Raw genomic sequence first — 42,996 nt, 5'->3', positions numbered from 1 at the left:
GACTGACACCTTTGTCATAGCGATTGATATTGGCGAGCGGAGGGTACTTGAATCCTCGCTTCGAACCAGGATGGGCAATATTGCTCTTGATCCAACCGGCCGGTTCGTTACCCCACGGAAAAATCCTACCGTCCCCCCCACGTGCGGCCTTCTCCCATTCGGCTTCAGTGGGAAGCCGTTTCCCGCTCCACCGGCAAAAGGCATCGGCTTCATGCCAACTCACGTTAATCACGGGATGGAGTGCGGCCTTTTCCGGAAATGGGTTCTCCCGCCAGAACTTCGGCCAATCTGCTCCTGTCCCCAGCACGAATCTAAGATATTCAACGTTTGACACCTCGAACCGGTCGATCTTGAATGTGTCGAGATAGACTTCGTGCTGTGGCTGTTCCTGCGGACCGGCAGCTCGGTCCTTTCGCGGATCACTTCCCATGAGAAACGGTCCTGCCGGGACCAACACCATTCCCCCCGGCACCTCCATCACCCCCAACCGCTCCGCTTCATCACGTGGCGTCCACAGCGAAGGCTGCTTCGAGCTCTCATGATCAGCCCTTGCCGAGACAGCAATGAGCCATACCAGACCACACAGCACCATCACGCATGTGCGCCTCATAAAACTGACGAGTGATAGGGTCGCCCCCCGAACTTTCATCGATCCGCCCTTTAGCGCTTCTGCTTCTGGATCATCGGCTCAATCTCCTTCTGTGTCTCTTCCGTCACATTGTAACGGACATAGTCGTGTTCTAAGACCTCATTGGCGTACAGCCGCCCAGTTGGAGCCTCGACCATCAGCGTCGTTTCCAGGGTCTCTCTCGGACGCACCGTAACGGTTTGCTCAACCAGCGTCCTTACATAGGGATGCCAGAAAACCAACTTATAGGTGCCTGGAGGAACGTTGGTGATGGCAAATCGTCCCTCGTCGTCCGTCTTGGCAAAGTACGGATTGCTGACCGCCAGCCCCCAGCTCTCCATGTAGGCATGAAAACCGCACTGCATGACGAAGATTCTGCGCCCTTTGCTGAGATTCACCAATTGCTTCATTGGGGCACCGGCCATGTGCTTGTGGTACATCGCCGCATCGCTGCGATCTTTAAAGTTTCGAGGGTGCTGTGGGTTCATCGGGAGCGGAACATTGAACAGCACTCGTGCACCAAGATGAGAGGTTTCATACGCCTGAATATCATGCATGACGGGATCCATGTTGACGACCGTCACAGATTGGTCATCTCGCACGACTGTCGTGAAAGGGAGGAATAAACAGTCCTTCGCCTCAATCTGTGGAATGCCTGCCTCTTCAAACGCCTTTCCCTTTTCAATACCTTCAAGATAGACCACTGCGTCTCGAAACTCACCCCCAGTCCCGACATTAAACGGTTGTAAGATTCGCCAACCTTTCCCGTCAGAGATACGACCACAATAGAAGGGATCGGGCAACGTTGTCAGGTTATAACCTTTCGGCTTAGGAACCTGCCCCCCCAAATACACAGTCCCCATAATGCTCCCACCGTCTGAAACCGAGATTTCCTCATACGCCGCCACAGGTCCACTCAGCAAGAATATCGCCCACCCCATTAGCACCGATGTAATCCACTTCGCGTTCATTACGATCTCCTTGTTCGCCCTGATCGTTCAATCGACCGTCCATACTCAGTACCGGGACAGTAAATAAAAACACAAGTGGGGGAGCCGCATGAAACAGGCGACTCCCCCACAGATGCGATACTATCTCCGTTCCGCTATTTCATCGCAGTCGGAGTAGCTTTAGGTTGCGGTGCAAAGTCAGCCCGCTTGGCTGCGGATCCGCCAGTACCGAGTGGTTGAATCCGTGTATCACCAGCCGGCAATACCCGGAGATACCCCCACTGTCCTGACTGCGTGTAGGGTAGCCGCTGATTCGACCACACGAAGTCACCAACTTGACGGTACGGACCGCCCGCGCCGCCACGGAGGAACACATCGAGGGTTTCAGAACCGGCATACTCCACCACACTGATCATATCAGCACCAGGCATGTACGGTTCGATCGGCCACTCATGACCTTCGATTCCGAACATCCCGTTTTGCTCACTATTGGCGCCGATCACATGAATCCTGACCGCGTCACCTGCGTGCGCTTCGATCAACGGCGTCACTGGATCTTCCGGCTTGTCAACAACGCAAGGTTGGAAAATCTTCCCCAGCGAACAGCCCTGATCTTCTCGGAACTTGTACGGCTCTGCACGGTAGTTCACCGACGTCAACCCCGCGACGTTTTGCACATACGGCATGAATGCCGTCCCGATGATGTTATCCTCGTCCTGGAAGAAGAGAGCGACATCTCGGTAGTTCCGTTTCCCGACGTTCTCTGGGAGCGCCGTATCCACGATCACGTCCGCCCGCCAGGCGTTCTTCTGTGAGAGATCCGCACCGCTCACAGGGTCACGATACTGAGATCCCCGTGGACCGACAATGATCGCGCCGTACAATCCGTTCCGTGGGTTCACCACAATGTTGCCACCGTCCCACACCAAGGAAGTTGTCTCCTTGTTCGACGGATGTGCGTAATAGGTGTACTGACGCTTTTCACCTGGACCAATAGTCTGGTCGCCGCCGTTGTTGCCGACGTTCAAACCTTGGCTGTCTTTCGGATCAAAGGCCAACCCAGGCGCAAAGAATGACGCCCGACTCGCCTTCATCTTATTGGTCAAATTCACCTTAATACAGTCACCCAAATTGACGCGTAGCGTCAGCGGGTTCGGCGTCGTACCGCTGGATACCGTCGTTGCTTCTCCTTCCAGCGCGAAGATTTTGCCTTCCGGCATGGTCATTTCGATCTTCCGCTCGAAGTCCACTTCGATCGCATCCGGTGCTTTTGGATTCAACTTCATCGGGCGATCCAATGCCACCACACTGAAGTTCTTCACCGGTGCATCCGCCGGGCAGACAGAGCTCGGCGTGGCAGGAATGCTCAAAGGATTGGTTCCCTTCGGCAGAGGCATCAGGTCGGGAACTTGTTTGTCCAGGACTCGCAAGATCCCCCATCCACCTTCCGCGAAATGTGAACTTCTGCCATTGAAATGGATATAGTCACCTGGCATACCCTGAAATCCACCCGCCTTTGTGACCAAATCGTACCGCTCGGCGATTCCAACGTGAATCGAGTTCTTCCGATTGGCATCAGATGCATACCGTTCCGTGAGGAAGGTATGACCTGAGATAGTCCACACGTGGGATTCATTCATGAGCTGGTGCAACAGTCGGACAACCAAGGTGTCGCCTGTATACGCACGAATCAACGGCGTGCCAGGGTCTCCATGGACCGCGCTGCTGAATAGCTTCGAGGTATCCGGATTGTTTGACAGACGTTGTGCAAACGGAGCCGCGCGGAAATTAAAGCCGCTGCCGGTCGTATGCGTTCCACCGTTGATGTACTTATTCGGTGCGTTCAGAATCTTTTCCGGCATCTGGAACGACACGGTCTTGCCGGCTTCCAACGCCACCTCTACCGGTTGTCCTGGCGGATTACCGGCCTCGATCACGTTCACGGTGTGCGGCACCGTGTCATGGATCGATACCATCAGCTCACGGAAACTACCACTCACGCCGGCCCCGATCGGTTCGTTGCTGTGAATATCTGCGATCGGACCACTGTAGACCAACTTACCGTTCTTTGGATCATGATACGTGGATCCGAACGGTTCCACGATCGTCACGCCGAACCCGCCATGCGGCCAGGTCGTCGCACCGAAGGCGTGGTCATGCCAGAACACGGTCCCCATGTCCACGTCGACCCACCACCGATAGCGGACAAACTCTGGCGATACCAGATCACCCGCCGGGTGATTATTCTTCAGCGGTTTATAGAACGTAACCTGATTGCCCTTGATCTCCTTGATCCGGACAACCTCCTGACAGCTCTTGTCCCGCGGCAACGAAGCCGTCGGATCGTTCCCCTTCTCCAAACAATCCATACCGACCATGACTTCGGTGTTGACATGGAAGGGCGTGGCACCTGGAGCCATCTTGATCTTGAACGATTTCGCTCCAGCCTTCACTGCGCCCTCAAGCTTCGCCACCATCGGCGCCGGCAACCCATGCTTGGTCTTCTTTCCCCACATGGTGAATGGTCGGACCGACATCTCATACTCAAACCCTGAGATCACACCATCCGAGTTCCCCGTGTCGAACTGGAAGAAGTGGGGGTGGATGTTGATCTTGGACGACTGAAAGTTCGTGAAGTCGTCGTCATCCCACTCACTTGTCAGAAGCACGTCCACACAGTCATACACATTGGCACGAATGACTGCGGGGAGCTTCAGATCTTCATTCGCTCTGGTCAAACGCTCTTCTTCATGAAGCACGTAGATCAAGCCGTCCTTGTCGACCATGGCCGGCTCTTTCCCCTGCTTTTTAGCCAGAGTGATCGGCATCCGCACGAAGTGAATGTTGTAGTGCTTACGATTCGCATTATCCGGACAGAGGCTCCATCGGCCCTGCTCACCCGGCTTGGCCGGCTCGGAGGTCCGCTCGCCATTTTCATCCTGGTGAATCGGTTCCAGCCATGGCGCGCCGCTGTGGTTCGCTGAGAACGGCACACGTTTTCCGAAATGCGGTTTGAACAACGGCCACGCCATCTTGGCTGTAGTCGGATCGAACAGAATGGCAGGCCTGGTGCTGTCATCCCACTTGGCTGCCCATGAATATTTTGGATTCTGCGCGGTACTTTCCCGCTCACCGCGCGCGACATTTCCATCCCACTTCCAGTCCCACACCGTCGAATCATAGGCAAGGATCTGTCCTTTCTCGTCCTCGGTATGGCCTGGCTTTCCCTGTGCTGGAACGAACATCTCCACCCAATCCTTGATATTCACTACCACTGGATCGGACTTCCAGTTCGTTTTCTGACCCGTATTAACAATCTTAAACGTCTTTCCGAACCAATCGACCGTGGTACCGATCAACTTGTCCGAAGAGACACCAAGCTTCATTCGGCCTTGACGGTCAGGCAATTCCCGAAGATCAGGCATGCTGTCCGTGTGTGCCGCTCCCGCTTGGAGTGTATTGTAGAACCGACCATACCCCCACATCCCGGCCACATAGTGGTGGGCCACATGGCAGTGATAGAGAAACTCCCCTGCCAAATGCTGACAACCGCCGCCACCACATTCAGGCTCAAGATCCAATGCTTCTGATGGCCCGATAACTTCCACATCCACACGATCCGACTTCGTTCTCACGATCGGATACTTCACCGGCCCATCCGCACCCATCGCCCAAAGATTGTTGGGCTCGGTGCCTGGGCTCCGCTGCCACCGAATTGTTCCACTATGAGGATGATGGGAATGGAACACCTCTGAACCACCATGAACAACCCGCCACTTAACCGGGTCGCCTAAGTAGCCACGGGCGATCGTGGTCGGCGTATCGCCGAACGTATAGGAGCTATAGGCCATCGATTCATCTTCAAACCCGAAATACTCGTGCTGGAGATGCATCTGATCGATCCCGAACGGCTCACTGCGATAGTTGATCGCACGACCACCGGGACGATAGGCGTCCGTCAGCGGATCACGCTGAGGGAGAAAGTCACCCTTCTTGTTCAGTGGGCGGAATGCTTCGTCGCCGATTTCATGATAGAAGAGCACAAACTCACGAAAATCCGGTCCTGACCCGTTATCAATATTGACCTGCCAGCCACTCTTCACCTCTGGTGCAGGCCCCCCACTTCCCAACGCATCAACATACTTGGAACCCTTCGGCTCCACAACAAAAGCCCCGAAGAGCCCCAACACCGTCAGTTCGCGGTCATGGCTGAAGGAGTGAAACTGGCGCACCCCCTCCTGCATCTGCGGATGAAGATACCATTCAAACTCTTGCGCCTTGCCCGGCGCCACGATGGAATCGGGGTTCGTCGTGGTGGCTGGTTTCCCAGTCGAGGCCACGACCATGCTGGACGCCTGGATGAAGAGACTCCCATCCTCTCCTTCCATTTGATTACGCAGTGTCATCCTCACGCAATCCCCAGGGTTTGCCCGCATGACGAGCGGCTGAATCACATCACCTTGCAATCCGGTGGTGACGGCACCTGGGTCATATCCGTCCTTTTCCCGTGCCTCCTTGTTTTTTGCTTCTTCTGCACGGGCCTTGGGAAGATCTTCCGTCAACACATACATATAGCCCGGGTAAAAATCGAGCCAACGGTTCAAGGTGATTTCGATATTGACCATCGACACATCGAACTGTTTAGTTGGTACTCCGGCAGGACACTTCCCGCCCGAGCTCAAAACCGGTTCACCCTTTCCAGCATCCGTCATGAGGAGGAAGCTGCTTCCATCCTGCCCCATGTACTGATGCATCATCGACATACCGTTGAACCCGCCGGAAGTTTGCTGAGCCTTCGCATCCTGCTGAGCCTGTACTTCCAGCTTCTCCATCAACCGGTGATGCTGCAACTCCATCTTTTGCGCACTGTCCGCGCGCCCCTCGATGGCATTCTCAACAACCGTCTGCCCCTTCAACTGCTGGGCCCAGCCCGGCATTGCCACCGGCGTCGCATGCCCCCCATGAGGAGCAACCCCCGACTCGGCAGCAAACAATCCCGGCGCCGCAATCAGACCCCCAGCAAACAACACTGCCTGGAGCATCCGCGCGATACCTGATCGCTTCGGTCCTTTAAGAGGTTTAAATAAAGAAACTCCCATACTTGGCCTCCCCTCGCTTAAGTCTGCGCTATTGCGCAGACAGTTACACTCCGTGAGTGGTCCACAACTCCCTAGCACACCCTACTAACCGTTGACTCTGCTTTCACGTGAGTAATTTTGACTCCACGCATTCCACGATAGATACGTGTTCTCTTCTAATTTACAGTGACCACACTCTCCCATGCTCCCAGAGCTCAGCTTAATCATCAGTCGCCCTTGGACATCAAGTCTGAAACTCATATTCAGCCCATGCCACAATATGGGGGGCACTTAAATTTTAAATAGAACACTCTACTGCGTCAGATTATGCAGAAAGAAGTCAACGGAAGAATTCATCCCTCGCGCTGCAAAGGAGGATTGGGGAGAGGCATTACAAAACATCGCGGCATTATCCTATCAGATTTTGCCTTTCGATGAGTTTAGAACGAAGAACCCACACACTTTGGCCTCCCCTCGCTTCCGTCTTTCTCTTTTCTGCTGAATAGACGCCTTACTCAATTAGCAGTTTCAGGCGGACAAAAGTCCACATTAACGCGCGTCTTCAGGCGCGCATATGTTCGTTCTATTTTTTAAAAATGTCAAGACTCATTTTCGACTCATCATCAGATCCGATGACGTCTTAAGCACGAAGAAGATCATGAATGCTTAACCGGCCTCCGAACTTGGATCCGGCCCTATTCACTGGAGAGTGAAGAGCTGGTGAAGGTTTCCTTCTTACGAAGGAATGGGTCATTCGGAGGCCGGTCCAAAATCACCCAACCCCTCACCAGCACTTCAATACGTAAGCAATAGCCGTACCATTTCAAATCAAATGGCATTGGCGACAGAAATTATCTACCGCCAATTCATAGGTCGGAAAACATTTTCACTCGCAAAAGCAGATACTTTAGCGTATGAACTCTTGCGAATAAATTGATAACGCTCAAGGTCTATATGAGTACGGTTTTATGAAATCTGACAGTGATAACGTCTAACCAGCTAGACAACATCAGCCTCAGAAGTGGGGCATGATGGGACATATCGAGGTGCCAAGTTTCATGTATTTCTATCAGGCAAACACCGTGCCGACGTGGTAGGAGTTGGATTGCAATAGTAAATGGTAGCAAAGAATTGCAAACTCACTGCGATTGAAGACATGCTATATGAGAACCGACTGGGAGCAGAGAATTCTCAGTGTCCTCCAGCAAAGAACTTTCCGAGATCATGGTACTCCTTGACCATTGGCTCCTGGCCAATGGTCTCCCTACAAAGAGCCATGGGACTTGCCATTGCTGATTTCAGTCTTCTCACTCTTGCAGTACTCATAACATTATTATTGAATCCAACGGCTGGAAAGGCATGGGAAACATCGCCTGATGAACACATCGCGGCACTGGCTCGCAGTTCTCCCATGACCACCGTCCCTGAGGGTCATTTTTTGATGGGAACGGCGAAGGCCGGCCAAGACCTGTTCAGCCTAGATCTCCCGTACGATGACACAGAACAGCCGCAGCGCCTGGTCTGGCTTGACCAGTTTGCAATCGATCGCGATGAGATCAGTCTTGGCGAATTCCTACGCTGGCTCCACCGGCAGCACCGTCCCATTTCTCGCGACTTGCGTAAATTGATCGAGCACATGATCACCGTCCATGCCGTACAGCCTGAGACACTAACCCGCTGGCCTGCTCTCTATGTCACCTGGGCTGAGGCGTCCGATTTTTGCCGCAGCCAGGGCAAACGTCTCCCGAGCGAGGCGGAATGGGAAAAAGCCGCCCGAGGCGACAAAGGCAACCTCTTTCCCTGGGGGCCGAAACCTCCCGCTCCTGGCTTGGCCATGTTCGGCCAGTACCATGTGCATGAGATTCCTATCGTCGCATCAGTGGAAAGTGGTGAAGAGGGACGAAGTCCCTATGGCCTGCATCACATGGCGGGCAATGCCGCCGAGTGGGTCGACGATTGGTTTGGGATCGACTACTATGCAACCATGCCTGACCGTAACCCACATGGAGTGAAGCATGGCCGTTACAAAGTTGTGCGAGGAGGGTCATGGAAGAGCGCTCCGACGTTGCTGCGAACCGCAACCAGAAGCGGGGCGTCGCCGGAACAGCGCGCCGCCACCATTGGGTTTCGCTGCGTTAAATCTGTCCGCCAATGAAGAGGAAAAGAGCTGCCTTATGACGATGCTGATGATTCGATGCTCCATTCTCATGTTTCTGCTTGCGCTCGGTCTTACCTCAAGCGCCATCCCCACTCATGCCGATGTGACTGAGAAAACCGATGACACCGAATGGAAACTCTACACCAACGCCCGATTTGGGTTCTCCATTCGTTATCCGGATGGGTGGCGCTTCGGCAACCCAATGCCGGACGGAGTCGGTGTGATACTGTACCCTCCTATTGAACAGAGCCTCGTTGCTGTATCCGGCCATATGAATGTGATCAGCGGGAGCAGCCCTGAAGGCAGGCAGACGCTCGACGAGTTCGCCTCAGCCCACCATCGCATCATCACAGACATCTACGGAAAGAAACAGATTATGCTCCGATGGCAACCGGATCAGGAGCGATCTCTTGCAGGATTCCCAGGGAAAGAGCTTGTCTTCACATATACGGACGACAAGGATGGAGAGATCATCGAACACCACATCTTCTCGTTGGGTCGGAACGAAGGACGAGGCATACGCGTCAAAGTTCCGCGTTCAGCTGAGGATCGGGTCATGCCGACAATCAGAAAGATGCTGGAGACGTACCAGCCTGGGCGAGATCAGAATGCGGTAAGTCCACTTGTGCCGAAATAACCACTCTTATCAGCCAGCCCACTAAGGCAGGCGTTCAAAAACGTCGCCAGCAAGGCCACAGCCGAGGAAAGCACCGGAGGCGTAGCTTCAGAGCTACGTTGAGGATGCATTCGAGGTGAGAACGCAACTCGCGGCGCTTTTTCAACGCCTGCTACGCGCCGCCGTCCTTCATGGCCAGCAGATGTTTCATCGCCTCCTTGACTGCAGCCCTGGCCTTCACGGCCGGATTCAAGCTGGCGCCTGGATCAACCTTATCCCCCATCTCAGCCACCCGTGTGCAGTGCTTGATCGCATCCTGCAAGTGTGGCACGGCTTCCTTACCGTGAGCATCAGCCGAGGGCAATGCCTTGAGAATGGCCTGAGCTTGTTTCGCGATTTCGGCACAGTGATGCAAGATTGCATGCCCGTCGCCCATCCCACCATGCATGACCATCTCTTCAGCATCTCTGACCATGGCTTTGCCTTGATCTTGGATTTCCCTTGAGGATGCTGCCGAGGCAGCCGTGTCTCCCATCAAAGCCCCACAGAGGAGGACTCCTCCAATCACGACCGCCATCAACCGTGCAAAGTGCTTTGACATCACTTCACCGGCTGGCCCGTCTCGAAGAGAAAATCGACGGTGAATGCCTCATTGGGTTTTACCGTGATCTCACGCTCTTGGATCCCAAGAATTGGATGCCAAGCCTTGATACGATAGGTCCCAACCGGAAGATCGCCGATCGTGAACGCCCCATTAGGACCAGTCACGGCATAGTAGGGATTATCGATGGCATATCCCCAATTTTGCATGTAGGGATGCATGCCGCACTGCATCGTGAACACCTTCCTCCCCTTGACCAGCTGAACCATGTCGGTTGTTCCACTCACATGCAACGCCGGCCGATGAAGGACGATATCCACCCCGGATTGATCGTACGCATACCCTTGGATGTCATGGGACACCGGATCTCGATTAAACACCGTAACCCGACGCTTGTCGCTGACCACGGTGACAAACGGCAGGAACTGGCAGAGACTCGCTTCCACTTCGGCATCGGCAAAGGCAAACGGCTTGCCTTTCTCGACGCCCTCGATGACGACCACGACATCCTTGAGACCACCATCCTGGCCGACATTGACTTCCTTCAGGAAGCGATGTCCCTTTCCGTCTGAAAGAGTCGCGCAATACTCGCGGTCATAGTAGCGACGTAGCTCGAAGGCTTTCGGCTCCGGCACGGTTCCCGTAAACGTGATCTTGCCTTGCACTGTTGCCCCATTTATCACGGTCCCTGACTCATACGCCCAGGCATCCGTTTGAAACCCGACCACTATGACCATGGACGCACAAATTGCGAGACAGAGCCCCGCCGAGATAATTCGTTTCATCCCAATCCCTCCTGCATCACTGATTATTCGAAGTCGGTTGCATGTTTGCGGGTGGACTGGCTGGATCCAATCGCTGTGGCAGCTCGAACAAGAATCGAGACTGTTCGGTAAAGATCAACCGGCGAAACTCCTCCGACCATTCTCCCTGCTTGCTCACGGTCTTCATCGGAAACCGCTGAACCTTGGTCACCCACCGATAGTATTGCCGAGTTTCCCCCTCTTCTGCAACTGTGACCTCGAACAGCTCCGTCGGATACCCGTTGAGCATTTCGTCTCCCACAAATTCGCGCGAGATTTCGCCCGGCATCCTCTCGCTCACCTCTAACCGATGGTCATTCGCGATTGGCTCTTCCAGATAGAGTCGCCGCTTGGAGAAGATCAACCAGGCCGTGCCACGATCCACTCGGACGATGATCACGCTGGCCCCTCGCTGAGGTATGGAAAACTCGAATCGCCAACGATCGTCTTTGGCGTTGACGTGCGCCATCACCACGGACTTCCCTCGCTTGACGATCCGATCCCCTGAAAAATCGAGCGCCGTGGCGGACTCCGGCAGACTGCCGACGGACATCGACAGGAGCCAAACCAAGAACAAGCCAATCGAGACAGGCCGTGCTCGCGCTTCCATCAGCTCTTTTACCGTATGGCTGAGCTGGGTTCAAGCTATCATTTACTGACGACAAATGAACGGGGGAACCCAGCTCTCCCGAGCCGGATTCCCCCGCCTGTTACGTCTCCACGTCGGTATTCTACTTGGCTTTCGCCTTCATAGACACCGGGAGGGACTTTGCTGAAGACTTACCCTCGGCATGTTGTGTAGCCGGAGCCTTGCCGCTCAGCGGTAGGATCGCACGACTGTCTCGGTCCAGGACCTTCAGCATTCCCCAATGTCCGGCATCAAGATAGCCCGGACGCTGGTTCAGCCAGAGATAGTCACCGGGAATCCCGTTCGGTCCGCCGGCTCCGCCGTGCAGCCAGGCATTGATGACTTCGGACCCACCGAACTCCATGGTGCTCACGAGGTCCGCCCCGTTGATGTACGGTTCATGCTTCCATTCATGACCCGACACACTGAAGAGTTGCACCTGTTCACTGAAGGCACCCAGCACATGAATGACAACCGAATCTCCGACGTGCGCGGCGATCGTCGGCGTCACCGGCTGGTCACCCGTCTTTACACAGGCTAACACTTCACTGTAGGCACAGCCCTTCTCGGTACGGTAATCGGTCGGCTCCGACCGATAGTTCACCGCCGTCACACCGGCCACCTTTTGGATGTACGGCATAAAGCTGGTCCCGATGATATTATCTTCGTCCTGGAACAGGAGCGCAAACGAGCGGTAGTTCTGCCGCTTTTCGTTTCCTGACACCGTCCGATCGACCATCACATCCGCTCTCCACGAGCTCTTCTGGCCCACATCCTCGCCGGTCACCGGATCGCGATACTGCGATCCCTTCGGACCGATGATGACGGCACCAAAGAGTCCGTTCCGCGGATTCTCGATCACGTTCCCCCAGTCCTGAATCAGAGCCGAGTTCTCCCCGAACTCCGGATGAGCGTAGAACGTATAGGTCTTACTCTGCCCCGGCGCGACCGTCTGATCGCCGGGATTGTTGCCCGCATTGATGCCCATGGACTCCTTCGGATCATAGGCGAGATTATCCACGTGGAACCCTGCGCGGTCTTTGGCCATCTCGTTCTTCAGATTGACCTTGATGCAGTCACCGACGTTCACGTGGAGCGTCAATGGGCTTGGCTCAAGGTTGCCCGACGCGACTTTGGTCTTTTCGCCTTCGAGCACGTACATCTTCCCGCTTTCGTTCCCCAGCACCATTTTACGCTCCAGGTCGACTTCCATCGTCCCGGGCGTCCCCTTGTTGTAGCGGATCGCCTTGTCGATGGCCGAGACGTTGAAGCTCTTCACTGGTGCATCAGCCGGACAGACCGACTTGGCCGACTGCGGAATCTCACTGCGCCCCGGGAGCGGCTTGAGTGTCGCATCCGCCTTGTCCAGAACTCGGACGATTCCCCAGCTGCCTTCGACGAAATGCGAGGCCCGACCACTATAGTACAGGTAGTCGCCCGCCATCTGTTGCGGTCCGCCGGCGGCCGGAATGGCTGCATCGTACCGTTCCCCGATCACCACGTGCAGCGAGCTGCGCGGGATGGAGTTCTTGCTATACCGCTCCATCGGGAACCAGTGACCGCTGATGTGCCAGGAATGCACTTCGTTGGCTGACGTTTCCAGCAATCTGACCACCACTGGATCACCCAGATAAGCCCGCAGCATCAGCGTATCCGGATCTCCATGAATCCGGCTGCTGAACAACTGCGACGGATCGGGGTTGTTGGCTAAGCGGACAGACAAGGGCTCTACCCGCATATTGTACCCGCCACCGGTCGTTGCTTCCCCGCCGTTCAAGAACTTCATCGGCGAGAGGTTCAATTTAGCTGGATAGACCGCCGACGGTGTCCCATCGACGGAAATGGCATTGACCCTCGCTTGTGGATTGTCGGCCGTAATTAATTCCGCCGCCCGAGGGTTGGAATCCATGACATGTGTCACGATCTCACGGAAAGACCCCTTGATATGAGCGGACACTGGTTCGGTCGTGTGAATATCCGCAACAGGGCCGCTTCTGATTTCCTTACCCGTGACTGGATCATGATAGGTCGATCGCGGCGGCTCCGTGATGAATGAGGCATACTGCCCATGCCCCCACGAATCGAGTCCATACACATGGTCATGCCAGAACGTGGTGCCGAAATCAGCGTCCACATACCAGCGCTCGCGGATCCACTCGACCGAGGCAATCTCACCCTTCTTGTGCGCATGCAACAACGGCCGCTCAAAGGTAATCGTATTGCCCTGGATCTTGCTGATACGAGCTGACTCGAATCCATTCACTTCATCCATCCCCACGCCCAGCTCTGTCCTGACGTGGAACTTTGACGCATCCTTGACCTTGATGCTGGTCGCCCCCTTGGCGGCATCGGCCTCGATCGTGGTGTTCATCGGGACCGGCATACCCTTACCAGGGTGCTCGTTCTTCAAGATTGTGAACGGACGGAGCGACATCTCATACGAGAAGCCGATGATAGGACCATCGGAGGCTTGTGTGTCGAACTGGAACATGTGCGGATGCAGGTTCGTCTTGCTGGAGAACCCCTGCCGTGCATCATCTTTCAGTTCGCTCTTATAGACGACGTCGACACAGTCCTGCACGTTTCCGCGAATGACCAACGGAAACTGCTTCGCTCGATTCTTCCGGACCTCAGCTTCCTCTTCATGCAACACATAGAGTAAGCCGTCCGGATCGACGATCGCCGGCGTCTTGGCCGTCGCTGCCTTCAGGGTAATCGGCAAGGTGATCGCATGGATATTGAATTTCTTGACCGGCGCCCCTTCCGGACAGAGGCTCCATGGTCCCTGCTCTCCCGGCCTCGGCGGCTCGGTCGAGTTGCTGCCGTCATCCCGCCGATGAATCGGCTCCAACCAGGGCGCACCGCTGTGGCTCGGCGAGAACGGTACTCGTCTGCCGAGATGCGGACGCAGCCACGGCCACGACAGTTTTCCGCTTCGCGGATCGAAGAGAATATCCTGCCGCTTTCCGGGAGTCGTCGACTTATAGTTCACCCATTCGTACGACGTTTCAGGTTCCGAGAGGGCCTTGGATCCGTCCCAGGCCCAGTCATTGACCGTCGAGTCATAGGCCAGAGTCTGCTCCTTTTCCGTGTTCTTATGTCCTGGTTTGCCCTGCGGCGGCACCTGCATCTCAACCCAATCCTTGATGGAGACCTTGGCCGGATTGGCTTTCCAATCCGTCTTGTCCTTGGTAATCTCGAATTTCTTGCCACCATACCAATCGACCATCGTCCCCACGAGCTTATCGCTCGCGACACCGGCCCTCATACGACCGGCGCGATCCGGCAACTCAACCAGGGGTTTCATCACATCGGTCTGGAACCCCGGCGTCTGCAGGGTGTTGTACACCCGCCAGAATCCCCACATGCCCGTGACATAGTGCTGTGGGATGTGGCAGTGGAACACAAACTCGCCAGCCAATGCCTGCAACCCTCCTGAACCGCCCTCGATGACCTGATCATAAATCTCCGTCGGCCCAATGGACTGCACGTCGAGACGATCAGAGGTATCGCTGATGAGCGGGAACTTCACCGGGCCATTACTGGAGGCCGCGAAGTCCAGGTTGCTGTTCCCCGGTTGGCGTGCCCAGCGGATAGACCCCCCGTGCAGGTGGTGTGAATGCACGATTTCCGACCCACCCGCCATCCGGAACTTAGCCGGATCGCCCATGTAGGAGCGGGGGATGGTTGTGGCTGGATCGCCGAAGGTATACGAGCCATAGGCCATGGACTCATCGCCATAGAACCCCATGTGCGCCTGGAGCTCGATACGTGTGCCGTGTGGCTCACTGCGATAGTTCAACAAACGCGCTCCCGGCCGATACGAGTCGGTGTGAGGATCGCGCTGCGGCAACATCTCGCCCTTCTTGTTCAAGATGCGAAACGCTTCATCTCCTGCCTCATGATAGAAAATCGCGAATTCGCGGAAGTCCGCCCCGTTCGGATCTTCAATCATGGCCTCCCAGCCGCTGGCCATCGGCTTCCCATCGAACGGGCTGAGATACCGTGAGCCTCGTGGCTCAACGACCAACATGCCGATCAACCCGAGATTGAACTGTTCGCGTGAGGCATGCGACCGGAGAAACCGTGCGCCCTCTTGTGTGTCCGGCTTAATGTACCATTCAAAACTCTGTTCTTTCCCCGCCGCCACGGTCGTATCAGGATTCGACGGAGTCGCCGGCTTGCCGGTGGAAGAAACCACCATCGACGAACCGTTGATGACGAGGTTCGTCGGCTCATCAGCGATCCGGTTGTGGAGCGTCATCTTGAGGCAATCACCCTGATTCGCCCGGATGACCAGCGGTTGGATCACGTCACCCTGCAACCCGTTCGACACAGCCCCGGGATCATTCTCCTTCTCCCGCGCCTCTTTGTTGGCCGTTTCCTCGGCCCTCGCCTTGTCCAGGTTTTCGTTCAGGACATACATATACCCTGGAAAGTAATCAAGGAACCGACTCAGCGTGACTTCAACATTAATCGCCGAAACGTGGTATTCCTTGACTGGCGCATTTGCCGGGCATCGCTGCCCGTTGGTGACCGAGACTTTGTCCGGATCATCCGCCACCAACAGCACACCCTGTTGCATCATGTGGCCATTGGCACCGGTGCTATAGCCACCCTTTTTGCCGATGAATTCCTGCTGCCGCTTGATTTCGTCCATCATGCGGTCGTGAAGGACTGCCCCACCCTCACGATAGATCACCTTTTTCGCAGACGCTTGCTCCGCGCTGCCCTGGTGACCATGATGCTCAGCAGCCCATGCCATCGGTGTGATGGCGAGACCGCTCGTTAACACCAGGCTGAAAAGCTGTCGCAATGCGCCAGCTCTCTTCAGCCTCCTCTTTTGTTGAAAATGGCTAGACCTCATAACTCGGCCTCCCCCTTCCTCATTAAGTATTGTGAACACCTAACACACAACTCGCACGTGCTCTTCGATCCGGCCCCTGATCATCATGCCAAACGCTGGAATGAGAATCGGCCTCCAAACCACCCACCGGCCTTGCCTCTCAGGAGGGTTAAGAGCTGGTGAAGGGTTCCTTCTTGCGAAGGAATAGGTCATTCGGAGGCCGGTCCAAAATCACCCAGACCCTCACCAGCGAGGCTGTGCTAGCGCAAGTGTCGTGCCTTGTTACAGGAAAGGGCATACGGATAAGAAAGATGCAGGTATGGGAAGAACTTCTTTGATCTCCAGCTATACGCTTTGTGTGTAGCGCTGTGGGAATCTCTTCTTAAGAATGGGACATGATTTCCAAGGTTGGTTTTGACAAATCGAGAATAATCAATACATTACACTGTCCACTTCATTGGACGCCTGCCAGCTGAGAGTTGGGGTGCAATGGGACACATTGCACCATCAAGCTGCAAAGGAAGCGATGTGCGACCATTGTGATTGGTAAGAACTACTGGAAGCGTCTCTGCCAAGCTGGCCAGATTCGTCGAAAAAAATCCTGGCAGATCTAGAAGAAAACCAAGCTGGCGTAGGTCACCGTGGAGTTATACTGGTCGGTGATTCCCCGATCATAACGGAGGACCTGGCCCTTCTCAGCCTGGACCAATCGCAACAGACAGTAGATCGGTGAAAAACCGGAGATGCGACGCTGGTCGTTTTCTCTCTGGATGTACGCAGCGAACTCCTCCGGCTTGAGTTCTTCCGCGTGCTTCAGCATTTCTAAGTCCCTCTGCATGGAACGATGGAACGAAAAATCGGTGGGTGGCGCATTATCGCCGTAACGCAGGCCGAGATGAGACAATTCTCCTGCCGCAACCACACAGACCGTCTTTCCAGATTCAGTAATGATATCCCGAAGAGCCGTGAGAAATCGCTCAACGGAGTGCTGAACAGTCGTATCTTTTAAACTGGATGCCGAAAATGAGGAGAGAATCGGAACAATCGTGAAGGGCTTGTTGACCGCCGTCTGGAGAAACGGCAGCTGAAATTCGATTGCATGCTCGGACTGATGCGCGATTTCTTCTTCCACGCACGCTGGCACCACAGCTTTGAGGCGACTTACGATCTGTTGGTCCGTTGAAATCATCCCAAGTGGTGTCTCAAAATCTTTCTCCGTCACGGCAAACAGGTTCTCAAGACCGGCATGGGCGGTGCCGATGATCACATAGACATCCGGCTGCTGACATTCTTGTAGTTCTTTGTATCCCCACGCATAGACCGGCCCTGCCTGCTTGAGATCGTAGGTGGGCACCACAAGCCCTTTGATCAACTTCCCTTTATTTTCAGACGGTTTAAAATCAGGTCCCTCACTTGAGGTGAAGAATCCGTCGATTTGCTTCCGCAGCTTGGCCCCATCGGCCTCATAACTCCGTCCGGCGAAAACTGCGGGACGGAACGGCCGTTGTCGATACTCGACCCGAGCCTGTTGCCGTGCCGTCTCAGTCTTGGGACCTTCCAGAAACAGCTTTTCGTCCAAGTCCGCGACCAACTGCTCGACTTTGCTCGGGAGCAGAAACTCGCCGAATCGTTTCAGGTACAACGCACCGATATCCTGGATGGAGTGTTCTCCATCAAAATGCTGCACGATAAAAAAGAAGTTGAGCGGCAGCACCAGCTTTTCTTGACTCAGCCCGCTTGGGTCCCAGAGCACGACCAGCTGATCCTCCCCTTGCTTGATGGGTGAGAACTGGAGATTTCTGAGAACCGGATACTGGACGGAATCTTTGGTGATACCAGACATCATGGCGGGACACATTGTAGGGGACGGACTAGCGCAGCTGCAACCACCAGAGTTGGTTGCTCTGGCTCATGTGGTTCTTCGCCTTGATTTGGTTCAACCGGTTGCCTTCGCTCACCAGATACGCGAGATGAACAAAACGAACCGCTAGACCTCAGGTGACTCTGGTTTCGTACGACGGCTGATGAGAACAAGAGCCCCAATGGTCAAGAGAGCCAACCAGATCGTTGGACGCCCATAGGAGGGGTCTGAAAACTCAATGAGATCGCTCAGACGACCGATCAAGAGTGACATACGGGCCATGACCGTGTACCCAAACCCAGCGCCGAAGGAGATCATCAGGAACATGATGCCGGTTCGCGCCACCGCTTTTCCCGTTCCGCTGTGCTCGATCGAGAAGAAGAAATAGAAGAGCACCGAACTGACTCCCAACAAGATAATAACGGCATTGAGGTTGCTGGCCGGATTGAGCAAATTCATCGAAAAGGTGAGCCCATCCGGTCCCGCCATCGACAAGAGCGGTCGAACGGTATCTTCGATTTGCTTCAAGATGAACGAGGAGATTGTTCTCGGAATCGCCAGCCCCGACCCCATCCCAACGATAAACGCAAAGGCATAGCGAGACATCCAAGTCGCCTTCGGCACATACCGAGTCAGCATGAGCATCCCGATCGCCACGGGAATAAGGAGCGCGAACTCTCCATTCTCGACAATCGGCTTGATGATGAGATGCAGAATCACGGTATCGTAAGTCTTCACGATCGTGTACCCGATCGAGACACCGACGTAGAGATGTTCGGCAAACTTAAAGAGCGGGGTGTCCTTATAGAGAAAGGAAAAGATGAGAAGCGTTAACCCTGTTGCCACCCAAGCCCCGAAGACCGTCGCATCCATCTTGCTTCCCCCACAGGATACTGAAAGAGTCCGCCAGCGGTGTTCTCGCATCGCTCAGAGGTTCAACGTACTGAAGCGTACGCCTCACCTCTTTGCTCGCTGCGGCCTTGCTGGACAGCCTGTTTGAGCATCCTTAAGTCATGTTGGCATGAGTGCCACACCGAACATTCCAGTCACATAGTTGGCGATAAGAGATCCACAACCAGTTCATTTCTAGCCGAGGTGCCCTTGTGCCCGTAAGGCCCGCCTCTGCGAAAAATAAACCAGGTTGCACAGAATCACGAGAACAATGATCGCCACATGTGTCGCTGATTGCGCATCCATACCGGCCACCGCCTTGCCCTTTTGACCGATCAAGCTTTCATATTCTGCGGCGCCGCGGAGACCGCCGATAAGACCATTGATCTGCCCACTCCGTAATAATGGATACAACCCAGGCGCCATCACTCCTGTACAGCCGCCGCCCATTTCAAACTTGTATTTATCCTTCCCGAACACGTACCACTCTTCAACCCCTGGTCGTCCTGCTCCAAGACTGACCAGGTACGTCACATCTTTCAAATTGCGTACACCCTCTAATACGGGCAAGCCTTTCGTGGGCTTGCCGCCATAGTCGCTCGGAAAAGCCGAGTAGAGATCCTGTCCCATGTTGATGATCACTGCCTGCCCACCAGGACTCCATCCGAGAAAGGCATAGTCCTTTCCATATTCCTTTCCCATCTCTTTGGCGACTTGCGTCACGATCTGATCCGCCATCCCGGTACCGGACACCCAGAGCGTCATCGTCAGGACACGAAGATTTTTCCGGAACGCGTGCCGCAGCAGCGAAATCGCTTGCGGATACAGCTCGGGTTTGGAGGCCGGATCAAAATCGATGGAGAGGAGGAACACCGATCCTTCCGATAACGACTCAATGTGGTCGTACACGCCGCGCACTTCCGATGAAATCTTGATCGGCAACCCAACCGGATAGAGTAACGGCAAGAGGGTACAGAGACCGATCATCAAGAAGATAACCCGCCGATCGATCTTGAGCATCTGGTCTGAGAAACTCATGACCTGTTCCTCGTGAAGCACAGGAAGTTTCGAATTGCGGGTTCCGAGTTTCTAGTCTCTATGCGCTCGAAACAAGAAACTCGAAACACGACACGGTCGTTCCGTACAGCGTTGTCGAAAACAAGATACGAACAACGCTTCACGTTATTCTTTGCTCCCACCCAGATACGACCGTTCCACGCCGAAGATGATCTTGAACGACAGCGCGATGGCTCCAAGACTGACCCCTATCAGAATGGCCCGACGGACGGACGAGTTCAGCACGTTCAGAATCCACGAGGATACGTCGCCGCTCAGAGGAATCAGATACTCACCCAGCGGCACCCGTCCCATCATCACAATCACGGCTGCTACCAAAAGCACTGCAGCTTCACGACTTCTCGCCCTGAACGAGCGATAGGCAGCCGAGGCGATAAAGAAGGCCAGGATGGCGAACATCGTACCTTGCAGCGGCACCATCATAAAGTTGTAGACCCAGCCGAAGGCCGTCATCGTGCCATCGATGCTTTCTTTCCCATTCGCCCAGAGTCCGACCGCGATCGTGCCAAGCATGCCGACATAGAGTACGAGGCTATACCCCCAGCCTGCTTTCTGGCGTTTGATCTTCACCGCATGTTGATGGAACAGACTGGTCACCCCCAAGATCAGTGCGAACCCGCCGACGATTTGCATCCACTTTGTGGCAGACGTGAGCATCTGCTCCGAAGCCGGGTGCGGCACATAATATTGAGCAGCAAACAGCAATCCTGTGATGAGTGTGATCAACAGCGGAAGCTGCCGTCGAAGAAAGATCATTTGAGGTCCCTCAAGAGATCGAGAAAGAACTGCGGCCATTGCGCACCGGTGACCACTCCGACTGTCGCCAAGACGGTTCCAACAGCCAACGCCGACAAAATTACAGCCTTCCCAATGTCCTGCCCACGCAGCGTCCCGATCTGGACCGACTCCTTGGAGAGATAGGCACTGGCTGCGTAGAGCTCCTCACCGATCAGGGTGTAGTCGCAGGTGGTCACAAAAAACGGCAATTGGTGGTCTGCATCGGTTCCGGCGATTTGAATGGCTCCCGTACTGGCACCGGTCTCCGTCAAGAGTAGCGATTCGGCAAAGTAATGTCCCATGAAGAAATTGGCTGCCGGCTTTTTCCGCAACATGATGCCGTCCACCGCCGCCGTATAGCTGAACTGATCCGCCGTGATAAAAAAGTTGGCGTCCTCCTTGAAGAGGTCCGGCTTTCCGGCTTCCAAATAGGCCTGTTTCGTAATTTCTTGGCACACCGCCATCGTAATTGGTTCGCGATGAGGCACCATCAGCTCTGTTTCATAGAGCGCCGCCCGCTTCGCCACCTTCCCGAGAATGACCGCTGCAGCAATCGTCGAGGGATCATGCAGATCATGGGCACCGGTGAGATAGAGAATCGGCTTGCCCAGCTCCGTGGCACGACCTATGGCTTCATCGACGGCATCCAACCCCGGAATCCGTCTGAGAAAAATCTCGTGTCGCTTGGCGTAACTGATCGCGAAGAAGACCAGGCCACCGAACGAAAGCCCGATGATCAAATTGTTGAGCTGGTTCCAGTTGAACCAGTTGGCCTCCGGTGTCGCGATATGCACCGCACTAAAGACGCGCTGATCAGCCTGCATGGTGGCTACCACCACCGCATAAGGCTGGTCATCCTTGATCTCCAGGCCCTTCGCACTTTTCACCATCGCCTGATGCCACGTCTTCTCCGCCGTCCTTGTCCACCAGGCGGTTTTTACATCTTTGACGTACTTGGAATGGGATGGAAATTCCGAGACGACCGTCAACTTCTCAGGATCTGTGATGGAAGCTTCACCCACTAGCACCTGGTAACGGATGGCCGGACCATCCCATGGCATAGGCGCCCATTGAACGGTGAGGCTTTCTCCCCCGTCGTTCGGCGTATCGAACACCCGCACATCTTCTGGAGCAGTCAACGAAGGTTGTGCCGCCGCGTCCGGTGGAACGCAGTTCATGGCACACACCGTCATCAAGAATGAGAACCAGACGGAGCTGATGCCTGTTGCTTTCAACCTTCTCCTCACCCCTTTATCCCCTCCGCCAATTCACGCCCCTTCAATCACTTCGATATTGGTCCGTGGAATCACAACAGTTTTTCCGTCTGCAAATTTGACCTCCAAAACGCGCACCTCACTCTCCGTGGAAATCTTGGTCAGCTCGGACGGGAGCGCCGACACTTCACCGATCCTCCCAAACATCGGATCGCGGATAATCCGAACCGGATCACCGACACGAATGCCTTCTCGTTGCGATTGAGTCGCTATCTTCGCCTGCCCTTCCCTTTGTGGAATGATAATCTCCGGACGAATCACGCCGGCCCTGATCTGTGTAGCCCCCGAGATCGAGGCTTTCTGACCAGCCTGAGAAGAAAGAAGCTTGAATGTCTTCGCGGCCATCGGAATGGTCCCAAACCCCTCGGTCAGAATCAACGTAAACCCTACTTGTTCGGTTCCCGTAATCGCGACACCCAGGTCATAACCCAGCAAGGCACGGAGATCTTCGTCATGAATCCCACCGACCACCACACCGGCCACGCCGACAGCCTTCGCCTGTTTCATCGTCTCGGCTGAAAGAAACGAGCCTCCCACCACCACCTTGCCCTTCATGGCAGGCGTAAGATGATTCGGCGTCAATGGTTCATCCTGAGCGTGTACCGCCATCACAATGTCACCGGACGTCTCCCCACCGATACCGAAAATGCCCTGGACCAAGCTACAGGTCGTCTCAACCACGACACCCTGTTGCGGAATCGTCTCGGTGATCGTGCCATCCACATAGGCCAGAAGCTCCAGCACTCGCGGCGGCTCACGTAACAAGACTTGTCCCGTGACGGACGAGATTGATTCGATCGTGCCGGAGACCGGTGAGCGAATTTCCGTCTTGAACCATTTGATCAGTGGCTTATTCTCAGCCAGAATCTCATCCTTCGTGACCACATCACCTTCTCGTTTGGTCAGATATCCTTTCATCTCGCCAGGAGTCACACTGAGCTGATTGGCGAGGTTGATTGGGAAGACCTTCCCAGGCAACTCGGCTCTGGCTACCACCTGATCGGACCGGACCCGATCGCCGACAGCGACCAAGACCTTCCCGGGCAGGGGTAACATACGCCGACGGTGAACGACCGTATGTTCCGTGACCGTTAAACCAGGTGTGTAGGAATGGGCCATTCTCAGTTCTTTTGAGTTTCGAGTTTCGGGTTACTCGTTTCGGGCAAAGGTTCAACGGCTAAACGCCCAACACTACCCGCTCGCCGTTGGATATAATCCAACGGCCTTGAACCATTTCGTAAGGGCCGCCACACGGGCCGGTTGCTCCGCCGGAAGCTTCAGTGGCCGTCCACGCCCGTCAAGCAAGAGCCCAACCACACCGCCATGAACTTCTTTGGTCACAGCCACGCCTGCCCCGGCACCCATGTTGACGCCTTTGGCAGGCAGGATCTTGATCGATGCCTTCTGGCCAGACTCCAATGGATACAGCCGCAGCTCGCCGAACTTCAGCTGATCGCTGATCGTCTTTCCATCCGGCATCGTCATCTGATAGTCGGCGAACAGCTCACCGTCTTTTCCCTGCCCGATCGGGGCCACGCAAGTCCCAAGGTAAACCATGCAATCTCGCACAAACACATCCGTCGCTGCCGTCTCATTAATCGTGGAGAGCACCCCAAGGTGCGGCATCATGAAAATGCTGTCGACCGATACCCTCGTACAGCCCATCGGCTCGTACGCATCGACCATCATCAACATCGATTGAATCCGACGCGGAGCATGGGACAAAATCCCGCCGCTTCCGACGATCAAATCCAACTTCAGCATATCGATCAGGGACTTGCCGGAGGCTTGCTGTTCAAACACGTCGGAGATCGTTCGCTCTTGCTGCACCCCCTTCAACCCCGTCGCCAGCGACTTGTGATGAATCAAGGCCAGACGTAAGGCTTCGCGCGCGATCGCCTGTTCGATTTGCAGCTCGTCTAGCGTTTGCGGAATGGTCGTCGGACGGATCATCTTGTTCTTGATTCGATTGCGCAGCGTCTGCTCATCAATCGTGAACGGCACCCAGCGCATGATGTTGGCCAGCCCCGCTTCAGCCAGGACATTCGACACGCTGTACGACATGCCGAGATTGGCACTGACCGTCCGATTGAACACCCCGTCGAACACAGAGAAGACGTCGGTCGTGGCGCCGCCGATATCCACACCGATGAGGTTCAGATGTTCGCGCTTTGCAATCGCCTCCATGATGAGGCCGACTGCCGCGGGAGTCGGCATAATGGGTGCACCAGCCATCTCAATCAGCTTCTTATAGCCGGGTGCCTGCTGCATGACATGTTCGAGAAACAGGTCATGGATTTTGTTTCGCGCCGGCGCGAGATTCTCTCGCTCAAGCACTGGTCGAATATTGTCCGTCACGACGAGCGCGGACTTCTCTTCAAGGGTCTTCCTGACTTGAGGCTGAGCCTCCTTGTTGCCGGCATAGATCAGCGGTAACTTGTAGGTGACACCGAATCGCGGCCGTGGTTCCGCCGCCGCCACATACTCGGCCATCTCGACCACGTGAGTCACAGCTCCACCGTCCGTTCCACCGGCCATCAGGATCATGTCCGGCCTCATGGAACGGATACGCTCGATCTTCTCATGCGGCAACCGGCCATCATTCGCCGCCAACACATCGATGACGATCGCGCCTGCCCCCAGCGCCGCTCGTTGCGCGCTTTCGCCGGTCATGTTCTGTACGACACCCGTCACCATCATCTGGAGGCCCCCGCCGGCGCTGCTGGTGGAGATGTAGATATCGACACCCGTCTTGTCATCGCGACAAGGCGTGATGATCTGATCACCATCCAAAATCTTACGTCCGGACAGCTCCTCAATTTCCGCGATGGCATTCAGGACACCGCGCGTGACGTCTTCGAATGGCGCCTCAACAGTCGTTGGTGCTTCACCCCGGTAGGTCTGCCGATAGGTGTCCCCAACTTTTTCGATGAGAATCGCTTTGGTCGTAGTACTGCCGCAATCAGTTGCGACGATCACATTGAGCGGACGATCGATCTTAGGAGGGGTCACTGTCGTAGACGTCATTGAGCCGTTGCTCCCTGTGGAGCAGACTTCGCTTCAATGATGGCAATAAGCTGAGTCACCGTGTCACGACGTTCGAGTAACCGGGCGACCTGTTCAACTTCCTTGGTGTTGAAGGCACAATCAAGGATGGGGGTGAGGAAATGCAGCGCCTGGCTTCCCAGAAAATTCATCGGCCCCATGGATTCCAAGAACATCGTCGCCGGCGCCGCCATCCGACGATTGACGATCACATCGGCAATGCGCTCCAGCAACTGCACATCTTCAACCACCAGGGGTTGGCTCTCAGATTGAACGGCAAATGCATGACGCAGACCGGCTCGAAGTTGAGCCAGCTTTTCTGAGACATTGCCCTTGAAGAGTGATGGCATAAGTAGTCGGGTGGATGAGGCAGACCAAGAACGGGTCGCATTATATGAAGGGGGTGCAGGAGAGTCAATTCGGTGATGCTGCCTTCTCAGATCTCTTGCAAGCTCGTTGCCGTTATGCAACCATGGCACAAATTGGAACATAATGGCTGTCATGACCTGGCGCGATCACATTGTAGTAGACCCTACCATCTGCCATGGTAAGCCTTGCATCAAAGGAACGCGGGTGATGGTATCGGTTGTTCTGGATAATATTGCTGCAGGAGAAACTGCCGATCACATCGCAACCGCTTACCACCTAGCAAAAGAAGACGTTCAAGCCGCGTTGCAATATGCCGCAGAACTGACACGTGAACGGATTGTCCATCTGGAATCCGGTGCAGCTTAGTGCGCTTTAAACTTGACGAGAATCTCCCGCCGGACGCCTCTACCCTTCTCAGCAATAGTGGGCATGATGCATTGACCATCTGGGATCAAGGGCTTCAAGGTCCTAACAGCGGAAGATGCGTACAAACTCGACGACGTGCATGAGGCACTGAAAAGGGTGACACCCCGACAGTAGCCCGGTTCGGCCGTGTGTTTTCCCTGACTCCTATCACTATCTAACTGTTGCTGAAAAACTTGCCGCGTACCTGCGACATGAGTTGACCTTGGATGGTCTTGTATCCTGGGCAGAATCGGCAATGATGGACGGCGAATTCGATCCCGCCACTCTTCTGACCATTCGTGACGTGGTAGCGAGGATCGGCGTCGCCGACGTACGCGCTTTCGGCCTGGCTTGAGACGACTGCGAGCAACTCCTCACCCAGCTCGACTACTCCGCACAGGTCAGCATCGTCACGCGGTAGCTTTCTTTCCTGATCACACCGAAATACTGCCCTGACCAACTTCGCCATCCCACTGTAAGATTTCTCTGCTCAGCGTTTACGCCAATGAGTCACCCACGTCTAATAATATATGACTGCAGGCAATGCTGTAATCTTATAGAGAGGCGTGGTGTGATGAAGACAACATGGAAATTACCGGTAGTAGTAACGGCTCTCGCTATTGCTCTAGCAGGACCGTTGTGTGGAGAAGGTGTCCAACCAGCTGAAGCGGAAGGGCTCTTCGATGATGTAAATCTTGGGCTAGTCTCCATCGGCGGTCGTGCGACCTATTTCGACCCTAAAGAGGGCGATGCAAACTGGTTCGGCGGCGGGCAACTCCGACTCCACCCGTTCAAATTCCTCGCCGTCGAAGGCTCCGTCGACTATCGCAAGACGGATATCAGTTCGACTACCGTCCGCACCTTTCCCGTGCAAGGATCTGCGTTGATCTATCCGCTTGGCACAAAACGGCTTTCTCCTTTTATTCTTGGAGGGGCCGGCTGGTACTTTACCAATGTCGAAGGTCCTCACGGCTTCGACAAGACGCAACATCGATTCGGCGCTCATGTGGGAGCAGGTCTGCAGCTCTTTCTGAGCGAACATCTCTCGCTCGACAGCACCTATCGCCATATCTGGCTCGAGAAAATCGACTCGAAGGATGCGTCGCTACATGATAAGCAATTCCAGGATAATGGCCACATGGTGACCTTTGGGCTCAACTTGCACTTTTAGCCTTGCTGACGTAACCGCATTTGGCTCAGTCGTATAGTGTGCCGCTGTAGCCAACGGGCGGCAGTTGGTTTACACTCATTTATGTGAGTACGACTGTAGGTCGAGTCTAAGCCAAGATTGTTATGCAAGGCACAAGGGCCTGGATTGGTGTATGAAGTTTGAGTGGGATCCGCGCAAAGCCGAGAGCAATCTTCGCAAACACGGTGTCTCGTTCGACGAAGCGGGTTCGATCTTTCTGGATCGTCTAGCCCTTTCAGGCCCCGATCCAGACCACTCTATCAATGAACTGCGGTATATTACCTTTGGGATGTCCCGCTTGGGTCGGTTACTGGTTGTTTCACATACATATCGAGCCGATGCCATTCGAATCATCAATGCCCGTCGCATGACTCGCAGCGAAAGGAAATTGTATGAAGAAAGATAAAGACGAAATGCGTTCCGAGTACAAACGGTCTGACTTTGCAAAGCTGGAAAGAGGAAAATTTTATCCGGCAGTGGCCGCAGGAACTTCTGTCGTCTTGCTGGAACCAGCCATTGCCAAGGCCTTTCCTACTTCAAAAGCAGTTAATGAAGCACTGGCCGGCTTGCTCGTATTGACTGAACAAACAACGCGCATCACCCGGCGCTCAACCCGGACACGCAAAAAGACGGCGCGTACCGCTTAGTGCTGCTAGCCTCACCTTGGAAAGCTGTAGAGCCCCACAGTAGGCAGACGTGCAGCCGTGCTCACGGGTGGTTATTCGGCAACACCTCGCCAAGGCTTGGCCTCGAATACCAATACTACTTCTGATGATACCAGCCGCGCATTCCTCCATGCCTCCACAACATGACCTCCTGCTGAGAAAGACGAACAACTGCTCGCCCAGCTCGGCTATCCCGTGCAAGTTAACATCGTCGTTAGGTAGCTTACTTTTTGAGTGGCGTTCCGACAGGCATTCTGATCCTAATCATCAGGAAACACTGCAGTCTTGAATCCTCACAGACTCTCGGACTTTTCTCAGTATTGGCTTCCACGGTGCAGAATCGCTTTCTCGATAGGAAATGGTCAACTCGACCAATATCGATGTGCATGGGACTTTATACTGTGTGACATACCATGCACCATGACCTGTAGCACTCTTGCGGCGATATGACCAAGCAATGGATGAAATGCCAGAAATCGATTCAATACGTGGAAGATACGACTCTATGAGCTCAGGTCCACCATTTTTCTGGATGGCCAGCATCTGATTCTCATATATGCTCTTCAATTCAATCAAATCACTCTGATTTGCGTCTTTTAGCTCAGCAGCTGAAAACGGTGGGGGAGGGCCAATCGTAACCCGAACTGTTGCACCAGTTGGATCAGGTGTCGCGTTCACATGAAGAACGTTGGTTGCTTTTCTTAAGGACACATCTGACTGTTCCGCCATTGCTTCGGTAGCCGCTCGTATATTCTTTCGCATGTCTTTTGAAAGCACACGCCAATGCGCGGGAACCTGAATGGCAATCCCCTCAGGTAGTTCATGAGTCAGAAACTCTGTCCCGAATGCCTGACAAACAAAGCAAGATGACAGAACCGCTCCAATTGTTATGACTATTGGGATTAGCTTACTCATTGCATATGAGAGGTCTCGTCGAAGTATGGCAGCGCGTAAGAATGATACCCCTCGGTCTATTTTCGTTTACCTGGACAATGACGGAAGCGCGTGAGACGGAGTTTGTACTGTATTTTCATGATGGAACCCCTCCTCCTTGAACTGCGTGTACAGGCTTCTCAGGAGTCGCATAAACCTGTATGGGCGAAGGAAAGGCAAGTGGCGAAAGTGCGGCAACTGCAGAAACAAATCCGATAAGAAGAGCACCAAGCGAAATAATCAACGCTATGCGATTTTCTCTCCTGGCTGCTAGATTGGCATCCTCACTGACCCTCCTGGATAAGGCCATTCTGACCGTTTCGCATGTACTGGGAAATTCTGACGCGCCGAAGTGTGTGTACGCTTGTGATCTGCTAAGAGCAGCAACAAAGCATTCCAACTTTTGTCGTGGCAATGAAAAGACAGACCCACTATTGATGCTTTGCTGAATCTCGAGATACACCTATACAATATCCACTTGTAAGTTCTCGATTCTAGGACCAACGGCTGAAAATGAGCTACTGGCACCAATGACCGTAACAGATTGTTGCGCGGTCTAATATTTTTGTCAACGCGTCGGTCTGAGGGTGCACCCATTCCAGCTATAACAGACTATCCCGGCAGGGTATAGAACCGCCGATGCGGCGCTATGGAGGGCGTTGACAAGCGAGCGAACATGCGCAAAAATCGCTCGCCAGTCTTTGGTCCACACGTATGTATGATGCCGATCAGCTTACTCAATAGTTGTGCCCCATAAGATAATTTCCCGCATAACCATGGTTGAAGGCACCTCAACTTCAGAAACGACTCCGATAGCTGTAATACTCCGCAAACTTATCGATTCCGGGAACGAATTCCTTGCAAATCCCAGGCTTCGCCGTGACAGATTGGCCATGTGGGTTAGCGGCATTCGCTCACAGCTGGAAAAACTCTACGGCAAAGACGCACCACAACTCACACACTTTCCAAAAGCACCTCTAGATCTTCAAGATTCTTCAGTGCACAACGAGTTGCGTCGACGAATCGAGCACGTCCAACGAATGGTCGAGAACCTGGAGGCGGTCCCACGAGTTTCGGAAAGGCCGCTGGGTGGTAACCGCATCTTCATCGGTCATGGACGCTCCCCTTTGTGGCGAGAACTCAAAGACTTCTTGGCCGAACGGCTTGGCCTACCGTGGGATGAGTTCAATCGCGAACCCATAGCGGGGTACCCTACGTCAGAACGACTTGAAGCTATGTTGAGTCAGGCCGCCTTCGCGTTTCTCGTGATGACGGCTGAGGAAGAACACCCCGATTCCACTGTACACGCTCGTCCTAACGTTATCCACGAGGTTGGCCTGTTTCAAGGCCGACTTGGTTTTCCGAGGGCAATTGTCTTACTTGAGGAAGGTTGTTCTGAATTTTCTAATATCATAGGACTCTCTCAGATTCGGTTTCCACCTGGTGATGTTCAAGCTAGATTCGAAGATTGCCGACTTGTTCTTAATAGAGAAGGCCTTCTTTGATGACATCCTTCTCTCAGAATATCAATGGAGTGGGGCCAGCCAGACAATCAAGCCCACCGCTGCAGGCATAGCGCTTGAGGTACCCTCTGCGCGTTGCATCCCAATTGGCGACTCATCTTGAGCGTTAAGGGTACCAAACAATGATGGCCGTTGCCGGATTAATACGCAGCTTCTGTCTGATGGCATCACTTGTCATTGTGGTGCATGCGCATGCTGATATCGAAAAGATATACATACTCAAGGAGATTGATGATGACCATATCATCATCGTCACTGAAGCTGGAGAAAAGTTATTGTTGGAAAAATGGAACTTGCGGTTTTCACCTCTATCGTTTGAAGGAAAATATTTCGTCGCCGAAATCGAACCTTCATGGGTTACTATCCATTTTGATGATCGAGAGAGCATTAAATGGTCCGTCGAGAAACATCTAGGCAATGCCGCTCAAAATCTTCCCACAATAAAGGACGGATCGCCCAACGCACCGACTCCAAAAGGTCATAGAAGCCAGTGTTTCAAATCAAATATTCGTGAGCCTTCCCCGTTTCTGGGTAACGGTGGCGAGATCATCATTCTCGAAGACGGTTCTATTTGGAAAGAAATCAGTTACCAATATCTCTACCTCTATGAACATTTTCCAAGTGTAATTATCTGCCCAAGCGATGGGAAAATGATCCTCGGAAGGCATACCTTTCAAATCATTCCATTAAGATGAGGACATTCCTAGCCTTGCGCTCCAGAGGATCATGAGGAAAATCGCAAGCGAACTACGCCAGTCGGTACTAAACCCTATGCGAACCGATCGGACAGTGGTCGAAAGCACATGAGACAGGGCTCCGTGCTAACTGGCAACGCATGAAGGCAGGCAAGCCGCTTGAAATGATTGAGCCGTTGCGGTAATTGCTAGAGAGGAGAAGCCATGAACAAGATCCCATGTGTGACCAAGGCCGAATATCGAGGGGGCTACCGAATGCGTGTGACTTTCGATGACAATTCCGAAAATACCATTGACTTCCGACGCTACCTGAAAGGGCCGGTTTTTGATCCGTTGAAAGATGTGAAGTACTTTCGGCAATTCTTCCTCGATGGCTGGACGGTCGTCTGGCCGAACGGTGCGGACATCTCCCCCGAGGAACTATACGAGAGTACCAACGTCGGTACGGAACAAGGTGCGGCCTAGTTTCAAAATCGACGCCGACGATCTGTGCGATTCATCACTACATGAGGAAGCAACGCCGAAAGAAACTCATTCACGAAGGACGATATTTGGCTGAGGTCGAAGTTGAACTGCTCGTGACGGATGACGAGTGGTCTCCCTACCTCTCGGTAGAAGATGCCTATAAGCTGGATGACGTGCGTGAAGCGTTAAAAAATGGGGACACCGCGGCAGCAGCCAGATTCGGACATGTGTTTTCCCTGACTCCTATTGCTGTATAGCCTATTGCTGTACGCACTTGGATCAACCAGACCGCCCGATCCTACTCTCCGTCCCATTCCGCAATCGTTCAATGTTCCCCTTATGCTTGATCGCAATCAGTCCGCTCACAGTGAGGGAAAAGAGCATAAACGCTATCGTTGGGTGGATCAGCGCCGCGATGACGGGAAAGAGTCCAAAGGCCGTCAATGCGCCCCCGGAAGAGTAACGCCAGACCGCTACCGCTCCAATCCACGCGAGCAGGAGTAATAGCCCAACCAACGGCGAAACACCCAGAACTGAGCCAAGCGCCGTTGCCACACCCTTCCCCCCTTTGAATCCCAGAAACGGTGAGAACAGATGCCCGAGGAAGGGAGCCAGCGCAACAACAAGAATCGCCCATTCATCTTGCAGCAGGTGCATCGCCGCAAACCCCATCACCCACCCCTTACCCATATCGCCGATCAACGTGAGGATGCCGGCTGGTTTGCCGGAGACACGCAGGACGTTGGTAAACCCGACGTTCTTGCTGCCGACCGTGCGCGGATCCGGCAGCCCCATCACTTTGGAGATAACCACCCCAAACGGCACCCCGCCCAGCAGATACCCGACGATTGCAAGTCCTACAATGAGCCCCTGTTCTTCCATATTATTCGCCTTCTCAATCGCTTCCGAGCATCACAACAACTTCTCCGGATGCGCAAAAAACTCGAGCATGACTTGATTCAGATTCGGCCAGTCACGATGGCCACCGGGTCCTTCGCAATAAACCGTTGCACCACCTGAAGCACATCCTTGATAAGCCCGACAGCCGCCCTCAACCGGCTTTGTCTTAGTGACATCACAACTATTACACTTCGCCCACCAGGCTGAGGTCTGGGCTCCCCATCCGGGGAAGAGTGTATCGTTTTTTCCGTGCAAGATCATGACCGGGATAGGATCACGGCATTGAAACGCTTCAAGATCCTTTCCGGTCCACCCCGCCGCGCTTGGCGCGATTGCCGTTGGTATTTGCTTTGTTTTGTCGAGCACAGCCAGAGCCATCGACGCGGTTCCTCCGTCAGAATGGCCGGTTGCATAGACTCGTTTCTCATCGATGCACCATTCCTTGGCCACCAGCTCAGGAATCTTTCCAAGCTCTTCGATGGTCTGAATATTCAACTGTTTGTGATCGGCATAGACGACCACAAATCCTGCTCCAGTTGCTCTGGACGTGAGACCGGCGAGCCGCTCCGATGTCCAGCGACTCATTCCTGCCGGGGCATAGACCATCAACAAAGGATGAGCGAACGTGGCCTCGTAGTTTGAGGGTGTGCGGACCATATACCGAATGCCATCCTCTGACGTTTTTCCGTCGATTGCACCAGCCAGTCCTGGTCGAGAACCAGCCGGGCATTGCACTGTTCCTTTCGGATAGACAAACGCTTCAAGCTGAGGGGGTGCGGTGTTCTCGCTGCAGGCGGTGATCAGGAAGAAGAGACTGGCACAGACAACGAGCCGCTGTCGAAGCCTCGGTTGAAGGCCAACTGCGCGTTTCAAACCCATCTCGGATCTACCTGAATGACAGAGCATACCAAGGAGAGTAGATAATGGCGGCTGGTCCAACGTACTACAGGATGTTCAAACTAGACATCCAGCGAGGCTGCAGCGAGTGAAGAGCCGAGGCATACCCTCTGGGGTATGTTGAGGGTCTGAACGATGCGAGAACAAAGCTGGGGGCTAGTTTCAACATCCTGACTAGAGTCCTTTTGCCACAACCTGCTTCCAAAAACTCCAGACGTATTGCCCGCCGGAAATGTAGCCCAACACCAGCGATAAGTACAAAGTGACGGTGCCGGCCAAGTGCATGTTCCCAAGCTCGGCCAGCCCTGTCCCTTCCAGGATGAGAAGAATGATGGCCACGACCTGGAGCGCCATCTTATACTTACCGGTCGTCTCTGCAGAGATAATCATCCCTTCTCCCGCAGCAATCGCACGGATTCCCGTCACAGCAACTTCTCGGCCGATGATCAATAACGCGACCAACGCACTGACGCGGTCCACATTCATCAATAAAATGAGCGCCGATAAAACCAACAGCTTGTCCGCAATAGGATCGAGCAACTTGCCGAGCTTCGTCACCTGGCCGGTTCGCCTGGCAATGTAGCCATCCAACATGTCCGTCACCGAGGCGATCGTGAAGACGATCGCTGCCGCAAGTGACTGATCCGGAGTGGGATTCACAAAGAGAATGATAAAGACCGGAATCAGGAGAATCCGAAGGAGTGTCAGGAAATTCGGCAGATTGAGCGAGTCCTGCCCGATATCACGCCATATTTCCAGAACACGGTTCATGGCCCCAGTCTTCTCCTCACAAATCGTTACACTACGATCGAAGCTAGCGGATTCTCACAGGATGGTCAAAAAGGCTGTCCAGCAAGGCCGCAGCAAGCGAAGTGGCGAGGCGTACGCTTCGGTACGTTGAGCCTCTGAGCGACGCGAGAACGATGCTGGCAGACCTTTTCAACAACCTGTTAGACGATCCCGTTCTTGAGTAGGTCATGCAAATGGACGACACCTTGAATGGTGCGTCCGTCTTCCGTCACCACCAGCGTGGTGATGGAAAACCGCTCCATCATCTCCACGGCCTTTGCCGCCAATTCATCAGGTCCAATGGTTTTAGGATTAGGTGTGGCCAATTCCTTCGCCGTCGCATTCACCAAGTCCGTTCCACGCTGAATAAACCGCCGTACATCGCCATCGGTGATGACACCGAGCAACGCCCCATCTTGATCCACGACCGTCGTCATGCCAAGTTTTTTCGCCGTCATCTCCAGCATGGCCGCCATCCCCCCGACAGTACCTTGAACCATGGGGATCTCCGGATCGGCATGCATGAGATCCTTTACTTTCACCAGCAATCGCCGCCCCAAGCTGCCCCCTGGATGGAACCGTGCAAAGTCTTCCGCCTTGAATTCTCGTTTCTGCAGCAACGCCACTGCCAGGGCATCACCTAACGCCAGTGTCGCCGTCGTGCTCGCAGTCGGAGCCAACCCCATTGGACAGGCCTCCTCCTGGACCGACACATCCAGCGCGACATCAGAGTTCTTCGACAGGGTCGAGCTCATCCGCCCCGTCATGGAGATAACTGGAATTCCCAGGCGCTTCACGAACGGCAGCAACTGCAACAATTCTTGAGTTTCCCCACTATTGGAGATCGCAACCAACACATCCCGACGAGCCAACATGCCGAGATCCCCATGGACCCCCTCAGCCGGATGCAAAAAGAACGAAGAGGTTCCCGTACTCGCCAAGGTCGCGGCGATTTTTTGCCCGATCAACCCCGACTTGCCCATCCCTGAGACCACGACTTTCCCCTTACATCGCACGAGCACATCCACTGCCTTGACGAATCGTTCATCAAGCCGATTGATCAACGCCTCAACCGCTCGCGCCTCGATCTCGAGCACACGTCGCCCTTCGGAAAGACTTTCTTCCAGTTTGGCGAATTTTGATTCGCGACCAGCCGGCTTTCCCATCATAGTACGGCAGCACCCCGTCTCGTACCCATTCTCATTGCTCTCTACTCTGCACAATCATTCAGCTTGTAGGTTGCACGGCATCCCAGATCCGCACCACCCGTTCCAACAAGGCCTTCAACTGATGCAGCGGTATCATATTGGGTCCATCAGACAGCGCTTCATCAGGATTCGGGTGGACTTCCATGAAGAATCCGTCGACCCCCGCCCCGGCTGCGGCACACGCCAACGGTTCCACAAATTCCCGCTGACCGCTGGACTTCGTCCCACCCCCACCCGGCAATTGCACGCTGTGAGTCGCATCGAAAACGACAGGATACCCGAACTTCCTCATGATAGGGAAGGACCGCATATCGACAACGAGATTATTGTAGCCGAATGACGATCCACGCTCAGTCAGCACGATCCTCTGGCTCCCACACTCTTCGATTTTCTTGACGGCATTTCCCATTTCGGTCGGCGAGAGAAATTGGCCTTTCTTGACGTTGACGACCTTTCCCGTCTTGGCCGCCGCAATCAGTAGATCCGTCTGCCGGCAGAGAAACGCCGGGATCTGCAGGACATCCACGACCTTTCCGGCTTCCGTTGCCTGCTCTTCTGTATGCACGTCGGTCAACACGGGCAGTCCCAGTTTCTCCCTCACTTGCTTCAACACCGCCAACCCTTGCTCCAAGCCGGGACCTCGGAATGAATGGATGGACGTTCGATTCGCCTTATCGAATGAGGATTTGAAGACGTAAGGGATTCCCAAGGCCTTCGTCATCTCGGCAACTCGCCCGGCCGTATCTATAACGAGTTGCTCATTCTCGATCACACACGGCCCCGCAATCAGAAACGGCCGCTGCCCCTGACCGACCTTAAAAGAACCGATATCGACAAGATGTGCCATAAATTTCAGACTTGCATTAGGCGAGATGCTCAAACCGGTTTTCCAACAAGGCCGCAGGTGCATCAAAACCGGAGGCGTACCTTCCTGGGTACGTTGAGGATTTTGATGCGCCGAGAACACAGTTGGAAATCGGTTTCAGCATCTCGCTCAGTGTCCTAGTTTTTTGCGCAGCGCCGCTCCCACAAACCCGCTGAATAATGGATGTGGACGATGCGGTCTGGAACTATACTCCGGATGAAACTGAGTTCCCAAGAACCAGGGATGATCCTTCAGTTCGAGAATCTCAACCAGCCGTCCATCCGGCGAGAGACCGCTTAAGACCAGTCCCTTGGCAGCCAATCGCTCGCGATAGGCATTGTTGAACTCATAGCGATGACGATGGCGTTCGCGAATCTCGTTCACGCCGTACATCTTCTGGGCCAACGTTCCTTCTCCTAACTTACAGAGATAGGATCCGAGCCGCATCGTTCCGCCTTTGTCGCTAACGCCCTGCTGATCCGGCATGAGGTGAATCACCGGATGGGGCGACTGCTCATCAAACTCCGCGCTGTTGGCCCCCGACAGTCCGGCCACATTGCGCGCAAATTCAATCGCGGCACATTGCATTCCCAAACAGAGGCCCAGAAACGGCACTTGACGTTCCCGTGCGTATCTGATCGTGGTGACTTTCCCCTCGATCCCTCTTGTTCCAAATCCACCGGGAATCAAGATCCCATCCGCCTCACGGAGAATCCGTTCCGTCCCTTGCCGCTCGATATCTTCGGACTCGATCCAGTTGATATTGACCTTCGTTTCATGGTCGATTCCGCCGTGAACCAGCGCTTCGCCCAAGCTCTTGTAACACTCCTTCAGGCCCACATACTTTCCGACCAGCGCGACGGAGATTTCATGCTTGGGCCGTTTGATTTTCTGCACCATCGCGTCCCACTCGCGAAGATTCGGCTGGCCAGTCTCGAGATGCAGCTGACGGACGATCAATTCGTCCAACCCTTCTTTTCGGAAGACGATCGGCACTTCGTAGATCGTCTCGACGTCTTTGGCCGTGATCACGGCGTCCCTATCCACATTGCAAAACATCGCGATCTTGCCCTTGAGCTCCGGGGGAATATACCGGTCGGTTCGGCATAAGAGAATATTGGGCTGGATACCGATTTCCCGAAGCTTGTTGACCGAATGTTGTGTCGGCTTGGTCTTCAATTCACCGGCCGTGCCGATGTAAGGCACCAAGGTCAAGTGCACATACAATACATTATCGCGCCCGACGTCGTACGGCATTTGTCGAATAGCTTCGAGAAACGGGAGACTCTCAATGTCTCCGACCGTCCCGCCGATTTCAATGATGGCGACATCCACTCCCTTGGAAATGCGCATGATCGCCTGCTTGATCTCATCCGTCACATGCGGCACCACCTGTACCGTCCCGCCAAGATAATCCCCCCGTCGCTCCTTGGTGATGACCGAATGATAAATCCGACCCGTCGTGTAATTACTTTCCTTCGTCAACGAGAGCGAGGTGAATCGCTCATAGTGTCCGAGATCGAGATCGGTTTCGGCGCCATCGTCCGTGACAAACACTTCACCATGCTGGTAGGGATTCATCGTCCCGGGATCGACATTGATGTAGGGATCCAGCTTGAGAAACGTGATCTTCAGCCCACGGCTTTCGAGGAGGTTTCCAATGGAGGCCGATGCCAGTCCTTTCCCAAGCGATGAGACCACTCCGCCGGTCACAAAAATAAATTTATTCATGGCTCTCCTCTCTCCTGGACATCAGGCCGCCCCATCCCAGCCGTACACCTCATGTTTTAAAAAACACTCCGCTGCTTTTCAGCTCACGCCTGACCGACTCATACTGCTGAAGCCGTTCCGCCACGTCCGGGACGTCCTCCGGACGATCCACCCTCAGGGAGGCATGCTTCGTTTCCCACACGCGGATGCGCATGCCATGATCGAGCGCACGAAGCTGTTCGAGTTTTTCAGCGTCCTCGATGCGGCTGGTCGGCAAGGAAGCCAACCGAAGTAACGTGTCCTTCGAATAGATGTATAGCCCGAGATGGATATAGTGGAGTCCTCCGACCGCTTGCTGCTGAGGATCGTCGCGGACGAACGGGATTGGGGCTCGTGAAAAATAGAGCGCATCTCCTTTCGCATTCGTCACCACCTTCACCACGGCAGGATTGAGGAGATCCTCCGTCGAATCGATCACTCGCTTGAGCGTTCCCATCCCCACGCCACTTTCCAAAAACGGCTCAACGAGATCATTCAGCAGTTCCGGCGTCAAGGGAATCTCATCCCCTTGCAAGTCCACAAAATAATCCCCCGCAAACATCCGCGCCACGGCAGCCACACGGTCGGTTCCCGTCCGATAATTGCCGGTCACCATGAGGACACGTCCTCCAAACCGCTCGACCGCCCGCTTGATCCGTTCATCATCGGTTGCGACCAGAACATCCGACACGGCACGGCAGGCCGCCGCCTGCTCGTAGACATGCTGAATCATCGGCTTGCCGTTCAGCTCGACCAGCGGCTTCCCCGGAAACCGGGATGAACCGTATCGGGCTGGAATCACGACCGTGACCGTTTTCGATGTATTAGTCATCGCCAAACGCCTCGGACAACTGAGCCGGCGACACGGTCGCAGTCCCCACCATTCCGACCACGATCCCAGCCGCATAGTTGGCCATCATCGCCCCGGTCTTGATGTCGGCCCCGGCTGCAAGGGCCAGCGCCAGCGTCCCAATGACCGTATCTCCCGCACCTGTGACGTCGTAGACTTGCCGCGCCTTGGTCGGAAGATGCCATGACCGACCATCCCCTTGGTAGAGGCTCATCCCCTTCTCACCACGCGTAATCAGAACGGACTGACACCCCAGTCGTTGACGGATCATGGCCCCGGCTTCGTTGATCGTTTGATTGTCATCTCCGTGCATGCCCGACGCTTGGGTCGCCTCAAGATGGTTCGGCGTGATGACCGTGACCCCTTTATAAAAATTAAAGTGTTCCACTTTGGGATCGACAATGACCGGAACTCTGCGCAACGCCGCCAGACGAGTGATCTCGGCCATCAAGGTCGACGACACGACTCCCTTGGCATAGTCCGATACCACAATACAGGAAAGCTCCCGAAGTTTTGACTCAACATACCGGACGATCTTCCGTCGAAGCGGTGCCCGCAATTCGCTTCGCCCTTCGATGTCATACCGAACAATCTGCTGGTTGTGGGCGATGACCCGACTCTTTCTGGTCGTCGGTCTCCCACGATCAGTGACGACACCGCCAAGGCTCGCCCTGGTATTCCCGAGTTCTTTGAGCAACCGCTTCCCGCTCTCATCCGCTCCGATCACCCCACAGAGATATGCTCTCCCTCCAAGCGCCATAATATTGCTGTAAACATTGGCCGCCCCACCCAATCGGATCGACTCCGATTCAACATGCACGACTGGAACTGGCGCTTCAGGAGAGATCCGGCTCACCCGCCCCATCACATACTGATCAAGGATCAAGTCACCGACGACGAGGACGGAGGCCTGTGGAAATCGGTGCAGATACTGGCGGAGGACTGTGGATGAAGGCGAATCACTCTTCCCCTGAGACTCCTGCTTGGGGATAATGACACCGCCTCGTTTTTTCACTGAATGGCTTTGGCGAATCGTTCCCACCGTACCCACTCCGTCCAATTTCCCTGTCCATTCCAGGACCAATAGATACGGAACGCTTTGCCGCGGATTTTCTCCTCGCGGACGTACCCCCAGAACCGACTATCCAGGCTCTGGTCACGATTATCGCCCATGACAAAATAGGACCCTTCGGGGACCGTCACTGGGCCAAAATTATCGCGAGGGTTGACCGTCCCATCGATGATGCCGGGATCAATGCGTTGGGTAAAGGTTTTGTCATCAAGCGGCTGACCGTTCACCAGGACTACTTTGTTCCGTAGGTGAACCGTGTCTCCTGGCAAGCCCACAATGCGCTTGATAAAATCCTTCTCTTCATCCTCGGGAAACCGAAAGACGATGATATCACCACGTTGCGGTTTGCCGAACGTGACGACGGTGGAAGACGTATAACAATTAACCGGTGGAAAACTCCATTGCAATTTGCAGTCCGTCGGCCACTGCAGGCCATAGGACAACTTGCTGACCAAAATATGATCTCCGATCAGCAGGGTCGGAATCATGGATCCGGACGGAATCTTGAAGGCCTGCACGACGAACACCCGAATGGCGAAGGCCAACAACATGGCGACGATGATCGCTTCGGCATACTCTCGAACGAGCGACTTCCGCCCAGTCTGGTCGGCGTTGTCGGCGAGCTTGGTACTGCCCAGCGAGGCCGGTTCACCGGACCGTGACCCACCGGACAACTTGTCCGTATTGCGTTGATTCGAATCGGGGCTCATTCTTCTCCGACCTTGAGAATCGCCAGGAAGGCTTCCTGTGGAACTTCGACACTGCCGACCGCTTTCATGCGCTTCTTTCCTTCCTTCTGCTTCTCGAGTAATTTCCGCTTCCGCGTGATATCACCACCATAACATTTCGCAAGGACATTCTTCTTCATGGCCCCGATCGTCTCGCGGGCGATGATCTTGCTTCCGATGGCCGCCTGAATGGCAATCTCATACATCTGCCGGGGAATCAATTCCTTCATTTTCTCCGCAAGCTGACGTCCGCGCTGCACTGAACGATCTTTATGCGTGATGAAGGACAAGGCATCGACCGTTTCACCGTTCAGCAAAATGTCGATTTTGACGAGATCAGATTCCCGATAGCCGATCAGCTCGTAGTCCAGCGACGCATAGCCCTGCGTGCGCGACTTGAGTTTATCGTAAAAATCGAGAATGACCTCGTTGAGCGGCAGTTCGTAACTGATCATCACGCGCGTGGGGTCGAGAAATTGCAGACTGCGCTGAATCCCGCGCCGCTCTTGACAGAGCTGAAGAATGGCGCCCATATACCGTTCGGGGGTGATGACCGATGCGAGAATAAACGGCTCTTCGAATGACTCAATACTGCTGGGCGCAGGGAGCTGTGAGGGATTCATGACTTCCAACACCTCACCTTTGGTCGTCATCACCCGATACACGACGGTGGGGGCCGTGGTGAGGAGCGTCAAATTATACTCACGCTCTAGTCGTTCCTGAATGATCTCCATATGCAGCAGGCCAAGAAACCCGCAGCGAAATCCAAACCCCAAGGCCAAGGACGTTTCTGGTTCGTAGGCGAAGGAGGAATCGTTCAACCGGAGCTTGACCAGCGCATCCCGCAAATCTTCATACCGAGCCGTATCGGTGGGATAGAGCCCGCAGAACACCAACGGCTTGACCTCTTTATACCCTGGAAACGGCTCGAGGGTAGGCGTCATGGCATCAGTCAACGTGTCACCGATTTTGACGTCCGCCACTTCACGCATATTGGCACAGAGATAGCCCACCTCGCCGGTCAGTAATTCGGTCTTTTTGGTACGCTTCGGAGCAAAATGGCCGACTTCCATGACTTCAAACGTGCGATCGTTCGACATGACTTTGATTTTCATGCCAGGCCGTATGGAGCCATCAACCACACGTGTCAGGACGATCACGCCCTGATAGTTGTCGAACCAGGAATCAAAAATCAGCGCCTTGAGAGGAGCTCGGGGATCTCCGGATGGAGGTGGAACCCGCGCAATGATCGCCTCCAAGACTTCCGGCACGCCCTTGCCTTCTTTGGCACTGATCGGTAAGGCGTCGTCTGCTTCAAGCTGCAACACCTCCGAGATCGACTGCTTCGTTCCATCGACATCTGCGCTCGCCAGGTCGATCTTATTGATCACCGGAATAATGGTTAGGTTGTTCGCCATCGCCAAGTTCACATTGGCAATCGTCTGGGCTTGCACGCCTTGTGTCGCGTCGACCAGCAAGAGTGCCCCCTCGCAGGCGGCCAGACTCCGCGAGACCTCATAGGTAAAGTCAACATGCCCGGGCGTATCGATCAAATGCAACCCGTAGGTTTTTCCGTCGCGAGCCTTGTACCGGATGGCTACTGCGTGGGCCTTGATCGTAATGCCACGTTCCCGTTCAAGGTCCATGGCGTCGAGGATCTGATCTTTGGCCTCTCGGGCAGTAACTGCGCCAGTAGCTTCAAGGAGCCGGTCAGCGAGGGTTGATTTGCCGTGATCGATATGAGCGATTATGGAAAAGTTGCGTATAAGACTTTGCAAATCCTAACTCATTGGTGAAAAATCGGTTCATTATAGTAACTGCCTCCTGGGTTGTCAAAGCAATCACCTCCACTTATAATCACACGCCGCCCCGAGGCCCTTTCCTCGTTGATCGGCTTTCGTCCAGTCAATCACCGACCAACGATTTCGCATCACAAGATCGACGAATGACGTCCATATCATCATGACTCGACGACCTTCCACTCAGCAGCTCAGAGATTGGGATCGTCGCTATCTCTGGCATCCGTTTACCCAAATGCAGGAGTGGGAGCAGGAGGAGCCACTCATCATCGAGCGTGGGAAAGGCTCGTACCTGATCGATACGGAGGGAAAGAAATATCTCGATGGCACCTCATCAATTTGGGTCAATGTCCATGGCCATCGCCATCCGACCCTCGATCGCGCCATCAAGAAGCAGCTCGACAAGATCGCCCACTCGACGTTTCTTGGACTCTCGAACCCACCGGCCATTGAACTCGCCCGGGAGCTGATCCGCATCGCTCCCAGGGGGCTCACCCGCGTTTTCTATTCGGACAACGGGTCAACCGCGGTGGAGATTGCCCTGAAGATGGCCGTCCAATACTGGCAACAGCGCCGTCCCGAAGCCGGCTCAAAGAACACATTCCTCCATCTCAAACTCGCTTACCACGGTGATACGATTGGAGCCGTAAGCGTCGGCAACA

38 protein-coding genes and 1 pseudogene (1 of these 39 cut by a window edge) are annotated in these 42,996 nt (G+C 54.4%); 12 read left to right on the top strand and 27 right to left on the bottom strand.

Annotation, left to right across the window (positions count from 1 at the left end; genetic code table 11):
• The 3 genes from ACYX34_RS08015 to ACYX34_RS08005 all read right to left on the bottom strand — a co-directional run.
• Window positions 1-649, bottom strand: a 649-nt coding sequence (locus ACYX34_RS08015) for a formylglycine-generating enzyme family protein (RefSeq protein WP_462076029.1), incomplete at its 3' end; no start/stop codon positions are given.
• A gap of 11 nt (window positions 650-660) precedes the next feature.
• Complete coding sequence (locus ACYX34_RS08010; RefSeq protein ID WP_462076028.1) at window positions 661-1,599, bottom strand: carboxypeptidase regulatory-like domain-containing protein; 939 nt, start codon at window positions 1,597-1,599, stop codon at window positions 661-663.
• 134 nt (window positions 1,600-1,733) lie between these two features.
• Window positions 1,734-6,677: a hypothetical protein gene (locus ACYX34_RS08005; protein WP_462076027.1), complete on the bottom strand. Its 4,944-nt coding sequence runs from the start codon at window positions 6,675-6,677 to the stop codon at window positions 1,734-1,736.
• 1,255 nt (window positions 6,678-7,932) lie between these two features.
• On the opposite strand from ACYX34_RS08005, the gene ACYX34_RS08000 reads away from it, so the two are divergent.
• The gene (locus tag ACYX34_RS08000; RefSeq protein ID WP_462076026.1) at window positions 7,933-8,811 is read left to right on the top strand and encodes a formylglycine-generating enzyme family protein; all 879 of its coding nucleotides are present in this window, start codon (window positions 7,933-7,935) and stop codon (window positions 8,809-8,811) included.
• A gap of 19 nt (window positions 8,812-8,830) precedes the next feature.
• Entirely contained in the window at window positions 8,831-9,451 is a 621-nt protein-coding gene (locus ACYX34_RS07995) for a DcrB/PsbP domain-containing protein (protein ID WP_462076025.1), read from the top strand.
• Between the two features lie 151 nt (window positions 9,452-9,602).
• On the opposite strand, the gene ACYX34_RS07990 is transcribed toward ACYX34_RS07995, so the two are convergent.
• The 12 genes from ACYX34_RS07990 to ACYX34_RS07935 all read right to left on the bottom strand — a co-directional run bounded on the left by ACYX34_RS07990 (window position 9,603) and on the right by ACYX34_RS07935 (window position 25,583).
• On the bottom strand, window positions 9,603-10,031 hold the full coding sequence (locus ACYX34_RS07990; RefSeq protein WP_462076024.1) for a hypothetical protein: 429 nt from the start codon (window positions 10,029-10,031) through the stop codon (window positions 9,603-9,605).
• Window positions 10,031-10,816 (bottom strand): carboxypeptidase regulatory-like domain-containing protein, encoded by a 786-nt coding sequence (locus ACYX34_RS07985; protein WP_462076023.1) that lies wholly within the window; start codon window positions 10,814-10,816, stop codon window positions 10,031-10,033. Before ACYX34_RS07985 ends, ACYX34_RS07990 begins: the two co-directional genes overlap by 1 nt.
• Before the next feature lie 16 nt (window positions 10,817-10,832).
• Window positions 10,833-11,444 (bottom strand): hypothetical protein, encoded by a 612-nt coding sequence (locus ACYX34_RS07980; protein ID WP_462076022.1) that lies wholly within the window; start codon window positions 11,442-11,444, stop codon window positions 10,833-10,835.
• A gap of 121 nt (window positions 11,445-11,565) precedes the next feature.
• Entirely contained in the window at window positions 11,566-16,329 is a 4,764-nt protein-coding gene (locus ACYX34_RS07975; RefSeq protein ID WP_462076021.1) for a multicopper oxidase domain-containing protein, read from the bottom strand.
• A 589-nt stretch (window positions 16,330-16,918) separates the two neighbouring features.
• Window positions 16,919-18,154, bottom strand: a complete 1,236-nt coding sequence (gene amrB / locus ACYX34_RS07970; protein ID WP_462076020.1) for an AmmeMemoRadiSam system protein B — start codon at window positions 18,152-18,154, stop codon at window positions 16,919-16,921.
• Between the two features lie 141 nt (window positions 18,155-18,295).
• Window positions 18,296-19,042 carry a hypothetical protein gene (locus ACYX34_RS07965; protein ID WP_462076019.1) on the bottom strand — a complete coding sequence of 249 codons (747 nt, stop codon included), beginning with the start codon at window positions 19,040-19,042 and terminating at the stop codon, window positions 18,296-18,298.
• Between the two features lie 213 nt (window positions 19,043-19,255).
• Window positions 19,256-20,098 carry a hypothetical protein gene (locus ACYX34_RS07960; RefSeq protein ID WP_462076018.1) on the bottom strand — a complete coding sequence of 281 codons (843 nt, stop codon included), beginning with the start codon at window positions 20,096-20,098 and terminating at the stop codon, window positions 19,256-19,258.
• A gap of 144 nt (window positions 20,099-20,242) precedes the next feature.
• The gene (locus ACYX34_RS07955) at window positions 20,243-20,893 is read right to left on the bottom strand and encodes a hypothetical protein (RefSeq protein WP_462076017.1); all 651 of its coding nucleotides are present in this window, start codon (window positions 20,891-20,893) and stop codon (window positions 20,243-20,245) included.
• The gene (locus tag ACYX34_RS07950; RefSeq protein ID WP_462076016.1) at window positions 20,890-22,092 is read right to left on the bottom strand and encodes a DUF6754 domain-containing protein; all 1,203 of its coding nucleotides are present in this window, start codon (window positions 22,090-22,092) and stop codon (window positions 20,890-20,892) included. Before ACYX34_RS07950 ends, ACYX34_RS07955 begins: the two co-directional genes overlap by 4 nt.
• A 90-nt stretch (window positions 22,093-22,182) precedes the next feature.
• The gene (locus ACYX34_RS07945) at window positions 22,183-23,307 is read right to left on the bottom strand and encodes a hypothetical protein (RefSeq protein ID WP_462076015.1); all 1,125 of its coding nucleotides are present in this window, start codon (window positions 23,305-23,307) and stop codon (window positions 22,183-22,185) included.
• A gap of 72 nt (window positions 23,308-23,379) precedes the next feature.
• Complete coding sequence (locus tag ACYX34_RS07940; RefSeq protein WP_462076014.1) at window positions 23,380-25,215, bottom strand: glutamate mutase L; 1,836 nt, start codon at window positions 25,213-25,215, stop codon at window positions 23,380-23,382.
• Window positions 25,212-25,583 carry a hypothetical protein gene (locus ACYX34_RS07935; RefSeq protein WP_462076013.1) on the bottom strand — a complete coding sequence of 124 codons (372 nt, stop codon included), beginning with the start codon at window positions 25,581-25,583 and terminating at the stop codon, window positions 25,212-25,214. The genes ACYX34_RS07940 and ACYX34_RS07935 overlap by 4 nt, the downstream gene beginning before the upstream one ends.
• Before the next feature lie 142 nt (window positions 25,584-25,725).
• On the opposite strand from ACYX34_RS07935, the gene ACYX34_RS07930 reads away from it, so the two are divergent.
• A complete protein-coding gene (locus tag ACYX34_RS07930; RefSeq protein ID WP_462076012.1) occupies window positions 25,726-25,968 on the top strand; it encodes a DUF433 domain-containing protein in 243 nt (80 codons plus the stop codon).
• Window positions 25,968-26,111 (top strand): DUF5615 family PIN-like protein, encoded by a 144-nt coding sequence (locus ACYX34_RS07925; RefSeq protein ID WP_462076011.1) that lies wholly within the window; start codon window positions 25,968-25,970, stop codon window positions 26,109-26,111. The genes ACYX34_RS07930 and ACYX34_RS07925 overlap by 1 nt, the downstream gene beginning before the upstream one ends.
• Before the next feature lie 71 nt (window positions 26,112-26,182).
• Here the strand turns inward: ACYX34_RS07925 and ACYX34_RS07920 are convergent, their stop codons facing one another.
• Complete coding sequence (locus ACYX34_RS07920) at window positions 26,183-26,476, bottom strand: hypothetical protein (RefSeq protein ID WP_462076010.1); 294 nt, start codon at window positions 26,474-26,476, stop codon at window positions 26,183-26,185.
• Between the two features lie 105 nt (window positions 26,477-26,581).
• Here ACYX34_RS07920 and ACYX34_RS07915 point away from each other — a divergent pair, with 105 nt between their 5' ends.
• From ACYX34_RS07915 to ACYX34_RS07905, 3 genes are all read left to right on the top strand, one after another.
• Window positions 26,582-27,178: a porin family protein gene (locus ACYX34_RS07915; RefSeq protein ID WP_462076033.1), complete on the top strand. Its 597-nt coding sequence runs from the start codon at window positions 26,582-26,584 to the stop codon at window positions 27,176-27,178.
• A 151-nt stretch (window positions 27,179-27,329) separates the two neighbouring features.
• Entirely contained in the window at window positions 27,330-27,602 is a 273-nt protein-coding gene (locus tag ACYX34_RS07910) for a BrnT family toxin (protein ID WP_462076009.1), read from the top strand.
• Window positions 27,589-27,843 (top strand): hypothetical protein, encoded by a 255-nt coding sequence (locus tag ACYX34_RS07905; protein ID WP_462076008.1) that lies wholly within the window; start codon window positions 27,589-27,591, stop codon window positions 27,841-27,843. Before ACYX34_RS07910 ends, ACYX34_RS07905 begins: the two co-directional genes overlap by 14 nt.
• 285 nt (window positions 27,844-28,128) lie before the next feature.
• On the opposite strand, the gene ACYX34_RS07900 is transcribed toward ACYX34_RS07905, so the two are convergent.
• Window positions 28,129-28,776: a hypothetical protein gene (locus ACYX34_RS07900; protein ID WP_462076007.1), complete on the bottom strand. Its 648-nt coding sequence runs from the start codon at window positions 28,774-28,776 to the stop codon at window positions 28,129-28,131.
• Between the two features lie 1,109 nt (window positions 28,777-29,885).
• On the opposite strand from ACYX34_RS07900, the pseudogene ACYX34_RS07895 reads away from it, so the two are divergent.
• From ACYX34_RS07895 to ACYX34_RS07880, 4 genes and pseudogenes are all read left to right on the top strand, one after another.
• A pseudogene (locus ACYX34_RS07895) lies at window positions 29,886-30,299 on the top strand (TIR domain-containing protein); the annotation flags it as partial.
• 140 nt (window positions 30,300-30,439) lie between these two features.
• Window positions 30,440-31,012, top strand: a complete 573-nt coding sequence (locus ACYX34_RS07890; RefSeq protein ID WP_462076006.1) for a hypothetical protein — start codon at window positions 30,440-30,442, stop codon at window positions 31,010-31,012.
• Between the two features lie 204 nt (window positions 31,013-31,216).
• A complete protein-coding gene (locus ACYX34_RS07885) occupies window positions 31,217-31,477 on the top strand; it encodes a DUF2442 domain-containing protein (protein WP_462076005.1) in 261 nt (86 codons plus the stop codon).
• A gap of 41 nt (window positions 31,478-31,518) precedes the next feature.
• On the top strand, window positions 31,519-31,734 hold the full coding sequence (locus ACYX34_RS07880) for a hypothetical protein (RefSeq protein ID WP_462076004.1): 216 nt from the start codon (window positions 31,519-31,521) through the stop codon (window positions 31,732-31,734).
• A 22-nt stretch (window positions 31,735-31,756) separates the two neighbouring features.
• Here ACYX34_RS07880 and plsY read toward each other — a convergent pair whose 3' ends face one another.
• The 10 genes from plsY to lepA form a co-directional block, all read right to left on the bottom strand.
• A complete protein-coding gene (gene plsY, locus ACYX34_RS07875) occupies window positions 31,757-32,359 on the bottom strand; it encodes a glycerol-3-phosphate 1-O-acyltransferase PlsY (protein ID WP_462076003.1) in 603 nt (200 codons plus the stop codon).
• 30 nt (window positions 32,360-32,389) lie between these two features.
• The gene (locus ACYX34_RS07870) at window positions 32,390-33,256 is read right to left on the bottom strand and encodes a CE1 family esterase (protein WP_462076002.1); all 867 of its coding nucleotides are present in this window, start codon (window positions 33,254-33,256) and stop codon (window positions 32,390-32,392) included.
• A gap of 192 nt (window positions 33,257-33,448) precedes the next feature.
• Window positions 33,449-34,045 carry a CDP-diacylglycerol--glycerol-3-phosphate 3-phosphatidyltransferase gene (gene pgsA / locus ACYX34_RS07865; protein ID WP_462076001.1) on the bottom strand — a complete coding sequence of 199 codons (597 nt, stop codon included), beginning with the start codon at window positions 34,043-34,045 and terminating at the stop codon, window positions 33,449-33,451.
• A 179-nt stretch (window positions 34,046-34,224) separates the two neighbouring features.
• On the bottom strand, window positions 34,225-35,229 hold the full coding sequence (locus ACYX34_RS07860; protein WP_462076032.1) for a KpsF/GutQ family sugar-phosphate isomerase: 1,005 nt from the start codon (window positions 35,227-35,229) through the stop codon (window positions 34,225-34,227).
• Between the two features lie 61 nt (window positions 35,230-35,290).
• Complete coding sequence (kdsA, locus tag ACYX34_RS07855; RefSeq protein WP_462076000.1) at window positions 35,291-36,118, bottom strand: 3-deoxy-8-phosphooctulonate synthase; 828 nt, start codon at window positions 36,116-36,118, stop codon at window positions 35,291-35,293.
• 147 nt (window positions 36,119-36,265) lie between these two features.
• Window positions 36,266-37,867 carry a CTP synthase gene (locus ACYX34_RS07850; protein WP_462075999.1) on the bottom strand — a complete coding sequence of 534 codons (1,602 nt, stop codon included), beginning with the start codon at window positions 37,865-37,867 and terminating at the stop codon, window positions 36,266-36,268.
• 49 nt (window positions 37,868-37,916) lie between these two features.
• Entirely contained in the window at window positions 37,917-38,717 is an 801-nt protein-coding gene (gene kdsB / locus ACYX34_RS07845) for a 3-deoxy-manno-octulosonate cytidylyltransferase (RefSeq protein ID WP_462075998.1), read from the bottom strand.
• A complete protein-coding gene (gene rfaE1, locus ACYX34_RS07840) occupies window positions 38,710-39,777 on the bottom strand; it encodes a D-glycero-beta-D-manno-heptose-7-phosphate kinase (protein ID WP_462075997.1) in 1,068 nt (355 codons plus the stop codon). Before rfaE1 ends, kdsB begins: the two co-directional genes overlap by 8 nt.
• Window positions 39,747-40,517, bottom strand: a complete 771-nt coding sequence (lepB, locus tag ACYX34_RS07835) for a signal peptidase I (RefSeq protein ID WP_462075996.1) — start codon at window positions 40,515-40,517, stop codon at window positions 39,747-39,749. The genes rfaE1 and lepB overlap by 31 nt, the downstream gene beginning before the upstream one ends.
• Window positions 40,514-42,313, bottom strand: a complete 1,800-nt coding sequence (gene lepA, locus ACYX34_RS07830) for a translation elongation factor 4 (protein ID WP_462075995.1) — start codon at window positions 42,311-42,313, stop codon at window positions 40,514-40,516. The genes lepB and lepA overlap by 4 nt, the downstream gene beginning before the upstream one ends.
• A gap of 184 nt (window positions 42,314-42,497) precedes the next feature.
• Between lepA and bioA the strand changes: the two genes are divergently transcribed.
• Window positions 42,498-42,996, top strand: partial view of an adenosylmethionine--8-amino-7-oxononanoate transaminase gene (gene bioA / locus ACYX34_RS07825; protein ID WP_462075994.1) — the 5' end (the start) only. The gene runs 902 nt beyond the window's last position; 499 of the gene's 1,401 nt are visible here — the first part of the coding sequence; the start codon lies at window positions 42,498-42,500; its stop codon lies beyond the right edge, outside the window.

It is taken from the genome of Nitrospira sp. CMX1 (assembly GCF_054902215.1).
This window is presented reverse-complemented; position numbering and strand designations above follow the sequence as displayed.

Bases quoted from the DNA above. Each gene is read 5' to 3' on its own strand.
- ACYX34_RS07860 (WP_462076032.1), bottom strand. From the start codon at position 35,229: ATGGGAAAGCCGGCTGGTCGCGAATCAAAATTCGCCAAACTGGAAGAA.
- ACYX34_RS07880 (WP_462076004.1), top strand. From the start codon at position 31,519: ATGAGGAAGCAACGCCGAAAGAAACTCATTCACGAAGGACGATATTTG.
- ACYX34_RS07850 (WP_462075999.1), bottom strand. From the start codon at position 37,867: ATGAATAAATTTATTTTTGTGACCGGCGGAGTGGTCTCATCGCTTGGG.
- lepB (WP_462075996.1), bottom strand. From the start codon at position 40,517: ATGAGCCCCGATTCGAATCAACGCAATACGGACAAGTTGTCCGGTGGG.
- ACYX34_RS08005 (WP_462076027.1), bottom strand. From the start codon at position 6,677: ATGGGAGTTTCTTTATTTAAACCTCTTAAAGGACCGAAGCGATCAGGT.
- ACYX34_RS07910 (WP_462076009.1), top strand. From the start codon at position 27,330: ATGAAGTTTGAGTGGGATCCGCGCAAAGCCGAGAGCAATCTTCGCAAA.
- ACYX34_RS07915 (WP_462076033.1), top strand. From the start codon at position 26,582: ATGAAGACAACATGGAAATTACCGGTAGTAGTAACGGCTCTCGCTATT.
- ACYX34_RS07930 (WP_462076012.1), top strand. From the start codon at position 25,726: ATGGCTGTCATGACCTGGCGCGATCACATTGTAGTAGACCCTACCATC.
- amrB (WP_462076020.1), bottom strand. From the start codon at position 18,154: ATGATGTCTGGTATCACCAAAGATTCCGTCCAGTATCCGGTTCTCAGA.
- ACYX34_RS07990 (WP_462076024.1), bottom strand. From the start codon at position 10,031: ATGTCAAAGCACTTTGCACGGTTGATGGCGGTCGTGATTGGAGGAGTC.
- ACYX34_RS07905 (WP_462076008.1), top strand. From the start codon at position 27,589: ATGAAGAAAGATAAAGACGAAATGCGTTCCGAGTACAAACGGTCTGAC.
- ACYX34_RS07890 (WP_462076006.1), top strand. From the start codon at position 30,440: ATGATGGCCGTTGCCGGATTAATACGCAGCTTCTGTCTGATGGCATCA.
- ACYX34_RS07870 (WP_462076002.1), bottom strand. From the start codon at position 33,256: ATGGGTTTGAAACGCGCAGTTGGCCTTCAACCGAGGCTTCGACAGCGG.
- ACYX34_RS07955 (WP_462076017.1), bottom strand. From the start codon at position 20,893: ATGATCTTTCTTCGACGGCAGCTTCCGCTGTTGATCACACTCATCACA.
- ACYX34_RS07945 (WP_462076015.1), bottom strand. From the start codon at position 23,307: ATGGCCCATTCCTACACACCTGGTTTAACGGTCACGGAACATACGGTC.
- ACYX34_RS07985 (WP_462076023.1), bottom strand. From the start codon at position 10,816: ATGAAACGAATTATCTCGGCGGGGCTCTGTCTCGCAATTTGTGCGTCC.
- kdsB (WP_462075998.1), bottom strand. From the start codon at position 38,717: ATGACTAATACATCGAAAACGGTCACGGTCGTGATTCCAGCCCGATAC.
- ACYX34_RS07995 (WP_462076025.1), top strand. From the start codon at position 8,831: ATGACGATGCTGATGATTCGATGCTCCATTCTCATGTTTCTGCTTGCG.
- ACYX34_RS07975 (WP_462076021.1), bottom strand. From the start codon at position 16,329: ATGAGGTCTAGCCATTTTCAACAAAAGAGGAGGCTGAAGAGAGCTGGC.
- ACYX34_RS07960 (WP_462076018.1), bottom strand. From the start codon at position 20,098: ATGAGTTTCTCAGACCAGATGCTCAAGATCGATCGGCGGGTTATCTTC.
- ACYX34_RS07965 (WP_462076019.1), bottom strand. From the start codon at position 19,042: ATGGATGCGACGGTCTTCGGGGCTTGGGTGGCAACAGGGTTAACGCTT.
- ACYX34_RS07980 (WP_462076022.1), bottom strand. From the start codon at position 11,444: ATGGAAGCGCGAGCACGGCCTGTCTCGATTGGCTTGTTCTTGGTTTGG.
- ACYX34_RS07900 (WP_462076007.1), bottom strand. From the start codon at position 28,776: ATGAGTAAGCTAATCCCAATAGTCATAACAATTGGAGCGGTTCTGTCA.
- ACYX34_RS07885 (WP_462076005.1), top strand. From the start codon at position 31,217: ATGAACAAGATCCCATGTGTGACCAAGGCCGAATATCGAGGGGGCTAC.
- ACYX34_RS07950 (WP_462076016.1), bottom strand. From the start codon at position 22,092: ATGAACTGCGTTCCACCGGACGCGGCGGCACAACCTTCGTTGACTGCT.
- pgsA (WP_462076001.1), bottom strand. From the start codon at position 34,045: ATGAACCGTGTTCTGGAAATATGGCGTGATATCGGGCAGGACTCGCTC.
- kdsA (WP_462076000.1), bottom strand. From the start codon at position 36,118: ATGGCACATCTTGTCGATATCGGTTCTTTTAAGGTCGGTCAGGGGCAG.
- ACYX34_RS08010 (WP_462076028.1), bottom strand. From the start codon at position 1,599: ATGAACGCGAAGTGGATTACATCGGTGCTAATGGGGTGGGCGATATTC.
- ACYX34_RS08000 (WP_462076026.1), top strand. From the start codon at position 7,933: ATGGGACTTGCCATTGCTGATTTCAGTCTTCTCACTCTTGCAGTACTC.
- ACYX34_RS07940 (WP_462076014.1), bottom strand. From the start codon at position 25,215: ATGACGTCTACGACAGTGACCCCTCCTAAGATCGATCGTCCGCTCAAT.
- ACYX34_RS07935 (WP_462076013.1), bottom strand. From the start codon at position 25,583: ATGCCATCACTCTTCAAGGGCAATGTCTCAGAAAAGCTGGCTCAACTT.
- plsY (WP_462076003.1), bottom strand. From the start codon at position 32,359: ATGGAAGAACAGGGGCTCATTGTAGGACTTGCAATCGTCGGGTATCTG.
- ACYX34_RS07920 (WP_462076010.1), bottom strand. From the start codon at position 26,476: ATGGCGAAGTTGGTCAGGGCAGTATTTCGGTGTGATCAGGAAAGAAAG.